51 protein-coding genes and 1 pseudogene (2 of these 52 only partly in view) are annotated in these 57,671 nt (G+C 61.1%); 14 read left to right on the top strand and 38 right to left on the bottom strand.

Annotated features, from left to right (window positions below; all coding sequences use genetic code 11):
- From ACFSR7_RS08145 to ACFSR7_RS08035, 24 genes and pseudogenes are all read right to left on the bottom strand, one after another.
- Positions 1-127 carry the beginning of a beta-glucosidase family protein gene (locus ACFSR7_RS08145; RefSeq protein ID WP_378160382.1) on the bottom strand. 2,156 nt of this gene lie to the left of the window's left edge, so only the first 127 of its 2,283 coding nucleotides appear in the window; the start codon lies at positions 125-127; the stop codon falls past the left edge of the window.
- 39 nt (positions 128-166) lie between these two features.
- A complete protein-coding gene (locus ACFSR7_RS08140) occupies positions 167-2,734 on the bottom strand; it encodes a glycoside hydrolase family 3 N-terminal domain-containing protein (RefSeq protein WP_378160380.1) in 2,568 nt (855 codons plus the stop codon).
- Positions 2,735-2,771: 37 nt separating this feature from the next.
- Positions 2,772-3,656, bottom strand: coding sequence for a carbohydrate ABC transporter permease (locus ACFSR7_RS08135; RefSeq protein ID WP_378160376.1), 885 nt, complete (start codon positions 3,654-3,656; stop codon positions 2,772-2,774).
- A gap of 13 nt (positions 3,657-3,669) precedes the next feature.
- A complete protein-coding gene (locus tag ACFSR7_RS08130; RefSeq protein ID WP_378160561.1) occupies positions 3,670-4,539 on the bottom strand; it encodes an ABC transporter permease in 870 nt (289 codons plus the stop codon).
- 279 nt (positions 4,540-4,818) lie between these two features.
- Positions 4,819-6,360, bottom strand: coding sequence for an ABC transporter substrate-binding protein (locus ACFSR7_RS08125; protein ID WP_378160374.1), 1,542 nt, complete (start codon positions 6,358-6,360; stop codon positions 4,819-4,821).
- A 74-nt stretch (positions 6,361-6,434) separates the two neighbouring features.
- Positions 6,435-8,078 carry a response regulator gene (locus tag ACFSR7_RS08120; protein WP_378160372.1) on the bottom strand — a complete coding sequence of 548 codons (1,644 nt, stop codon included), beginning with the start codon at positions 8,076-8,078 and terminating at the stop codon, positions 6,435-6,437.
- A complete protein-coding gene (locus ACFSR7_RS08115; RefSeq protein WP_378160370.1) occupies positions 8,053-9,834 on the bottom strand; it encodes a sensor histidine kinase in 1,782 nt (593 codons plus the stop codon). Before ACFSR7_RS08115 ends, ACFSR7_RS08120 begins: the two co-directional genes overlap by 26 nt.
- Before the next feature lie 208 nt (positions 9,835-10,042).
- On the bottom strand, positions 10,043-10,444 hold the full coding sequence (locus ACFSR7_RS08110) for a hypothetical protein (RefSeq protein ID WP_378160368.1): 402 nt from the start codon (positions 10,442-10,444) through the stop codon (positions 10,043-10,045).
- Between the two features lie 89 nt (positions 10,445-10,533).
- Positions 10,534-11,457 carry a sulfatase-like hydrolase/transferase gene (locus tag ACFSR7_RS36495; RefSeq protein ID WP_483862651.1) on the bottom strand — a complete coding sequence of 308 codons (924 nt, stop codon included), beginning with the start codon at positions 11,455-11,457 and terminating at the stop codon, positions 10,534-10,536.
- A 223-nt stretch (positions 11,458-11,680) separates the two neighbouring features.
- A pseudogene (locus ACFSR7_RS36490) lies at positions 11,681-11,956 on the bottom strand (sulfatase-like hydrolase/transferase); the annotation flags it as partial.
- 100 nt (positions 11,957-12,056) lie between these two features.
- Positions 12,057-13,505, bottom strand: a complete 1,449-nt coding sequence (locus ACFSR7_RS08100; protein WP_378160366.1) for an alpha-L-fucosidase — start codon at positions 13,503-13,505, stop codon at positions 12,057-12,059.
- Between the two features lie 579 nt (positions 13,506-14,084).
- Positions 14,085-15,875 (bottom strand): glycoside hydrolase family 35 protein, encoded by a 1,791-nt coding sequence (locus tag ACFSR7_RS08095; RefSeq protein WP_378160365.1) that lies wholly within the window; start codon positions 15,873-15,875, stop codon positions 14,085-14,087.
- 47 nt (positions 15,876-15,922) lie between these two features.
- Positions 15,923-16,810 (bottom strand): carbohydrate ABC transporter permease, encoded by an 888-nt coding sequence (locus tag ACFSR7_RS08090; RefSeq protein ID WP_378160363.1) that lies wholly within the window; start codon positions 16,808-16,810, stop codon positions 15,923-15,925.
- Positions 16,811-17,695, bottom strand: a complete 885-nt coding sequence (locus tag ACFSR7_RS08085; protein ID WP_090116362.1) for a carbohydrate ABC transporter permease — start codon at positions 17,693-17,695, stop codon at positions 16,811-16,813.
- A gap of 100 nt (positions 17,696-17,795) precedes the next feature.
- Entirely contained in the window at positions 17,796-19,265 is a 1,470-nt protein-coding gene (locus tag ACFSR7_RS08080) for a carbohydrate ABC transporter substrate-binding protein (RefSeq protein ID WP_378160361.1), read from the bottom strand.
- A 473-nt stretch (positions 19,266-19,738) separates the two neighbouring features.
- Positions 19,739-21,421 (bottom strand): response regulator transcription factor, encoded by a 1,683-nt coding sequence (locus ACFSR7_RS08075; protein WP_378160359.1) that lies wholly within the window; start codon positions 21,419-21,421, stop codon positions 19,739-19,741.
- On the bottom strand, positions 21,396-23,336 hold the full coding sequence (locus tag ACFSR7_RS08070; RefSeq protein ID WP_378160357.1) for a sensor histidine kinase: 1,941 nt from the start codon (positions 23,334-23,336) through the stop codon (positions 21,396-21,398). Before ACFSR7_RS08070 ends, ACFSR7_RS08075 begins: the two co-directional genes overlap by 26 nt.
- 460 nt (positions 23,337-23,796) lie before the next feature.
- Positions 23,797-24,639, bottom strand: a complete 843-nt coding sequence (locus ACFSR7_RS08065) for an SDR family oxidoreductase (protein ID WP_378160355.1) — start codon at positions 24,637-24,639, stop codon at positions 23,797-23,799.
- A gap of 12 nt (positions 24,640-24,651) precedes the next feature.
- The gene (locus ACFSR7_RS08060) at positions 24,652-25,101 is read right to left on the bottom strand and encodes a DUF1905 domain-containing protein (RefSeq protein ID WP_378160353.1); all 450 of its coding nucleotides are present in this window, start codon (positions 25,099-25,101) and stop codon (positions 24,652-24,654) included.
- A 79-nt stretch (positions 25,102-25,180) separates the two neighbouring features.
- Positions 25,181-25,744 carry a DUF2812 domain-containing protein gene (locus ACFSR7_RS08055; protein ID WP_378160351.1) on the bottom strand — a complete coding sequence of 188 codons (564 nt, stop codon included), beginning with the start codon at positions 25,742-25,744 and terminating at the stop codon, positions 25,181-25,183.
- 2 nt (positions 25,745-25,746) lie between these two features.
- Complete coding sequence (locus tag ACFSR7_RS08050; protein WP_378160559.1) at positions 25,747-26,070, bottom strand: PadR family transcriptional regulator; 324 nt, start codon at positions 26,068-26,070, stop codon at positions 25,747-25,749.
- 193 nt (positions 26,071-26,263) lie between these two features.
- Positions 26,264-26,710, bottom strand: a complete 447-nt coding sequence (locus ACFSR7_RS08045; protein WP_378160557.1) for an SRPBCC family protein — start codon at positions 26,708-26,710, stop codon at positions 26,264-26,266.
- Between the two features lie 215 nt (positions 26,711-26,925).
- Positions 26,926-27,606 (bottom strand): aspartate/glutamate racemase family protein, encoded by a 681-nt coding sequence (locus ACFSR7_RS08040; protein WP_378160349.1) that lies wholly within the window; start codon positions 27,604-27,606, stop codon positions 26,926-26,928.
- Positions 27,607-27,632: 26 nt separating this feature from the next.
- A complete protein-coding gene (locus tag ACFSR7_RS08035) occupies positions 27,633-28,139 on the bottom strand; it encodes a GNAT family N-acetyltransferase (RefSeq protein ID WP_378160347.1) in 507 nt (168 codons plus the stop codon).
- A 169-nt stretch (positions 28,140-28,308) separates the two neighbouring features.
- On the opposite strand from ACFSR7_RS08035, the gene ACFSR7_RS08030 reads away from it, so the two are divergent.
- Positions 28,309-29,073, top strand: coding sequence for an SDR family NAD(P)-dependent oxidoreductase (locus ACFSR7_RS08030; RefSeq protein ID WP_378160345.1), 765 nt, complete (start codon positions 28,309-28,311; stop codon positions 29,071-29,073).
- A 232-nt stretch (positions 29,074-29,305) separates the two neighbouring features.
- Here the strand turns inward: ACFSR7_RS08030 and ACFSR7_RS08025 are convergent, their stop codons facing one another.
- Complete coding sequence (locus tag ACFSR7_RS08025) at positions 29,306-29,887, bottom strand: GNAT family N-acetyltransferase (protein ID WP_378160343.1); 582 nt, start codon at positions 29,885-29,887, stop codon at positions 29,306-29,308.
- A gap of 92 nt (positions 29,888-29,979) precedes the next feature.
- On the opposite strand from ACFSR7_RS08025, the gene ACFSR7_RS08020 reads away from it, so the two are divergent.
- From ACFSR7_RS08020 to ACFSR7_RS07990, 7 genes are all read left to right on the top strand, one after another.
- A complete protein-coding gene (locus ACFSR7_RS08020) occupies positions 29,980-30,711 on the top strand; it encodes a suppressor of fused domain protein (RefSeq protein ID WP_378160341.1) in 732 nt (243 codons plus the stop codon).
- Positions 30,712-30,810: 99 nt separating this feature from the next.
- Complete coding sequence (locus ACFSR7_RS08015) at positions 30,811-31,461, top strand: GntR family transcriptional regulator (protein ID WP_378160339.1); 651 nt, start codon at positions 30,811-30,813, stop codon at positions 31,459-31,461.
- A gap of 194 nt (positions 31,462-31,655) precedes the next feature.
- Complete coding sequence (locus ACFSR7_RS08010; protein ID WP_378160337.1) at positions 31,656-32,477, top strand: metallophosphoesterase family protein; 822 nt, start codon at positions 31,656-31,658, stop codon at positions 32,475-32,477.
- Positions 32,478-32,577: 100 nt separating this feature from the next.
- Positions 32,578-33,366, top strand: coding sequence for a tyrosine-protein phosphatase (locus ACFSR7_RS08005; RefSeq protein WP_378160335.1), 789 nt, complete (start codon positions 32,578-32,580; stop codon positions 33,364-33,366).
- Between the two features lie 49 nt (positions 33,367-33,415).
- Positions 33,416-34,765: an ABC transporter substrate-binding protein gene (locus tag ACFSR7_RS08000; RefSeq protein ID WP_378160333.1), complete on the top strand. Its 1,350-nt coding sequence runs from the start codon at positions 33,416-33,418 to the stop codon at positions 34,763-34,765.
- A gap of 19 nt (positions 34,766-34,784) precedes the next feature.
- Positions 34,785-35,756, top strand: coding sequence for a carbohydrate ABC transporter permease (locus tag ACFSR7_RS07995; RefSeq protein ID WP_378160331.1), 972 nt, complete (start codon positions 34,785-34,787; stop codon positions 35,754-35,756).
- A gap of 17 nt (positions 35,757-35,773) precedes the next feature.
- On the top strand, positions 35,774-36,592 hold the full coding sequence (locus tag ACFSR7_RS07990; RefSeq protein ID WP_378160329.1) for a carbohydrate ABC transporter permease: 819 nt from the start codon (positions 35,774-35,776) through the stop codon (positions 36,590-36,592).
- Positions 36,593-37,495: 903 nt separating this feature from the next.
- Here ACFSR7_RS07990 and ACFSR7_RS07985 read toward each other — a convergent pair.
- From ACFSR7_RS07985 to ACFSR7_RS07960, 6 genes are all read right to left on the bottom strand, one after another.
- The gene (locus tag ACFSR7_RS07985) at positions 37,496-38,806 is read right to left on the bottom strand and encodes an extracellular solute-binding protein (protein ID WP_378160555.1); all 1,311 of its coding nucleotides are present in this window, start codon (positions 38,804-38,806) and stop codon (positions 37,496-37,498) included.
- Positions 38,807-38,962: 156 nt separating this feature from the next.
- Entirely contained in the window at positions 38,963-39,817 is an 855-nt protein-coding gene (locus ACFSR7_RS07980) for a carbohydrate ABC transporter permease (protein ID WP_378160325.1), read from the bottom strand.
- Positions 39,818-39,820: 3 nt separating this feature from the next.
- The gene (locus ACFSR7_RS07975; protein ID WP_378160323.1) at positions 39,821-40,789 is read right to left on the bottom strand and encodes a carbohydrate ABC transporter permease; all 969 of its coding nucleotides are present in this window, start codon (positions 40,787-40,789) and stop codon (positions 39,821-39,823) included.
- Between the two features lie 70 nt (positions 40,790-40,859).
- On the bottom strand, positions 40,860-42,266 hold the full coding sequence (locus ACFSR7_RS07970; protein ID WP_378160321.1) for an ABC transporter substrate-binding protein: 1,407 nt from the start codon (positions 42,264-42,266) through the stop codon (positions 40,860-40,862).
- A 106-nt stretch (positions 42,267-42,372) separates the two neighbouring features.
- Positions 42,373-43,161 (bottom strand): response regulator transcription factor, encoded by a 789-nt coding sequence (locus ACFSR7_RS07965; protein WP_378160319.1) that lies wholly within the window; start codon positions 43,159-43,161, stop codon positions 42,373-42,375.
- Positions 43,158-44,945: a cache domain-containing sensor histidine kinase gene (locus ACFSR7_RS07960; RefSeq protein ID WP_378160317.1), complete on the bottom strand. Its 1,788-nt coding sequence runs from the start codon at positions 44,943-44,945 to the stop codon at positions 43,158-43,160. Before ACFSR7_RS07960 ends, ACFSR7_RS07965 begins: the two co-directional genes overlap by 4 nt.
- Before the next feature lie 205 nt (positions 44,946-45,150).
- Between ACFSR7_RS07960 and ACFSR7_RS07955 the strand changes: the two genes are divergently transcribed.
- Together ACFSR7_RS07955 and ACFSR7_RS07950 are read left to right on the top strand one after the other, a co-directional pair.
- Positions 45,151-46,140: a glycoside hydrolase family 43 protein gene (locus ACFSR7_RS07955; protein ID WP_378160315.1), complete on the top strand. Its 990-nt coding sequence runs from the start codon at positions 45,151-45,153 to the stop codon at positions 46,138-46,140.
- A 193-nt stretch (positions 46,141-46,333) separates the two neighbouring features.
- Positions 46,334-46,546, top strand: coding sequence for a DUF378 domain-containing protein (locus ACFSR7_RS07950; protein WP_378160313.1), 213 nt, complete (start codon positions 46,334-46,336; stop codon positions 46,544-46,546).
- An 80-nt stretch (positions 46,547-46,626) separates the two neighbouring features.
- On the opposite strand, the gene ACFSR7_RS07945 is transcribed toward ACFSR7_RS07950, so the two are convergent.
- The 4 genes from ACFSR7_RS07945 to ACFSR7_RS07930 form a co-directional block, all read right to left on the bottom strand.
- Positions 46,627-47,079 carry an SRPBCC family protein gene (locus tag ACFSR7_RS07945; protein WP_378160553.1) on the bottom strand — a complete coding sequence of 151 codons (453 nt, stop codon included), beginning with the start codon at positions 47,077-47,079 and terminating at the stop codon, positions 46,627-46,629.
- An 11-nt stretch (positions 47,080-47,090) separates the two neighbouring features.
- Positions 47,091-47,681, bottom strand: a complete 591-nt coding sequence (locus ACFSR7_RS07940) for a MerR family transcriptional regulator (RefSeq protein WP_378160312.1) — start codon at positions 47,679-47,681, stop codon at positions 47,091-47,093.
- Between the two features lie 555 nt (positions 47,682-48,236).
- Positions 48,237-49,088: an NAD-dependent epimerase/dehydratase family protein gene (locus tag ACFSR7_RS07935; RefSeq protein ID WP_378160310.1), complete on the bottom strand. Its 852-nt coding sequence runs from the start codon at positions 49,086-49,088 to the stop codon at positions 48,237-48,239.
- 188 nt (positions 49,089-49,276) lie between these two features.
- Positions 49,277-50,389 carry a DMT family transporter gene (locus ACFSR7_RS07930; RefSeq protein WP_378160309.1) on the bottom strand — a complete coding sequence of 371 codons (1,113 nt, stop codon included), beginning with the start codon at positions 50,387-50,389 and terminating at the stop codon, positions 49,277-49,279.
- Between the two features lie 134 nt (positions 50,390-50,523).
- On the opposite strand from ACFSR7_RS07930, the gene ACFSR7_RS07925 reads away from it, so the two are divergent.
- Complete coding sequence (locus ACFSR7_RS07925; RefSeq protein ID WP_378160307.1) at positions 50,524-51,867, top strand: aminotransferase-like domain-containing protein; 1,344 nt, start codon at positions 50,524-50,526, stop codon at positions 51,865-51,867.
- Positions 51,868-51,871: 4 nt separating this feature from the next.
- Here ACFSR7_RS07925 and ACFSR7_RS07920 read toward each other — a convergent pair whose 3' ends face one another.
- Positions 51,872-53,524, bottom strand: coding sequence for an ABC transporter substrate-binding protein (locus tag ACFSR7_RS07920; RefSeq protein ID WP_378160305.1), 1,653 nt, complete (start codon positions 53,522-53,524; stop codon positions 51,872-51,874).
- 216 nt (positions 53,525-53,740) lie between these two features.
- Here ACFSR7_RS07920 and ACFSR7_RS07915 point away from each other — a divergent pair, with 216 nt between their 5' ends.
- The 3 genes from ACFSR7_RS07915 to ACFSR7_RS07905 all read left to right on the top strand — a co-directional run bounded on the left by ACFSR7_RS07915 (position 53,741) and on the right by ACFSR7_RS07905 (position 55,978).
- On the top strand, positions 53,741-53,959 hold the full coding sequence (locus tag ACFSR7_RS07915) for a hypothetical protein (protein ID WP_378160303.1): 219 nt from the start codon (positions 53,741-53,743) through the stop codon (positions 53,957-53,959).
- 205 nt (positions 53,960-54,164) lie between these two features.
- Positions 54,165-54,971, top strand: coding sequence for an alpha/beta fold hydrolase (locus tag ACFSR7_RS07910; RefSeq protein WP_378160301.1), 807 nt, complete (start codon positions 54,165-54,167; stop codon positions 54,969-54,971).
- Positions 54,972-54,997: 26 nt separating this feature from the next.
- Positions 54,998-55,978: a sensor domain-containing diguanylate cyclase gene (locus ACFSR7_RS07905; protein WP_378160551.1), complete on the top strand. Its 981-nt coding sequence runs from the start codon at positions 54,998-55,000 to the stop codon at positions 55,976-55,978.
- Between the two features lie 39 nt (positions 55,979-56,017).
- On the opposite strand, the gene ACFSR7_RS07900 is transcribed toward ACFSR7_RS07905, so the two are convergent.
- Positions 56,018-57,448: a hypothetical protein gene (locus ACFSR7_RS07900; protein WP_378160299.1), complete on the bottom strand. Its 1,431-nt coding sequence runs from the start codon at positions 57,446-57,448 to the stop codon at positions 56,018-56,020.
- A 192-nt stretch (positions 57,449-57,640) separates the two neighbouring features.
- Positions 57,641-57,671: the final stretch of a GntR family transcriptional regulator gene (locus ACFSR7_RS07895; RefSeq protein WP_378160297.1), read on the bottom strand. It continues 1,079 nt past the right edge of the window; the window shows 31 of its 1,110 coding nt (coding positions 1,080-1,110); its start codon lies beyond the right edge, outside the window — the gene reads right to left on this strand; it ends in the stop codon at positions 57,641-57,643.

The following is a 57,671-nucleotide window of genomic DNA, read 5'->3' as shown; positions in this document are numbered from 1 at the left end:
TGACGGACGGAATGCCGAGCCGCTCGATGCCCCGCGTGCGCCACGTATCCGCGCCCGAGCAGAGACTCGCTTTTTCCTCCAGCGTCATCTGCGCGATCAGTGTTCCGATGTCGCGTGTCTCGATCATACCGAAATCCCTCCAAATCGATTTTATATGGCTATGCGTTTACGCTTCGAGCAATTCGAACGAGGCAGTCTGCACGTCGCGGCTATTCGGGCCGACCATGACACAGAATTCGCCTGGTTCGGCCTCATAGCCGGCTGCCGGTGACCAGAAGACGAGGTCGGACTCGCCGATCGCAAAGACGATCTCCCGGCTCTCGCCGGGCGCAAGCGCCACCCGCGCGAAGCCTTTCAGCTCCTTCACCGGACGAACGATGCTCCCGCACACGTCCTGAATATAAAGCTGCACCGTCTCGACGCCAGAAGGTCCATCAGCGTTCGTCACGGTCACGCGCGCCTCAAGCTTTCCGCCCGGCGTCAGCGTATCCCTGTCGAGCCGCAGCTCGCCGTATTTGAACCGGGCGTAGCCGAGTCCGTAGCCGAACGGATACAGGGGCTCGTTCGGTCCGTCGAGGTACTTGGAGATAAACTTCTCGCCCGCGTTGGCCTCCGTCAACGGCCGCCCGGTACGGAAGTGGTTGTAGTACACCGGCACCTGCCCTTCGTGCAGCGGAAAGCTCATCGTCAGCCGGCCCGACGGATTGCAGGCGCCGGTCAGCGCGTCCGCGATCGCATGGCCCGCCTGAGAGCCGAGGAACCAGGTCTCGACGATGGCGTTCATATGCGCGTCGAACCAGGTCAGATCGAGCGGGCGGCCGTTCGTCAGCACGAGGACGACGGGCTTGCCCGTCGCCGCGACGGCCTCGGCGAGCCGCAGCTGCGCGTCGGGCAGCGCGATGCGCATGCGCGAGGCGGCTTCGCCCGACATGCCGCTGTCCTCTCCCAGCGCGAGCAGGACGACGTCGGCTCGAGCGGCCTGCGCCACGGCGGCTTCGATGCCGCCTTCGATCGGCGCGCCGACGCCGCAGCCCTGCGCGAACAGCCGCCGGTCCTCGCCGTAGCCCGCAGCCGCAAGACCTTCGTACAGCGTGACCGTCTCGTGCCCGAAGCGCGAGAACTGCCACGGTCCGAGCAGGTCCTTGCTGTCGGCGAACGGACCGATCAACGCGAGCTTGCCGCGTCCGGCAGGGCCGCAGTCTTGCGCGCCAGCCGCGTCGCCGAACGGTAGCGCGCCGTCGTTCTTCAGCAGCACGATCGACTTCGCCGCGAGCGCCCGGCTCGCCGCCAGATGCGGCTCGCTGAAGTGCAGCTCCGCTTCCCGCTCCGGCCGAATATAACGGTAAGGATCGTCCATAAGGCCCAGCCTGAACTTGAGCGTCAGGATGCGGCGAACCGCGTCGTCGATCTGGCTCTCGGACAGCTTGCCCTCCGCGATTAGCTGCGGAAGGTGGTCGTAAGCCCGCGTCACCATTTCGATGTCCATCGTCGCGTCGACCGCTTTTTTCGCGGCCTCCTTGGCGTCCCGCGCATGGCCGTGCTGTACGATCTCGCCCACCGCGCCGTAGTCGGAGATGAGCACGCCGTCGAAGCCGAGCTCGCCGCGGAGCAGCGCCTTCAACAGCGGGACGCTTGCCGCTACGGGCACGCCTTGATAGATGTTGAAAGCGTTCATGACCGACCCCGCGCGCGCGTCGATGCCCGCTTGAAAAGGCGGCAGATATACATTGCGCAGCGTCGCCTCGGACATGTCCACGGTATTGTAATCGCGTCCGCCTTCGGCCGCGCCGTAACCGACGAAGTGCTTCAGGCAGGCCACGATCGTATCGGGATCGCGCAGCGAGCCCTGCCCGTCCGCGCCGCCTTGGAAGCCTTCGACCTGCGCCTTCGCGATCAGTGCGCCGAGATACGGATCCTCGCCTGCGCCCTCGACGACGCGACCCCAGCGCGGATCGCGCGAGATATCGACCATCGGACCGTGGTTATAGACGATACCCGAGGCGGCGGCTTCCCGCGCCGCGATCGCGCACGCCTCCCGAATCGCGTCCAGGTCCCAGCTGCAGGCCCAGGCGAGCGGCACCGGGAAGATCGTCTGAGCCCCGTGGATGATGTCGTTGTTAAAAAGCAGCGGAATGCCGTGCGGCGAATGCTCGACCGCAATTCGCTGCAGCTCGAAAACGCGGCTCAAGTCGAAGGCGCCGAGCACGGAGCCCGCGCGGCCTTCGGCTACGAGCTTCTCCGGCGGGTCGGACGCGACCGTGCCGCCGAACGAGAAGTTTGAAGCCATGCACTGGCACATCTGGCCGACCTTGTCGCCGAGCGACAGCTTGCCGAGCAGCGTCTCGACCGCCGCGCGGATCTCCGCTTCGCCGCGAGGCGGCACGTCCGCCTTGCGGTAGTCGGCGATCTCGTCCGCCAGCGATGCGTTCAACGAGGGACCGCGTCCGCGGACGCCCGCCAGTGCGAACGTGCCGAACGACGGCAGCCGCAGGCTGCCCTCGAACACATCCCCCGTGAATTGCAGCGCTACGCTCGCTTCCTCGTCCGGCTTCCAATACGCGCTGCCGGTCGCGCGCAGCGTGCCGCCTTCGGCCGTTACGCGATCGAACCGCACCGGCAGCGGGAACGGCTCCATCGCCATGTCCAGCGCGTATTCGGCCTTTTTTGCCACCTTGAACTGGAGCTTGAGCCTCATCCGAGGCGTCTCGATAAATGCATGCCACAACCCGAGCATAATGAACCTTGCCTCCTCTACCTGTCGATCCCGATCGTCAACCCTTAACGGCGCCGATCGTCATGCCTCTGACGAAGTACTTCTGGAAAAACGGATAGGCGATCAAAATCGGCACGACGCCGATGACCGCGATCGCCATGCGGAACGTCTCGCTCGGCAAGGCCGCCAGCGCCTGGCTGCTGCCCGCGCCGCCGCTCGTCGTGAGGAACTGGATGTCGTTCATGATGCGGTTCAGCACGTTCTGCAGGCTGAACAGGTTCGGCTCGGTGACGAACACGAGCCCGTTGTTCCAGTCGTTCCAATAGGCGAGCCCTTGGAACATGCCGACCGTCGCCAGAATCGGCAGCGACAACGGCAGGACGATTCGATAGTAGGTCTTGAACTCGCCTGCGCCGTCGATGCTCGCGGATTCGAGTACGGCCAGCGGCACGGTCGTCTGGAAAAAGGTGCGCATGAGCAGCACGTTGAAGCCGTTCATAAGCAGCCAGGGGAGGAGCAGCGCCAATAGGGTGTTTTTCACGTCGAGCACCTGCGTGTACACCATGTAGGTCGGCACGAGGCCGCCGTTGAACAGCAGCGTGAAGAAGACGACGAAAGCGATAAATTGCCCGCCGGGCAGATCCCTGCGCGACAGCGGATAGGCGAGCAGCGACGTGATCACGAGGCTGGCGAACGTGCCGATCACGGTCACGATTACGGTGATCCCGTACGCGTGGAAAATCTGGTTCGACTGGTTCCACAAGTATTCGTAGGCGCTGAAGCTGATGCGGGACGGGAAAAACGAGTACCCGTTCGCGACGATCGTTTTCTCGTCGGTGATCGAAGCCATAAACAGCAGGATAAACGGCAGCACGCAGGCGAGCGACAGCAGGATCAGGACCGCATGCGCGGCCCATTGCCACTTCCGGTTTTCAACGTCCATGTCGGTCCCCTCCTTAGAACAACGCGTTTTCTTTGTTGATTTTGCGAACGATATAATTGGAGATCAGCACGAGCACGAAGCCGACGACCGATTGGTAAAAGCCCGCCGCGGAGGACATGCCGATGTCGCCGAGCTGCATCAGGCCGCGGAAGACGTAGGTGTCGATGACGTTCGTCGTCTCGAACAACGCGCCCGAGTTCAACGGCACCTGGTAGAACAGCCCGAAGTCCGCGTAGAAGATCCGGCCGATCGCGAGCAGCATGAGCATGATGATGACCGGCGTGATCATCGGAATCGTGATCTTGCGGATCTGAAGCCACTTGGACGCGCCGTCGAGGCGCGCTGCTTCGTAATACTCGCCGTCGATGCCGATGATGGCGGCGAGGAAGACGATGCAGTTGTAGCCCACGCCTTTCCACAGATGCACGAACGTCAGAATGTACGGCCAGTACTTGGGCTCCGTATACCAGGCGATCGGCTCGATCCCGAGTGCGGGCAGCAGCGTCTTGTTGAGAAAGCCGGTATCGGTGCTCAGCATCGCGTACACGAGGTAGCTGACGAGGATAATCGAGATGAGGAACGGCAGGATAATGACGCTCTGGTACAAGCGCGAGGCGAACCGGTTCTTGATCTCGTTCAGCAGGATGGCGACCGCGATGGCGAGGCCGAGCCCGAGCACGATGAAGACCGCGTTGTACAGCAGCGTGTTGCGGGTGATGAGGAGCGCGTCGCTCGTCTTGAACAGGTACTCGAAGTTGTCGAAGCCGATCCAGTCGCTGCCCCAGATGCCCTTGCTGTAATCGATGTTCTTGAAGGCGATGGACAGCCCGAACAGCGGCAAATAATTGTTGAGGATCAGGTACGCGAGTCCCGGCACCAGCATGAGGTACAGCGGGACGAACCGGCGGAGGCTGCGGCGTTTTTTGCGGTGCGCGATCGTGGCCACCGTATTCTCCCCTTTCTTGTCGACGGCGTATCGTGCCGCCGGCGCTATGATTCGATTGTATCGGAGGGGCGAACGCCCCTACTACCGCTGCGGCGACTTCCGGTTTGCGCTTTGCCGACCACCTGCCGGACCGTCTTTTCGCCACTGCTTGCAGAACGGCAAACAACCCGGCCAATGCAGGATTGGCCGGGCAAAGATACACGCGTGCGCGTTTAATTATGGAGCCGGATTGGCCTTTGCCCACTCGTCCAGCTGCTTCTGCTTCTCGGCGACGATCTTGTCGATGCCCGCCGACTTCAGCTTGGCGATGAACTCGGGCAGTACCTTTTCCGGATCGACGCTGCCCGTCTCCAGCGGCAGCTTGTATTGGGTGACGACGTTGGACACCGCCGCGAACTCGGTCTTGACCGGCGTCGCGTCGAAGGCGAAGCCCATCGCCTTGGAGTGCTGCGCACTTTTGTTGAACGCGTCCATCTTGTTCCAGATGTCGGCGTCGCCGCCTTCCATCGTGTAGGACAGGAACTGGTTGCCGAACATCCAGCCGAGCGGCATGTTGTAGGTCGTGCTGGTGGCGTCGACCCCGTCCGGATACTTGATGACGCCGTCCTGGCCGTCTACCTTCGCGTAGTGCTCGCCTTCGATGCCCCAGTCGAGCAAATTGACGATATCTTTGTCCGAATACATCAGGTTCAGGAACTTCATCGCCGATTCGCGATGCTTGGAATTGACGGGGATGCCCCACATGGCGCCGGTGACGGTGCCGGTCCGCGCGATGACGGGCGTCAGCTCCTTGGCGACGACTTCGGTGCCGGCGGCCTTTCCTTCCTGCTCGGCCATGCCCGGCTTAAGCGCCGCGAAGTAGGCGAAGCCCTTGCCGGAGCGGAGCAGCTCGAACGTAGACGTCTTGTTCGTCGACGCGTCCTTCAGGATATAGCCGTCCTCGTACCACTCGCGGAATTTCGTCACGAGCGCCTTGTATTCCGGCGACTCGTACAGGTCGACGACCTTCAGGCCGTTGTCGTAGTTCGGCAGCACGCCCAGCGAATCGCCCAGATTGTCATACGTCATATAGCCGTCCAGGAAAGACATGTTGACGCCCGGCGGGACGAGCGGCGCGAAGTTCGGCTCGCCCGCCTTGACCGTCTTCAATGCGGCTCCGAAGTCGTCCAGCGTTTTGATCGCGTCCACGTCGATGCCGTACTTGTCGATGAGGTCTTTGCGCATGATGACGCCATAGCTGCTTGCCAGGTCACGCACGGACGGCACCGCGTAGATCGCCCCTTTAATTTTCGGGACGTTGATATAATCGTCGCCGACCGCCGTCTTGACGCCCTCGCCGTATTGACCGAGCAGCTCGTCGAGCGCGACCAGCTGGTTCTTGGCGACCATGCTGCTGTACAGACCGCCGCTCACGTACATCAGGTCCATCGTCTCGTTGCTGGTGAACATCAGATTCGTCTGCTGCACCCATTCGCCCGAGCTGATCGCCTTCAGCTTGACGGTCGTGTTGATCTTGGCCTGCGTGATTTTGTTGATCGCCGCTTCGATGGCCGGCATCTGCGGAATGACGGTGCTGATCATCGGAAAAGTGACGGTGATCTCTTCCATCTTGCCGCTCGGCGCGGCCGAGCCGCTGCCGGACGGTGCCGAACTGCCGCTTGGTGCCGCGTTGTTGCCGTCGTTGTTGCCGCCGCAAGCCGACAGCGCTACCGCCGTCGCGAGCAGCAGCGAAGCCGCGGCCGTGTTTTTTTTGCTCATGTTCGTTTCCCCCGCTTTGCTTGAATGGTAACTGTCTTTATTGTAAGCAAGCGCTGTCTCGGGTACTGCTCCGCTCACGACCTCGGGCTGTCACTTTGCCGACTTTGTGCCTCGCTTCGCTGGCCTCCGACGTGCCGCTGCCGATATTCCGCCGGACCCGCGTTCATGTACTTCTTGAACATGCGCGAAAAGTGCGAGAAGTTGGCGTAGCCGATCTTGCTCGCGACGGCGCTGACCGGCATGTCCGTGTTCTCGAGCAACTGAGCGGCGATGTCGAGGCGCTGCTGCAGCAGGTAGTCCGAGATGGACTGACCCGTATCCCGCTTGAACACGCGCGTCAGATAGTCGGGGTTGAGGAAGACGTGCGCCGCGATGTCCTCTCTGGAGATGTCGGCGTCCAGATGCTCCCGGATGTACGCTTTGGCCTGCTCCACCACGCTGGGCGAATGCTCGAGCGCCGCCGCATAGTCCATCGCCTTGCCGACCGCATGGCGGATCCAGGCCAGCGCGTCCTGCGCGGACCGGGTCGCGCGGGCGTACAGCTCGGACGAATCGCGATCGCCGAGCAGCCGATGCGCCTGGATGCCCTTGACCTGCAAGACGTAATGGACGGTCTGCTGAAAATCCTGTACGAACGCGCCCAGCAGCGAAGGCGTCAGTCCGCCGGACCGCAGCTGTTCGCCGATGTAGGCTTCGGAGGCCTTCAGCACCTTGTCCCGGGCGCCTTCCTTCAGCAGAACCGCCCAGACGCCCATATCCGGGAGCGAATGCGCCCGCGCGTCGGCCGGCTGCTCGCCCGGAAGGAACACGCGGCTGTCGTACGATACGTTGTTCGCATCCCGATCGAGCAGCCGCCTGTAGCCCTCGCCCATCTCGTGGACGTGCGCCGGCTCGCCGATATAGCAGGCCACGTCGCAATAAAAATACCGCGGACACGCCGCTATATACGCTTCACAGGACGATTTCAGCCGCAGGAGATCGACCGTCTCCCGGCCGTCTCCGCCCAGCACCGCCAGCATCGTCTCTTCCGCCGGCGACAGCAGCAGCCCGCTGTCGTGCTGCTCCGTCACGAGCTCTTCGGCGGACTTCCGCAGCGCGTAGGACAAGATTTTTTTATCGCGCAGGGAGAACTCCTTGTACCATCTCCGAATCCGGATCAGGACCGGGACGCAAACCAGTTCGCCCGAGTACGGGATATTGCGCGCTTCGGCGGCTTTGGCCACGGCCTCAGGCTGCGACGGAATGTCGTGGTTCAGGATGTCCAGCCAGAACCGCTCGACGAGCAGCGGCTGATGCTGCACCCAATACTTGCCGTACTGGCTGAATTCGCTCAGCTCGCTCTCTTCGTCGAACTTGACGAGCGCTTTTCGCACCGACGCCTCTAAGTCCGCGTAAGGAATCGGCTTGAGCAAATAATCCAGGCTGCCCAGCTGAATCGCCTGCTTGGCGTATTGAAAATCCGCGTGGCAGGTCAGGAATATCGTCTGCGTCCTCGGGTAGCGCGCACGCACCCATTCCAGCAGCTGCAGGCCCGAGCTCTGAGGCATCTCGATGTCGCACAGCAAGACGTCCACCGGCTCCTCGCCGAACACGGCTTTGGCCTGCTCCGCGCCATATGCGGTCAGCACGCGGCCGATACCGATCGCGTCCCAATCCACGCCCGAGCGAATGCCCTCTACCGCGAGCGGTTCGTCATCTACGATCAAGAGCGTATGCATCGCCCTTCCTCCCCTTCCCGTCCGCGTTCAGCGGCACCGCGATCTCCGTCACCGCGCCGTGCGGGTCGTCGTTGTAGCATGCCATCCAGGCTTGATCTCCGTACTGGAGGCGCAGGCGCTCGCGGGCGTTCCACAGGCCGATATGGTCGCCCTCGCCGTCGGTCGGCACGCGGCCGGACCGGAAGTCCGCCAGCGCCGCCTCAGAGTAACCCGGCCCGTCGTCCCGGACGGTCAGGCATACCATCGGCTGCTCGGCCAGATCGTCCAACGCGGCTTCGATCGTCAGCGTCGTCCGTCCATCCGCCCGGACCGCATGCTTGATCGTATTTTCCACGATCGTCTGCAGCAGGAGCGGCGGGATGCGCGTCTCGCCGAGATAGTCGGGCACTTGTATCGCGCACGACAGCTGCCCGGCGAAGCGCATCCGCTGAATCCGCAGATAGTTGCCGATATGGTCCAGCTCGTCTTGAAGCAGCACGAGCGACCGTCCGCTCTGGAACATATAACGGAAGTACTGGACCAGGGACATCGTCATCTCCTGGATGAGGCCGTACTGCTTGACCTGCGCCAAGTTGTATAGGATATTGAGCGAATTCATGAAAAAGTGCGGGTTGATCTGAAGCTGCAGCTGCTTCAGCTCGGCGCGCTGCTTGCTGATCTGCTCCTCGTATACGTTGATTTTGAGCGCCTCGATCTGGGAGCTCATCAAATTGAAGGTCCGGTTGACCAGCTGAAATTCGTCCGGCGCTTGCCGCTCCTCCATGCGCGTGCTGAAGTTGCCCTGCCCGATCAGCCGCATGGCTGCGACCATCTTGCGGAGCGGCAGCAGCAGCAGCTGGCGAAGGAACCAGAAGCCGAGCGGCAGCATCAGCACGGCGAGCGCGATGACGATCGCCGTCGCCCGCTTGAGGTACGGCAGGTTTTCCAGAATCGAACGGTCCGGGATCGCCGCTGCCAGGCCAAAATCCCCTTTGCCGGACGCTTCGCCCACGATCAGATGCGAATGGCCGCGTTCCGACAAATAATACCCGTCGCCGAACACGCGCGAGAAGTCCAGTCCCGCTTCCTCCAGCGGACGCGTGCTGTACAGCTGCTCGCCCGCCGCGTTTACCATCAGAACGGCGGTCTCGTCGCCCGTCCGCGTGCTGCGCAGCGGCTCCACCAGCGAGGCTACGCGTACCCACGCGCCGATATAGAGATTGCCGTCGCCGAAGACGCGGACCAGATGGTACGGCTCGCCAATGCGCTCCGCCTTCCATGCGGCGTTCGTATATTCCGGATGCTCGACCAGCGCCCTTACCTTTTCCTCCATGGCCTGACGCAGGGCGACCAACTCCGAATAAGTGAACGAGCCCCGGAACGCGTCCACGATATCGCGCCGGGTTACCGAGTAGACGAAGAAGCCGTCGATATACGGATAGACGGTCAAGTCGGAGGACAGCTTGCGCGAGACGGCGCTCTTGGCCAGCATGTAGGCGTCTTCCGACGCGGACTCTCCCATCGCCTGCACGTTCGGGTCCGTCGTCTGCAAGGCGACCATATGTCGCTCCGCCTCGGTCAGTTGCCCGTCGATCTGCTTCATGTAGATGCGGATCAAATTCTCGTTCGACATCGCCACTTGGTTGTGGACGACGCCCACGCTGTATTGGTTGTTATAGATCAGCAGCGCGATCAGCGGCAGCGTAACGGCCAAAAGGCCAAGCACCAGCTTGACCCGGATCGAGCGCCAAGGAATATTCGCCAGTCGGCTGAACATGCGGGTTCCTCCGATCGGTGAAGACGCGTTTTTCTCCAGCTTACCTTCACCGTCAAGTATTGACTACCCTTGCGCCGACTAATCGCTTGCGGTTTGACGACCTGAGGTTGAATAAAATTGCGTTAAGACGCAGCAAAAACCGCCAGGGTCCCCCTGGCGGTTCATCGATTCATTGATCAAGCTGGCATGAGCGCTCCGTTCGCGGCCATCATCCACTTCGCCGACGTCCCGTTCTGCCAGCTAGCGACAGCACCGACTCCAGCACAACGCCGACCGCCAATCCAAGCCCGAGCATCTCCAAATAAACAAGCAGGCTCGAGAGATCCTCCCATCCCGTATTGCCGCGCGAAACGAATGCCATAAACAGCAACCCGAGCAGGTTTCCACATAGGATCGACGAGGCCAGCCACTTCGCGCCTAACCAGCCGCAAATAGCCGCGAACACACTGACGGCGAGCGCGACCAGCAGGAATCGGACAGCATGCACGATTGTCCAGGGCTGCCCCAATATAACGAATCGCACGAGCCAAAACAGCAATGTCGTGACAAACCAGGACGTCGCGCCCCAGGATAGCCACTGCTTGCTTCGAGAAGCGGGAATGACGCGCATGACGTTCACCCTTTCACCGGCGAGAATCGGCACCTAGCGCGATGCCATTCATTCATACGCTTATTATGGCATACCCCGATTCTATTGGGCTATAGAATGTGAGACAGACAGACGCGCGGCGCCCTCCCCGGCACCAGTCTCCCTTCCATGACATAGCCTTCCTCCCTGCCTTCCAGCTCGCGGACAAGACGCGCCCGCCACAGCGCCACGCGGTCCGCCCGCGCGGGATCGCGCGCCGCGTCGATGAGCTCCGTCGGATCAACCGTCAGGTCGAAGAGCTGCTCCTCGCCGCTCTGCGAAAACCAGATATACTTCTCCTGGCCGTCCGTCACGAAGTGGTTGGATCGCTCCCCGTAGGCGTGCTCGCCATGCAGATAGGTACGCCATTCGCCAGTTTCTCCTCTCGCCGGACCGAGCAGGCTCGCGCCTTCGACGGCACCCGGAATCGGCGCGCCCGCCGCTTCGAGCAGCGTCGGCATGATGTCGCGCAGCTCGGCGACTGCTTCCGGACGGCTGCCTGCAGCCAGACCGAACCGGCCGCTCGGATCCCAGAGGATGAGCGGGATCTTGGCGCTGCCCTCATAGGGAAGCGACTTGCGGAAAAGATGATGGTCTCCCATTAGCTCGCCATGGTCGGAAGTGAACAGGATGAGCGTATCGTTTAGCACGCCGTGCTCGCCGAGCGCCTGCAGCAGCCGACCGATCTGATCGTCCAGATGCGTGATGAGGCCGTAGTAGGCGGCGCGTGCCCGGTCGAGCCTGCGCTTCGGCAGACGGCCGAAGGTCGTCGTGGGATCGGTGCAGTCCGCTGATGCGGCGGCTTCGTCGTTCATCCACTTGCCGATCGGCGGCTCCGGCATTTCGAGGTCCTTGTACATGTCGAAGTACGCCTGCGGCGGATCGAGCGGCGAATGCGGACGCACGAACGACGACCACAGGAAAAAGGGCTTCGACGGGTCGCGTCGCCGGAGGAAGTCGATCGACTCCGTTACGCACCAGTTCGTCGGATGCAAGGCCTCGGGCAGATGCCAAAGGTCGACCGACGGTCGAAGCGTTGCAATCCAGGCCCAGGTCCGTCAGGTCCGCCTCCGTCCCCGCTTCCCGCCGAAGCCACCGCATATAATCGTCTAACTGATCGAAGTGCTCTGCGAACGGGGTGTCGCGTTTGTCCCGATTATGATGAAGATACCCGTCGTGCAGGACGATGTTATGGAAACCGCACAGGTTGCGAGCGGGATAGACGTGCATTTTCCCGACGCACTGCGTATGGTAGCCCGCTTGCGCGAGCTCTCCCGCCAGCAAATGCGGATAGCGCCACGGTACTTGGTCCTGGTAGCCGACTCTCCCGTGCGATCGCTGGCTCATGCCGGTCATGATGGCCGCCCTGGCGGGGATGCAGGAAGGGACGGCCGAATAGGCATGGGGGAAAAGAACGCCTTTGCGGGCCATCGCATCCAGGTTCGGCGTCTCGACGACGGGGTGTCCGAGCGCGCTCAGACAGTCGAAGCGCATCTGGTCCACGGTGATCAGCAGCAGGTTGGGTTGGTTCATGAAAGAAGCTCCTCTCTTTAGGAAAGTGAATCGATGGGATGGATGCGAAAAATCCCTATCCTCACACGGAGGACAGGGCGGCTTCGCCGGCTTTATAAACTTCGAACGCCGAGATCGTCGGTTGATAGCGGGACTCGTCGATGAGCAGCCGCAGCTTGCGCGCGCTCGTCGGGGGAACGCGGCAGATCCGCTTGGCGCCGATGACCGTGCCTTCCGCGAGCGGCTGCCAGCCGCCTTCGCGCCAGGCCTCGAGGCGGAATCGTTCGACGCGCTGGCCCTCGCGGAGCTGCTCGCGCAGCACGATGCGGTCGAAGCCGCGTTCGGCGCCTAGGTCGATCTCAAGCGCGGCTTGCTCGGTGCCTTCGGGCGGGCACCAGTGCGTATCGGTCCTGCCGTCCGTCGCGCGGGAGGCGCCATGCTCGGGATCGGCTTCGGCGGATGCCTCCGCGATCGCGCCGGCCGCCAGGTTGTCGCCGTAAGCGGCTGCCAGCCATGCGCCAAGCTCGGCGAGGCGCGCCACGTCCTGCTCGTGGACGAGGCCGCGGCGGTCGGGCGGGATGTTGAGGAGGAAGGACGCGTTGCCGCCGACCGTCCGCTCGTACAGATCCGCGAGCTGCGCCAGCGTCAGCACGCGGTCGTCTTCGGCGGCGTGGTAGAACCAGCCCGGCCGGATCGAGGTGTTGACCTCGGCGGGATACCAGACCGCCTCGTCCGCCTGGGCGAGCACGGCGCGGCTGCCGAGGTCGTCGTCCTCGGTATGGACGCGGCTCGCGAACGCGCCGCCGTCGTCCTCCTGCTGCGACTTGGCCTGGATCTTCTCGTTGTCCCGCATCGATGCGGGAACGACGCTCCATTCGGACGGCCGGGTGTGGCCGGCTTCGTTGCCGCACCAGCGCACGTCCGGTCCGCAGACGGAGATGACCGCGCCGGGCTGCAGCTCGCGGATCAAAGCATAGTAGGCGTCCCAGTCATAAACCTGGCGCTTGCCGTTAGGCCCCTCGCCGCACGCGCCGTCGAACCAGACGCAGAACAACTCGCCGTAACCAGTGAGGAGCTCGCGCAGCTGGTTCAGGAAATAGGCGTTGTAAGCGGGCGAATCGCCGTACGAAGCTTCATGGCGATCCCACGGCGACAGGTAAACGCCGAACTTGAGCCCCTCCTCGCGGCAGGCGTCAGCAACTTCGCGCACGAGATCGCCGGATCCGCCGCGCCACGGGCTGTTGCGCACCGTGTGGTCGGTGTATGCGCTCGGCCAAAGGCAGAAGCCGTCATGGTGCTTGCAGGTCAGGATGAGACCCTTCATGCCGGCGGACTTAACGGCGCGCGCCCACTGCCTGGCGTCAAGCGCGGAGGGGTCGAACAGCGACGGGGCCTCGGTGCCGTCTCCCCACTCCCTGTCCGTGAACGTGTTCATGGAGAAGTGTATGAAGGCATAAAACTCCAATTCTTGCCATGCGAGTTGCCTAGTCGAAGGTCGAACTTGCGCGGCCTGGACAGCGGATACGGGCATCTGATGCTGCTCCTCTCATGGTTGTCTCGGATGGCGGATGATCCGTGAACGTGCGCGGTTTGTTTGATAGTTGAGACTTCTCTGCGGAGAGCCGCAGCGTCGGGCTATGGTAATGTTTCTGGTTGAGTTTAGCTACGAAAATAGCGCAATTTTGCGCTATGCGCCGTGTACTGCCGCGGATGACAGCCTTCAGCGACGCGGTCGGCGGGCGATTCGCCTCAGCATAGCGCAATTTTGCGCTATTCGCCGTGTGATGCCGCGGGCGGCAGGCATCGACTACGAGGTCAGCGGGCGATTGGCCTCAGCATAGCGCAATTTTGCGCTATGCGCCGTGTGCTGCCGCGGACGGCAGGCATCGACTACGAGGTCAGCGGGCGATTAGCCTCAGCATAGCGCAATTTTGCGCTATGCGCCGTGTGCTGCCGCGGACGGCAGGCATAGGCTACGCGGCTGGCGGGCGATTGGCCTCAGCATAGCGCAATTTTGCGCTATTCGCCGTGTGCTGCATCAGAAGGCAGGTTTCGGCGCCTTCGCCGCTGCTGTCTCGGCTCTCGGCGCCTCGGCAGCCCGCGCTCCGCGCTAGCCCAGGTCCGCCCGTTCCGTCAGCGTCGCGACGGGAGCGGCCGTGCCGTGCAGCTCGAACACGACGAGCTCGTTGTCCCCCTCGCGCAGGAGCGGCGCGGGTACGTACAGCGTGCGCGTCGGCCCCGCCTCCCAGTAGCGGCCGAGGTTGAAGCCGTTCAGGAACGCCTGACCCTTGGTCCAGCCGTCGAGGCGCAGAAACGTGTCCGCACGCGCTTCAACACGGAAGATGCCGCGGTAAAATGCCGGCTGCGGCTGCAATTGCAACTGCGACGGGCGAACGGGCTCAACCGAGCCGTCCGAAGCGTCGACGCCGATATCGCCGAACGTCAGCCCGCCCATCTCCGATAGCGGCAGACAGCGAATCTCCCAGTCATACAGAAACTGATTGCCCAGCCGCACGCCGCAGGTGATGCCCTTCGGATCGCGCAGCAGCGGGCCGTAGTTGACGCGCCCCATGTTCTCGACGAGGATGTCGATCCGCACGCCCGCAGCAGGCACTTCCAGCGGGATGCCCGCCGGCGCCCAGCGCTCCACGGTCCCCACATAGACGCCGTCCGCGAACACGAGCGCGCGGTCGCGCACCTCCTGCAGGATGAGCTCCATGCCGCTGCGCGGCCCCGTTACCTGCACCGTGTACAAGATAAACCCGTACGCCTGCCCAAGCTTCTCCATCGGCTCCGGACATGGCCGCCGCATCGGCGTCGAGAGCGCGTCCAGCTGCGCGAACAGCGGCGCCGTCTCCGTCATCGCCACTTCGCCGTAGGCCCGCTTCGGCAGCGATGCCGGCAGCTCGAGCGGCGGCAGCTCGTAGTACCGCTCCAGCACCTCACGCACCTCGAAAAACTTCGCCGTCGGCTCGCCGGATTCGCTCAGCAGCGTGTCGTAGTCGTAGCTGTTGACAGTCGGCTCGTACCTCGCGATATGATTGGCGCCGTTCAGGAAGCCGAAGTTCGTCCCGCCGTGGAACATGTAGAAGTTGACCGAGGCGCCTTCCCCGAGCATCTCCTCCAGCGTATCCGCCACTTCGGACGCCGGTCGGGACTGGTGCGGCTCCATCCAGTGGTCGAACCAGCCGTTCCAGAACTCCATGCACATGAGCGGTCCTTCCGGCTGATACTCGCGCAGCTTGGCGAACGCCTCCGCCGCCCGCGAGCCGAAGTTGACGGTCGCGAGCACGCCGTCGATCATGCCGCCCTGCAGCATGTGATCCTCCGGGCCGTCCGACGTGAACAGCAGCACGTCCATGCCGCGCGCGAGCATGCCGTCCCGCACGTATCCGAGATACGCCTTGTCGTTGCCGTAGCTGCCGTATTCGTTCTCGATCTGCAGCGCGATGATCGGACCGCCGTTCGTGCAGAGCAGCGGGCGCAGCCGCGGCAGCAGCTCGTCGAAGTAGGCGTCCACCTTGGCCAGGTACGCCTTGTCGTAGCAGCGCAGCCGCATGTTGTCGTCCGCTAGCAGCCAGGCCGGCAGCCCGCCGAACTCCCACTCTGCGCAAATATAAGGGCTAGGCCGCACGATGACGTGCAGCCCCAGCTCGCCGGCGAGCCTGACGAACGCCTCCAGGTCCGCGATGCCATCGAAGACGAAGCGGCCTTCCTCGGGCTCGTGGACATTCCAGGCGACGTACGTCTCGACCGTATTGAGCCCGCACGCCTTAAGCTTCAGAAGCCGGTCCCGCCAATATTCGGGCACGACCCGGAAGTAATGGATCGCGCCGGACAGCAGTCTGACCGGACGGCCCTCGTACGCGAACTGATCGCCCGATACTGTAAATGTCGCCATCGTACACCTCTTTCATTTCCCATAATCACGATCTTCGCCGCCGCGAATCAGCCCTTGACGCCTCCCATCATCATACCTTCCGTCAGCTTTTTCTGCAGCAGACCGTAGACGACGACCGTCGGGATCAGCACGATGACGAGTGCGGCGAACAAGGAGCCCCAGTCCGTCGCGAACTGCTGAATCTGCATCAGGTTGGACAGGCCGATCGGCACCGTCTTCTTGGCGTCGTCGGTGATGAGCGTCATGGCGAGCACGTATTCGTTCCAGAAATCGAAAAAGCTGAACACGAACAGCGTGATGATGGCCGGGCGCGTCATCGGCAGGATGACCTTGAACAGGGTGCCGAAGTAGCCGCAGCCGTCGATCATCGCCGCCTCCTCGAAGTCGTGCGGGATCGCCTTCATGAAGCCGGTCATCAGGTAGACGGCGAAGGGCAGCGTGCCCGTCGCATAGACGGCGCTGAGCCAGAAGCGGCTGTCGAGCATGTGCATCTGATTCATCAGGATGAACAGGGGCACGATGATGTACACGCTGCCGATGAAGAGTCCGGCCATGTAGAAGTTGGTCAGAAACGCGCGTCCCCGGAACCGCATGCGGCCTAGCACGTAGGCGGTCGGCATGGCGGCCAGCAGCAGGATCGCGATCGACAGGATCACGACGAACGCCGAGTTGAACATGTAGTCGCCGATGCGCGCGGCCTTGAAGGCCCGGGAATAGTTATCCCATTGCAGCGAGGTCGGCAGGCTCCAGGGGCTCTCCATGACTTCCTCGTTCGTTTTGAAGGAGGCGAGCACGTTCCACAGGATCGGGTACACGACGGCGAGCGCCTGTACGATCAGGAAGATGCGCAGCAGGAGCCGTCCGAAGGAGAATCCCGGCTTGCGCGGCTGCGCCAAGGAAGTAGGAGATGCAGGGGTAACAGAGTAGCCGGCCATTTAGTGGGACCCCCTTTGCGTCAGGCGATTGCTGATGAAGGCCAGCAGGATCGAGACGACGAAGATGAATACGCCGATCGCCATCGCATAGCCGAAGTTGGAGTTGGTGAAGGCCTGCCCGTACAGGTAGGTCATGACGACCTCCGAATGCCGGTCCGGACCGCCCGCCGTCATGACGGCGACGAGGACGAAGCTGATCGTGAGCACGCCGTTGATGCTGAAGATGATCGTCACGCGGATAATCTCCCAGAGCATCGGGACGGTGATGTGGAAAAATTTCTGGAACGCCGTCGCGCCGTCGATCGACGCCGCCTCGTACAGGTCGGGCGAGATGCTGTCGATGCCCGCCATGTACATGACCATGTAGTAGCCGGCCGCCTGCCAGACGAGCGTGACCGCCAGCGCCCACAGCACCGTGCGCTGATCGCCGAGCCACGGCAGCGCCCAGTCGCCGAGGCCCAGCATTTCGAGGCCCGAATTGACGAAGCCCATCGTCGGGTGGTAGATGAACGACCATAGAATCGCGATGACGACGAACGAGAGGATGCTGGGAAAGAAAAAGACCGTGCGGTAGAAGCCTCGCTCGCGCAGCTTGCTCTGCGTGAGGATCGAAGCGTTGACGAGCGCGATGAGCAGGGTGACGACCGGGACGACCAGCATGAGCAGCCCCGTGTTGCGGACCGACAGCAGGAACGCGTCGTCATGGAACATATCCCGGAAGTTCTGCAGCCCGATAAACTTCGGCTTGTCGGCCACGCCGGTCCAGAGGTACAGCGACTTCTGGAACACCTGCACGGCCGGATATACTTTGAACAGGAGGTACATCGCGAGCCCCGGGAGAAGGCAGGCGGCGATGAACCAGCCCCGTCTTGTTTTCATCGTCATGTTGGAATCCCTTCCTCTCTGCCCCCAAGAACGGGGAAAGCCCGCCGGTCGAACGCGGCAGGCTTCCTGCTGCTTCAGGAGTCCGTTGTGCCGGGCGAGGTCATTCGCCGCCGCTGGCCTTGAGTTCCTTCTGAATGTTCTCGTAGATCTTGAACAGCTTGTCGCCGTACTGCTCGATGGTCATCTGCTTGTTCATGATGGAAGAGATCGGCTTGTAAACTTCGTCGGACGGGTTGTACTTGCTGCCCTTGGCGACGGCCTTGAACGTGCCGTTCACGGCGACCATGCCGCCGTCGACGGCTTTATAGACGTTGTAGGTCGTCTCGGAAAGGAACGCCTTGCCGAGGTCCGGCGCGCCTTTGACGGCGAGCACGCCCTTGGACGTCTCCGCGTTCAGCTGAACGCTCTTGTCGGAGTACAGGTAACGCAGGAATTCCTTGGCCAGCTCGGGGTTCTTCGCCTTGGCCGGGATCGCGATCTGCTCGACGTTCGTCATCGCGAGCGGCGGCTGGCCGGCTTGGCCCGACGGCACGCCGAGGAAGCCGAACTGGAAGCCGTCCTCGCGCGGCGCGTCCTTCATCTCGTCCTCGAACCACGTGCCGTTCGGGATGAACATCGCTTTGCCTTGCAGGAACGACGTCTGCGCCTGCGTATGGTTGAGCGCGACCGTGCCCTTCATCAGGGCGTTGTCGTCCGTCGCGATGCGCTCGAGGATGCCCCATACTTTCTTGAACGTCTCGCTCTTCCAGAACTGCGGGTCGTAGTTGAAAAATTGGTCCAGCGCTTCTTGCCCGCCGTAGCTGTAGATGGACGGGACGATGATCTGCTCCAGGTAGCCCGGATACAGGCCCTGGTAGGTGAACAGCGCGCGGCCGTTTTCCTTGGCCGTGGCGTTCGCGGCGAAAAAGTCGTCCCACGTCTTCGGCAGCTCGATGCCCTTCTTGTCGACGAGGTCCTTGTTGTACCAGAAGCCCAGCACGCCGAAGTTGTACGGCGCGAGGTACACCTTGCCGTCGCCGTACGGCGACATGGCGCGGGATTCGAGCACGCCCGGCAGAATCTTGTCCTTCAGCGGCGCCCCGCCGTCCGCGGCCGGTGCGTTGAAGAGATCGGTCAGATCGAGGAGCGCGTTGTCCTTGATCAGGCCGTTGAGGAACGGCACGTTGTCGCCGCCCGCCATGTACAGGAAGTCTGGCGGATTGCCGGCGACCGCCTTCGGGCGGACGAGCTCGGCGATCTTCGGACTCGCGGTGATGTTGATCTTGGTGCCGGGGTAGTCCTTCATGAAGTCTTCGGCGATCCGGTCCCAGTATTCGCGGCCGTAGCCGCCCTGGAATACGGCGATGTTCAGCTCCGTATTTTCAAACGTCTTGGCGTCTGCCGCGCTCGGCGACGCGGATGCGCTAGCGCTAGCGGATGCGCTTGCATTTGGCGATGCGCTGCCGCTTGGCGACGCTGCACCGCCTGCGTTGCCTGCATTGTTGCCGTTGCCGTTAGAGCCGCAGCCCGCCAGCATGGACACCGCCAGCGCCGACGCGCCTACGGCGGTCAGCCATTTCTTTGTACTCATTTCTGGACCCCCTCGGATGAGATGGCTTCATTATACGTGCACGGGGTCTGGCGCCATATGAACGATTCGAATGAGAAGCATGGAGAATATTATGGAGTTCGCATGTAGCGTTGGATGACATGGATAATTTCGTGAAAGCGCAATCTTAAAATCGTCCAGGTTTGCAAACGCTTAAAGCTTACACGAGCTTGCCCCGCTTTAGGTCCTCCGAACGCGGCCAATGAATGAAACCGCCACTTCCCACCTTGGCTAGCGCTCCGTCGTGCACGATTATGGTGCACGACAGCGGTGTACGATACCTTAGCTAACCGCCACGCCCCCACCGTGCACAATTATGGTGCACGGTGGGGATATCAGTTACCTCTACCCCCCGCTCGCGCTCCCTCGTGCACAATTATGGTGCACGGTAGAGCGATAGCCAGCTTCTCTAGGCGCGCTCTCGGCCAGATGCCGATCACAGCCCGCCAGCGAGCTCAGTCCGCAGGCTTCACGCTCTTCGGCGCGATGCCGAAGCGCTTCTTGAACAGCCGGTTGAAGTAGAACGGGTCGTGAATGCCGACCTCGGCCGCAGCCTGCTTCACGAGATAGCGGCCGGTCTCGAGCAGCGCGTACGCCTTCAGCATTCGAATCTCGTTCAGGTGCGTCAACAGGCTGCGGCCCGTCTCCGCCTTGAAGACGTGGCATAGATAGGGCTCGGATAGTCCGACATGCGCGGCGACGTCCGCGATGGCGAGCCGCTCCGCATAGCGGTCTTCCAGGTATCTTAGCGCGAGCCGCACTTCTTCCCGCGCGGCCGGATATGCGTCCCGCTTCGCATCCGCCTGCTCGGCCGCATCCTCGGCCAGCTCGCGCACCGTCTCCTTGAGCTGCGTATCCGTCGCGGCTGCGGACATGCGCGCCAGCCATGGCGCTTCGTCCCAGTCCCGGCGAATGCCGAAGCCCTGCGCGTTGGCGAGGCCGAGGACGCTCCCGCCGAGCGACCGCTTCAGCACGCGCGCGGCGATGCGCCGCTCGGCGGCGGTCTCGATCAGGCGCAGCGCCCCCTCGACCCACAGATCGGTCGAGCCGGCCTGCGGCTTGCCCCGCACCGACTCGCGCAAGCTCGCTTCGGCCCGGCGGTACTCGTCGTCCTCCTCGACCGGCACCGTCCTGTTCGACAGCCCCGCCGCGCTAAGCTGCGCGTAGAACAGCAGCTGCGCCGCCCGCCGATTCCCCCGCAGCTGCTCCAGCAGCGCCCCGGCATCGGATGCCGGCTCGGCGAAGACGACCTGCGACTGCGCGTTGTAATACATCGCGCACAAACTTTGGATCCGCCGCGCCGCGTCGCCCGCCTCCGGTACGGCATGGGCGGCCGAATAACCGGCCGCCAGCACGAAGCAGCCGTCGTCCGCCTTGACGGCATGCGCCCACCTGCGGCCGGGAAACAGGCTGTCCGCGAGATCGCCCAGCTTGTCCGCAAAGCGTTCGCCCTCCGGCCTTGCGGGCTCCTCATCCCGCAACCGGACGAGAAAGGCCAGCACGCGCTCGCCCTTGTCCTGCCAGATCTCGCGCGACACGGCCGCGTCCGCTCTTCCCGGCCGGCCTTCGCCGCCCGCATCGCCCCGCGCCCGCGCCTCGGCATCCATCGCGGCGAGCCAGGCCTTTATCCGGGTCGCGCGCTCCCGCTCCGTCCCCGCCCGTTCCCGGTCCGCCTGCGCCCGATCCGTGTCTGCGCCTGCTTGCGCCCCCGCCTCAGCGCCATGCGCGCCGCCCGCCGCCCCGCCAGCCGCCCCTCTGCGCGCATCCAGCTTGGCCGCGATCTCTCCGAGCGCCTCCATGAAGCTCTCGCTTTTCAGCGTCAGCTTGAGCATGTAATCGTGCGCGCCGCACTTCAGCGCCTCCCGGACGAGGTCGAAATCGTTGTAGTTGCTCAGCACGAGCACTTCACCTTCGAAGCCGCCCGAGGCGAGCGCTTTAATCAGACCGATGCCGTCAAGCTCCGGCATCTTGATGTCCGTGATGACGATATCCGCCCGGCCGTCCCGCGCCAGCTCCAGCGCGGCGCGGCCGTTCGCTGCGGCGCCGACGTATGCGAAGCGGCCGTCGTCCCAACGGATCATCGACTTGACCGCATGCCTCACGATCATCTCGTCATCCGCGATCAGTATCTTGTACATCGCCCATCTCTCCTTTCAGCACGATCGGCAGCACGATCGTCGTCTCCGTCCCTTCCTGCACGACGCTCGCCGTCGTCAGCCCGTACGGCGCGCCGAAGTGCAGGCGGATCCGCTCGTCCACGTTGCCGATGCCGATGCCCGACAGCTTGGCATGCGACATGCCGCGCGCACCCGCGTCGGCGGCGTCAAATCCCTTTCCGTCGTCTCGAATCCGGATCCGCACCCGCGCTCCTTCGCGCTCGCCGGTCACCTTGATCCGCACGCTTCGCCCCTCGTCGCCGCCCCCGTGCAAAATCGAATTTTCCACGATCGGCTGCAGGATGAATTTCGGCACAAGACAGTCGCGGAGCTCGTCCTCGATCGCAAACTCCAGCTCGAACGAGTCCCCGTAGCGGATGCGCTGGATCGTCGCGTAGTGCATCAGATTGTCCAGCTCGCGGTCGAGCGGGATGAGCTCCTCCTTGACCAGGATCGTGTTGCGCAGCAGCTCGGACAGCGATGCGATACCTTGCGAGACGGCGTCGTTGCCGCCCAGCATGGCGCTCCATTTGAGCGAATTCAGCGTATTGAACAAAAAATGCGGATTGATCTGCGCCTGCAGCATCGCGAGCTCCGCGTCCCGCTTGGCCTGCTGCTCCGATTCGACCTGGTAGATCAGCTCCTTGAGCCGTCCGACCATCCGGTCGATCGTCTCCGCGAGGATGCCCATCTCGTCGGGGTACGAGGGCCCCATTTTCTGCTGCAGCTGGCCCATCCGCACCTGGTTCGCGTACTGCAGCAGCTTGCGCACGGGACCGCTGATGCTGATATAGATCCACATCGCGAGCATGCCGGCGAGCAGCAGGATCAAGAGGCAGATGAGGACGACATTGTGGCGCAGCACCGACAGCTCCGAGACGAGGAACGAGCGGGGGATCATCCCGACCAGGTACCAGTCCGCCGATCGAATGTACGAGCTGGTCACGAGCGTGCGCTGCCCGTCGACATCCGCATAAAAAGCCCGTTCCTCGCGTGATGTCTGCCTTCTTGCCTGGACGCCCTCGAACACCTTTTCCCGGTAAAGAGAGCCTTGTCCGATCGCGGGAGAGAGAGAAGAAACGACGACGCCGGCGGCATCCGACAGGTAGATCGAGCTTCCTTCCCCCAGATCCACGGACTCGTAGGTGTTGCGGGAGAACACCTTCTCGTCGATAACGATGATCAGGTACCCGATCTGCCGGTTGAGGTTGTTCTCGGCGAAAATCCGGCGGCTGAGCGCGATCCTGCTCGAGCCGCGGTTGTTGCGGATGCCCGTCCAGTACGCATTGCTCTTGCTGTCCGCCACCAAAGTCGTCAGCTCGCGGACCCGCGCCTCGGGATACAGCTCGAAGCCGAGATCGAACATCGACTGGCCGTCGTTGGTCAATACGATGACGTTCGACAGGTTGCTGAGGCTGAAGATCTGCTGGCCGAGCTCGTCCTTGATCCGCGTGCGCAGCTCGCTCTTCTCGATGTCGGCCATCTTCGAAAACTTGGGCAGGCCGCCCTGGATCAGCTTGTTGATGATGATCGTCTCGCTCAGCGTCTCGTACTGCTCGAGCTCGCGCGTCGTGTTCTGGGCGAGCTGGTCGAGCACCTGCGTCGACGAAGCGCTGAGCTTGTTCGTGATCGACGCCTCGTACTTCTGATTGGAGTAGATCGCCACGACGGCGACGGGGAGCAGAGAAGTAATGAGAAAAGCGGCCAGCAGCCGCCGCTTGATGGACAACCGCCGCAGCGAGAAGACCGATCGTCCGAGTGCGCGCAAAGAAGGGAGCCGCGGCATGCCGTTCACCTGCTTGGTTCGTTTTTTCCTAATCTTAAACGCAATCCGTTTATTCGCCAACCGGCAATCGCTAGCAGGCAGATTGGCGCCGCCCGCCTCTGAATAACACATCCTACGGTCCTTCCGATGGATGACAGATCGTCGCCCGCGTCGCTCTTTCGCTGCAATGCCTGCAAATATACATCTATTTCCGCTGATATCGGTCCTTTTGGACAGGATAGATGCAAAAGCGCAGTTATTTTCCTCCATCAGCCCGATTTCGGGCTTGCACTTTGAATTTGCCTGCATATTTGCAGGTATTTCATCGCCTATCTCGGGTCAGCAGAAAATACATGTATAAATGCAGGCTTTCGACCTGCATAACACCCGGTAAGCCCCCGCAAGCCAAACGCGTGCATACCTATCCACGATCCGCCGCCGCCCAAGCCTTTCCCTTTCACTTTCCTTTTCACTTTCACTTTCACTTTCACTTTCACTTTCACTTTCACTTTCACTTTCACTTTCCTCTTTGCCCTTTTCTTTCATCGCAAAAAAGCCGGCTCTCGCGAACCGGCTTGCTGCGCAGGGCGCCTTATAAATTCAGTTGAATTTTCCGCGTGTTCAGCATGCCTTCCAGTCCGGTCGAGTCCTGGACGGTCTTGAAGCGCGCGAACGTCTCGGCGGCCTCGGAGGTCCGGATCCGCAGGGGCTTGGTTTCCAGGCGCAGCAGCCCGCCCACGACGTCCGCGACCGACTCCGCCGTCTGCGGCACGGAGTTGCGGCTCGCGAAGCCGTCCAGATAACGCTGGACGACAGGCTTGTACTCGTCTTCGAGAATGCCGCCGGTCGCGTTCACCTGCTCCATCACCGTGCCTACGAATTGCGTCGCGATCGCGCCCGGCTCCAGCAGCGTGACGTCGATGTTGAACGTCGGCTTGTAATACGTCGCCAGACTTTCCAGCAATCCTTCCACCGCGAACTTGCTGGCGCAATAGATCTCGTTGAGCGGCTGCCCGACCAGCCCGCCAACGCTGGAGGTCGCGATGATATAGCCGCCGTTCGCCGCTTGGCGGAGCAGCGGCAGCGCCGCCCGGATCGTGTGCATCACGCCGTAGACGTTGGTGTCGAACACCCGCTGGATATCCGCCGGATCGGCTTGTCCCAATGCGCGGAGGAATCCGAAGCCCGCATTGCAAAAGAGCACGTCAAGCGCTCCCTGCTCGCGTTCGATCCGCCCAAACGCAGCCTCCAGCGAGGAGACGTCGGTGACCTCCATTTCGACCCAGTGCAGGTTATCCTGTCCGGCATAAAGCTCCCGGTCCCGCTCGACCTGGCGGGTTCCCGCATATACGATCCAACCCTCTTGCGCCAGCTTAAGCGCCGTCGCCAGTCCGATTCCCGACGAAGCGCCCGTGATTGCGATAATGCCGCTCATATCATAGCCCCCTTATACGGTTTTGCCTTCGCTCAGCGCTTGCACGGCCTTGTCGATGCGGCGCAGCCGCGTCTCCTCGGTCTTGGCGCCTTCGACGGAGAGGACGACGCGGCTCTTGTTGCTGTTCGAGAGTCCGTCGAAAAAGGCGCGCGCCGCAGGCGCTCCCGCAAGCGCGGCTGCCAGATCGTCCGGCACCTTCACCTCGCGCGGGTCCGTGTCCAGCTTGAGCTCCACTTCGACCACGTCCCCGGCTGCGACGCCGGCGGCTCCGCGATGCTCCGCGCTGACCGGCAGCATGTAGCGTCCGCCCATGACCGCCACCGTGCTGCGGTACGTATAGCTGCCGATCGTCGCGTACACCGCCGGCTTTTTGCCCCCGCCCAGCGCTTCGACCGCTTCTGCCGGCACTTCGATGCCGGTCGCCGTCTTGCCGTGAAGCTCGACCGTCGCTTTAAACTTCATATTCGCTCCGCCCCTCTGCTAGGATCGCTTCCTCACCAGTATAGCAGGACGTCGAACGGAACGTCAGATCGAAGCGGAGCTATATCTTTTCCCCGCCGGTCTCCTTGATTTTCTTGTTCATCTTGGCGATCCCATAGCCGAGCAGGGCGAATAGGCTTGCATAGATGAAGATCACCGGCACGCCGACTCCCCATCGCATCGCGCCATGGAGCCTGGAGAAGATATTCGTGAAGTTGGCGAACACAATCGCGAGATTCGCGAGCAGCACCACCGCCATCACGCGCTGTATCTTCTTGTAGTGCTCGACGAGAGACTCGCGGTCCGTATACAGCTTCGGCGTTTCTCCCGGCTCCCACGGCCTTCGGAAATAATGCCAGATGCCGCTGGTCGTGCTCACGTACTCCCATCCGACATCCCGGTACAGCTCAATGTATTCGTCCAGCTTGCCGTTTTTCTTCGTGAGGCCGCCCTGATAGTCGAGACCGTAGGTGTACCGGGCCGTCTCGTCGCGCTCGAATTCGCTGCTGAACGCGCCTCCCTTCGTGAGGTGCAGTCCTTGGGCAGACAGCTCGTTCAGCCAACGCTCTTCCTTCTCGTAGTCCCAGCTCATCCAGGCGTGCCTTTTTTTCTCCGTCCTTGCCATCGTTAATCCCCCCCGCTCAGCGCTTGCCTGCCGACAACGAGCAGCTCTTCCAGCCTGCTGACCTCCGCCGCCAGCACCGTCCGCCCGTCCGCCGTGATCGCATACATCTTGCGCCGGGCGTCCGCACCCTCCGCACCCGGATGGGGCTCGATGAGTCCCTTACCCTGCAGCGTGTTCAACGCCGTGTACAGCGTGCCCGCACCCAGCTTCAGCCGGCCGCCGCTCATCCGCTCGACCTCCTGCATCATGCCGTAACCGTGCGACGGCTCCGCGCAGAGCGTCACCAGAATGTAGTAAAACGCCTCCGTCAACGGCAGCATCTGCATTTGCTTCACTATTCGTTCCTCCGCATCGCATCTATATCGGATACCGATATATCGTATAACGGTATAATATATCACGATATATCGACTGTCAATATAGTTTTGGAAATGGTTGATTGGTAGCGGAAGCGTCTGCCGAAATAAAAAAGGACCGCCGGGATTGGATGTCCTGGCGGTCCGATCTTACGCATATGGCTTACTCGATAGGCCGCACGTTCGCGTCCGGCGCTTTGTCGGCGACGACGTTCAGCTCGATGCCGTGCTCCAGCAGCGCCTTCAGCGCGCAGAGCACCATGTTGAAGCCGCCGGTCGAATCGAGCGCCTGGGCCACGACCGCGTCGCCGTCGCCCTGGAAGCCCGAGTTGACGACGCTGACGAGGGTCTCGTTTTCGCCGCGGCTCTTGAGCGTCCACTCCACCTGGGTGAAGCCGCTCGTCTCGTCGCCCCAGCGAATCTGAATTCGCCGGTTCGGCTCGATCGCGAGGACGTCGACCTGCGCCGCTGCGCCGTACATCTCCCACTCCCACAGGACGCGCGCCCCCGCCGTCAACCGGCCGCTGCTCTTGGTGAACCAGAACCGCGTCGTCACCGACGGGTCGACGAATGCTTCGAATACTTCTTCTACCGGCCTGCGCACGAGCATCTCCGCTGTCGCCACCGGCACTTGACTGAGATTTAGGGAAGCCACCGACGATCTCTCCTCGTTTTAAAAGAGTCTGGTCTTCTTCCCTAGTTTAACATGCCTCGCGAAGCGCGGAGCCATATGTCATCCTTCCGGCGGATCGCAGCTCCGGCTAGAGCTACATAGGGGCGTTCGCGCGCGTCAGCGGCGCTGGCCGCAGGCGCACGGAGCCTCGTTTAGCGGCGGCCGCCGAGCTCGCTTGCCAGCGCCGCTACGGCGCCGGCAAGCGGACGAAGCGGATGGCCGATGGTTACGCCGTATGCGGCTTCCGCCTGTGCCGCGGCGTCGACCATCGACAGCTGCGCGACGGAAACGGACCTTGCCGGTTCGGCATCCAGAAGTCGACTCAGCTCCGCCTGCACGACTTGTAGATACGCCTCTTTTTCCCCGCGCATAATGAGGTCAAACGCCCCGGGCAGCACAACGGTCTCGATCTCCGGCCGGCTGAGCTTCCTGCGTTCCGTATAATCGTACAGTCGCCTCATCGTACCTTCCACCGTCGCCGGGTTCGTGAACAGGAGCGCTTGGGGGCCGGCGCGTCGGCAGATCTCCTCAAAAAACGGCGCGTCGATCTTGAGGATCGGCAAGTTAACCGTCTTCTGCGACTCGTCGAGCAGCGCGATGTAGTTCGTGCAGGTAATCAGGATGGCGTCCGCGTCCGCTCGCGCCATCCAGTCTAACTGATTGGCGACATGCTCGCGCGCGCGTTGTTCCGTGAACGAAGCGTCCGCGCCTATTCGCGCGATCAGCCCCGGATCGACGTAATGCGTCCAGGACATGCCAACGGGAACGCGCATTCCCTGGATATATGCGATATTCGATTCATGCGCATGCAGACATGCGATTTTCAGCGCCAAATCGATTCGCCTCCTTTTCTGTTACGTCAGACTCTCAGCCGCCAATCGTTGCATCGCATCCAGCTGCCCGGCGGATATTCGAATTCGGTCTCGCCGAGCAGCGTGAAACCCAGCTTGCGGCAGACGGCGTTGGACGCAGGATTGTCGGCGCCCGGAAACGCATGAATCGTGCGGCGAAGGCCCTCGATGCGGACATTTTCAATGGTCTGCGCGACGGCCGCCGTCGCGAGACCTCTCCCCTGATAGGCAGGCAGTATGCCCCAGCCCATCTCGTAGACCTGTTCTCCCGCCCACGTCCGGTCCCAATAACCGACGCTTCCGACCGGCGCGCGGGCCGGGAGCAGGACGACGGCGAACATCCGGCCCGTTCCTTTTCCGACAATCCGCAAATACCGCTCATGACGCTCCGCGACCTGCGCCTCGGTCTCCTGTCCGCCCAGATGCTCGGTCATTTCCGGCGCGTTCATTTGATGCAGCAGTTCGAGGTGGCCCGCGGACCACGGTACGATTTCCGCTTGCGACCGTTCACTCATTCGTCTCTCCTCCTTCGAGGTGGCTGTCCCTTTATCCCATTCTATCAGCCTTAACCGTCATCAGCCATTTTGCCGCAGGCCTATCCGGCCCTCCGAATAGAAGCGCAACATCGCAAAGGAAACCTCGTGCTATAACTGGTCTTGTAAAAAAGAGAAGGAGCTGATCCATTTGACGAGACTGAACGGAAAGGTCGCATTGGTAACGGGGGCGAGCAGAGGAATCGGCCGGGGCATCGCGCTGCGCCTCGCCGCGGAAGGCGCGACCGTCGCCGTGCATTACGGAAGCAACCGGGAGCGCGCGGAGGCGGTCGTCCGCGAGATTCGGTCCGGCGGCGGCTCGGCCTTCGCGATCGGCGCCGATCTTGTCTGCGCGGGCGGGATCGAAGCTTTGTTTGAAGCGTTGGACGGGAGACTGGACGGGCCGGCATTCGGCACACGAATCGATATTTTGGTCAATAACGCGGGGATCGGCCAACAGCTGGGCATCGAGGAAACGACGGCGGCATCGCTTGACGAAGTACTGGAGATCAATGTCAAGGCACCGATTCTCGTCATTCGGGAGGCGCTGAAGCGCATGAACGACGGCGGCAGCATCATCAATCTTTCCTCCGCCGTAACGCGGATCCCGCTGTCGAACCTGCTCGGATACAGCGTGTCCAAAGGCGCGATCAACACGCTCACGCTTAACTTGGCGCAGGAGCTGGGAGGACGCGGTATCCGGGTCAACGCTATCCAGCCCGGCATCATCGATACCGACATGAACGCGGAGACGCTGCAAGACCCCGGAGGGCGGGCGTTTGCCGCCGGGCTCTCGGTGTTCGGCCGCTGGGGCCAGCCCGAGGACGTCGCCGATATCGCCGCGTTCCTCGCTTCCTCGGACAGTCGCTGGGTAACGGGCCAGCTCATCGATGCGAGCGGGGGCTCGAGGCTTTGATTTTACTCGGGCAGACACGAGCGCCCTAAGTGCTGCCGTACGAAAGCACATCAGGTGATGCGGCGCCCTTCGCTGGCCATGTGCTTTCGCTCGAAAGCACATCATGCGACGCGGCGCCCTTCACCGGCCAAGTGCTGCCGTACGAAAGCACTTCATGCGATGCGGCGCCCTTCGCGGGCCAAGTGCTGCCGTACGAAAGCACATCATGCGACGCGGGGCCCGTCACGGATAGCTACTCCCCCTCCGGCCTCAGCAGCGCGTCCAAAATCGGCATCGCCTGGTCATAGTCGTTCCGGTAAGAAGCGAAGGTCTCGCCGCGTACGATCTCGAATCCGAACCGGCTATAGAGCCGCACGGCTTTATAGCTCCAGGTTTGGGTATGCAAGTAGATGCTGCGATCGCCCTCCAGGCCAATCATTTCTCTCAAACAAGCTGCCACCAGCGCTTTCCCCAGACCTATCCCCTGACACTCGCGCTTGACCGCGAACCAGTGAATGGACGGATCTCGTCTTCCTCCCGTGTAGTCCCACCAGCACATGATGGTACCGACCGCCTCGCCCCGCGCATTCTCCACGAACAATAATCGCTTTTCCAGCTCATCGACCAAGGGAAGATACGTCCTTCGAAAGTATTCGACCGCCTCTTCTTCGCTTAAGAATTCGCCTGCTGAAGCTTCGATCTCCGCCCAGCGCAGCTCGCCCCCTACAGTAAATGGTGTTATCGCATATCCCGCTGGCAGCGGGCATTCCGGAATCGGCATTCCCGGCAGCCGCTTCATAATAACGTCAAAGTATGGAATAGATCGATCAAGCATCTTTGGAATCACTTCCTGCTTTTCTATTATGCAATGCATTCAAAAATCCGATATATTTACATTATTTATCCATTATAAATTTGGAGGTTTCTATGCGCAAAGAAGAAGTATCCGCCGCCGGCAGTATCGTCTATCGGCATGAATCCCAAGACCGCCCGCCCGTCCCCGCCAAGGAGGATGCCGATTATCTTGCGCTTGTCACGCAGCATGTGGAGACCTACATCGGCCCGGTGCAGAACGTCTTTCATGAGATCGTCTCCGAACACGTCCACCTCGACATCCTCATCGTCGCACCGACGCCCAGCCGGAACTTCTACACGCTCGTCACCTGCGGTATGGGCCTGCGGCCGATGACGGTCCCAAAAGGAGCGGAAGCGTACCGCCATGCCGAACTCCTGCTGTGCCTTCCTTCCGACTGGCCCTTGTCCGAAGCCGCCTTTAGGGACGAAGACCATTACTGGCCCGTCCGTATGTTAAAATCGCTTGCCCGGCTTCCTCACCAATACAATACCTGGCTGTACCTGGCCCACACGATTCCGAACGGCGATCCGGCCGAGCCATATGCGGACAATACGAAGCTATCCGGCATGATCTTGTCGGTTCCCTCTACGGTCCAATCGGCCAAGGAATTCTTTACGCTCGCGGCAGCTCCCGGCAAGGACGTTCATTTCTTCAGCCTGCTCCCGCTGTACAAGGAGGAGATGGACTTCAAGCTGAAGCAAGGCCCCGAAGCGTTGTTCGAAAAGCTGGAAGCAGCCGGTGTCAACGAGCTGCTGCGAGCAGACCGTAAAAACGTATGCAAAAAACGCTTCGGCCTATTCTGAACGCCAGGCGTTAACAAAGAGCTGCATTGCCCGCCGCCGATCGACAAGATATACTAAATGGATATCATGATCGGTAACGATTCAAAGGAGATTGCCTCAATGCCCGACCTGCCTCTCGCGGAAGTCGCCTATCAGGAACTCCGGCAGCGGCTGCTCAGCGGTAAGTACCTGCCCGGCCAACTGCTCTCGGAGAGCGAGCTCGCGAGCGGGCTCGGCATGAGCAGGACGCCCGTCCGGGCCGCCGTCATGCAGCTGGAAAAGGAAGGATTCCTGGAGACGCTGGTCAAGCGCGGGATCCTCGTCAAAGGAATCGACGTCAAGGAACTGTATGACATGTTCGATCTGTTGAACGCGCTTTATCTGTTCGTCCTGGAACGGATGGAGCAGGATCAATACGAGCCCGACTTCGAGCGCATGCGCTACTACCTGGACCAACTGATCGAGGCCAGCGAGCGCAAGATGCACCGCGAATACTATGAGTCGGGCCTTATGTTTATGAGCACGCTGCTCTCCACGATCGGCAACCGCAGCATTATGGAGACGTTCGACCGCTACAAAGACAAGGTCCTGTACGTCGTCGTCGCCTACCGGTCCACCGAGGGCTCGAATCGTCCATATACAGGCAAGAAGCTATACGCCGAAATTTACCGTCACTTAACGGAAGGCAATTACGTGGAAGCCAAAGCCGCCATCCAGGCGTCCAAACGCAACTCGCGCGAGGAGCTCCTCCGCAACGGCTACAAGGTATAAAAACGTATAGCGTCGCCGTTTTCCGGCGCCGCCGCATCAGTGAACCCGCCCCGAAACCTCTCGTTTCGGGGCTTTTTTTGCGTGTCCGCACTTTTTACACAACTCCGATCGCTCGTTTATACCTACCTTACATACAAGATCAATAATTCTTGTATACAAGATAACTTTTCAAAAACCAAGGAGGCTGATTGAAGATGACAAGCATGAAATTCGTACACCTGACCGACACGCACATGAACGCGCCGAGCTCCGAGGGCCCTTTCGCCAAGTTCAACCTTGCCGATAAGGTCAAGCAGACGTTCCGCCACCTCCGCGACGCGAACGTCGCGCCCGACTTCGTGCTCATCACGGGCGACCTGTCGCATGAAGGCGACGCAGCCGACTATGCCTACATCCGCACCGTGCTCGACGAATGCGCGGCGCTGATCGGCGCGCCCGTGCACGTCGTGCTCGGCAATCACGATCATCGCTCCGCGTTCCGCCAAGGCTACCTCGGCGAAGCGCCGTCCGAAGAAGCCTACTACTACTCGCTCGACATTAAGGGCTTGCGCCTGATCGGCCTGAACACTCAGGTGCCTGGCCGTCACGACGGCGAGCTTGACGCCGCGCAGCTCGCTTGGCTCAAGGACGAGCTCGCCACCCCCGCGCCGCTCGGCACGATCGTCGGGATCCACCATCCGATGATGAGCGTTCGCGGCATGCCCGGCGACCACCTGCTGGCGAACCGCGCGCAGCTCGGCGACGTGATCGAAGGCACCGACGTCATCGGCGTCATGGCCGGACACGTCCACTCCAACAACGTCGGCACCTACCGCGGCATCGTCAACGTCGCAGCCGCAGGCACGGCGTTCACCGGCGAACTGGCGGATGCGGAGAACTACAAGATGGTCGACTTCTGCGGCTTCAACATCGTCGACGTGACCGAGGAAGGCATCTCGATCCAGACGACCGTGCTGCCGACTTCCGGCGAAGAGTACTTCCGCTTCCCGATCGCCATGCTCGTCGCTCAGCACTGATTCCTGCAGGCGCCAGGCTGCCGGCGCAAGCGCGATTCCATAGAACGCCGGACGCCGGCATCCGGCTCTACCGACATCGATAACCGAGGAGAGACGCATCATGACGACGATTCAAATGCCGGCCTGCCTGCTCCCGCTGGAGGGCGCGTTCAACTTCCGCGACATGGGCGGACTGCGCACCGAAGACGGACGGACGGTCAAGAAGGGCCTGTTGTTCCGCGCCGCCGAGCTGACCGGCCTGACGGAAGCCGACCACGAGGCGCTGCGCGCCATCGGCCTGAAGCACGTTTTCGACTACCGCAACCGCGCCGAGGCCGAAGAAAAGCCGGATCCGGCCATCGGCGAAGCGCGCTATATCCGCGTGCCCGCCAACGAAGCCGCCGAGAGCGCGCCGCACGTGACGATGGAGCAGCTTTTCAAGAGCGGCATGCACAAGGCTTTCTCGGACAACATGCTGGACAGGCTGTACGCGAGCCTGCCGATCAATAACGGCTCCTACAAGCAGCTCATGTCGCTGCTGCGCACGCCGGAAACGAGCTTGCCGCTCGTCCATCACTGCGCAGGCGGACGGGATCGCACGGGCGTCGGCGCCCTGCTCATCCTGCTCACGCTGGGCGTGCCGTACGAGACGATCATGGAGGACTACTTGTTGTCCAACGTGACGCTCGAGAAGTTCCATGCGCAAATGTTCGACATGGCCGCTCAATACCTCGACGAAGAGTCGCTCGAGACGATGCGCCGCACGATGGCGCTGCAGGAGCGTTATCTCGACGCTTCGATGAACGCCATTTTGGCCGCGCACGGCACGTTCGAGCAATATCTGCTCGCCGAATTCGGCATCGACGCCGAAGATCGGGCACGTATACAAGCCTATTGCCTAGAAGCTTAGTGGCATAGACGAACAGCATCCATTATTGAAAAGGGGGACGCATGATTTTATGAAACCGTTCATGAAAGGCACCGCCCTAGTACTCGCCATCGCATCCGCAGCCAGCCTGTCCGCTTGCGGCTCCGCCGCGGAAGGCGAAGCCGACGCCGCTGCCGCAACCTCGGCGCCGAGCCAGACGGAGCTCGCCAAGCTCGATCCCGCGAATCCGACCAAGGTGACGTTCTACTCGTACAGCCTGGCCTACCCGACGATGAAGCCCGGCATGGAGCAGCTGATCAAGGAATTCAACGATACGGTCGGCAAGGAAAAGGGCGTCGTCGTCGAAGGCGTCGCGGACACGACGATGCAGCAGTACAAGGCGGACATCTCCGCGGGCAAAGAAGTCGACGTCGTGCAGCATCCGTTCGGCACGCTCGACGCTTCCCGCCTGAGCCTCGGCTTCAAGGCTTACGAGGATATCTTCCCGAAGGAAGAGCTGGACGCGCATCTGCAGGGCATCTCGCCCAACGCGCTGGAGCTCGGCAAGATCGACGGCAAGATGTACGGCCTCGCCTTCACGTTCAGCACGCCGATCGTCTTCATCAACGGCAAGCTGTTCGAACAGGCCGGCCTCGATCCGACGAAGCCGCCGAAAACGTGGGCCGAGATCAAGGAAGCCTCCCTCAAGATCAAGGCCGCGACGGGCAAGGACGGCTTCGGCCTCACGCCGACCAACGGCTGGATCACCGAAGGCCTGATTCTGAGCAACGGCGGCAGCGTGCTGTCGAAGGACCGCAAGTCGGCGGAATTCGCGAGCCCCGAGAGCGTCGAGGCGATCGAGACGTGGAAGGATCTGTACCAGAACGGCGCATCCGCGCCAGGTACGGAGACGGAGCTGGTCGAACAGTTCATGGCCGGCAACCTCGGCATGTACGCCTCTTCGACCTCGCTGTACAGCGGCATCAAGAAGGCGTCCGAAGCCGGCGGCTGGCAGGTATACGGCGCAGGCATGCCGCAGTTCGGCGACAAGCCGGCCGTCCCGGTTAACTCGGGCAGCGTGCTCGCCGTCCGCTCGGACAGCCCCGAGAAGAGCGCCGCCATCTGGGCGTTCATCCGCTTCGTGACCGGCGACCGCGGCTATACGATCATCACCTCGCAGATCGGCTATCTCCCGCTGCGTACCGCGCTCGCCGACGATCCGAACGGCCTGAAGGATTTCGTCGAGCAGAACCCGCTCTACCGGATCAACCTCGAGCAGCTGTCCCGTATCCAGCCGGTCGCCATCTGGCCGGGCGAATACGCCACCGAAGCGGCCACGGCGTTCACGGACGCCATCGTCAAATCCGTCATGACCAAGGACGGCGACGTCCAGGCGACGCTGCAGAAGGCGCAGGACGACATCAACCAGATGATCCAGTAACGAATCGAAAGGAGCCGTCATGAGCCAAGCGATCGAAAACGCCTACGCGCCCCCCCTTGCGGGGAAGCCGCCCGTAGCCTTGGACCGGCCTCGCACCCGGTCCAAGGCGCTTCGCATGCTGAAGCCCTGGCTGTACCTGCTGCCTGCGCTGGTCCTGCTCGGCATTTGGATGTACAGACCGCTGCTTTACACGTTTTATCTGGCTTTTCACAAATGGAGCATGGTCCCCGGCACCGAGCCGCTGTACGTCGGATTGGACAACTTCTCGCGGCTGCTTCAGAACAAGAGCTTCGCCGACTCGATCGGCAACACCGTGTTTTATACGGTACTGCTGCTGCCCTTCTCCATCGTCATCCCGCTCGCGCTGGCCGCGGTCACTCATCACATGGAAGGCCGCATGAAAAACGTATACCGCGCGCTGTTCTTCATCCCGATGATCCTGGCGCCGGTCTCGGTGAGCGCGATCTGGCGCTGGCTGTTCCACCCGTCCGGCGGGCTTGTCAACGTCGTACTGATGAAGCTCGGATTCATCGACGCGCCGATCGCCTACTTCTCGGATCCGTCGTTCGCCAAGTGGATCATCCTGCTCATCACGGGTTGGAAGATGATCGGCTTCAGCACGATCATGTTCTCCGCCGCGCTGACCGGGATCAACAGCGAGTACTACGAAGCCGCCTCGCAGGACGGCGCGGGCAGCATGCGCCAGTTCTGGCGCATCACCGTTCCGCTCATGTCGCCGATGATCATTTTCATGCTGACGATGAGCATCCTGTTTTCCAGCCAATGGACGTTCGCGTACATCGACATCCTCACGACCGGCGGTCCGTACGGCACGTCGACCAACGTCTATTACGAGATGTACAAGTTCGCCTTCTCCAACCTTAACGCGGGCTTCAGCGCGGCGGCGTCGCTCCTGTTCTTCGTCGTCTTCGGCGTCATCTCGCTCGCGCTCAATTCGCTGTCGCGCCGATTTTCCTTTTACGATAACTAAGACGGGAGGAGCCGACCATGAAAAGAAAACCGCCGGCGGTCTCGATCCTGCAGCACGGCCTGCTGTCGCTCATGTGCGTGATCGCGCTGTTCCCACTGTACTGGATGCTGAATTCGTCGTTCAAAAACGAATCGGACATTTTCAAGTCCGACTTCTTGCCGCCCAGCCCGATCCTGAGCAACTACAGCTACGCGTTCGAGCAAATGCCGATTTTCCGCATGATGTTCAACTCGTTCGGCGTCTCGATCCTGATGACCGCGCTTCAGCTGTTCACCGGCCTGCTCGCGGCATATGCGCTTGTACGCTGGCGCTTCCGCGGGCAGACGCTCATCTTCACGCTGCTGAGCCTGACGTGGCTCATCCCTTTCCAATCGGTCATGATCCCCAACTACGTGCTCGTGAACAACATGGGCATGAACGAGACGCTCATGGGCATCGTGCTGCCGTTCGCCGTGTCCACCTTCGCGATCCTGTCGCTGTACCAGAGCTTCCAGGCGTTCCCCAAGGTGCTCATCGAGGCGGCTTGCATCGACGGACAAGGCGACTTCGGCATCCTGACGCGGCTTATCCTGCCGAACATCAAGTCCTCGGTCGCCTCGCTCGGCATCATCCTGTTCATCAACGGGTGGAACGAATATCTGTGGCCGATGCTCATCACCAAGAAGATGGAAAACGCGCCGCTGCAGATCGGACTCAAACTATTCGTCAACTCCGACTCCAACATGTGGGGCTCGCTGATGGCGGCCACGACGGTGTCCTGCCTGCCGATCCTCATCATCTACCTGCTGCTTCGCCGCCAGATCGTCGATTCGTTCGTGCGGTTCGGGATCAAGTGACGGGCCGCAAGCCCGCGATGCCTCTAGGCAAAAAATCGCCCTCCGGCGGCCATGTATGGGCCGGGAGGGCGATTTTGTCGTTGACGCTCCGCCCCCACTCCCTCGCCGTCGCTCCCGCTGCATCCGTTGCATCGCCGTTTTCGCAAATCTGAGGGGGCGCGAGGGGCTGCAGGGAGTCGCGGCGGCGAAATAACTGCATTTATGCAGGTAATTTCTCGAAGTACAGAAAGTCGCTCGCTATAACTGCAAATATGCAGGTATTTCCGTTTCTAGCGATGCCACGGGGCGGATTTGAGAGAAATAGATGCATATTTGCAGGTATCTGCATCCAAATGGCTGGATCGGCGGTAAATTGATGTATATTTGCAGGTATTTATCGTGGGCGGTGGTCAAGTGGGGCGAGGCCACGGGTTGGGCATTACGAAGTTAGTGAAAAATTACGACGATGGGTGGAATTGCGTTGTTGTTGCCGTATTGCGTCGATTGTGCGGGATTAGTCGATAACGCAGTATTGCGTCGATAGTGCGGGTTTGCGTCGATGGTTAGGTGTTGAGCTGATGGTGAGGCATTGTGGCGATAGTGCCGTATTGCGTCGATGGTACGGTGTTGAGCTGATGGTGAGGCATTGTGGCGATAGTGCAGTATTGCGTCGATGGTACGGTATTTAGCTTATGGGAGGCATTGCGGCGATGAGGCGGGTTTGCGTCGATAATGCGAGATTGCTCGGCGGTGCAGTATTGCGTCGATGGTACAGCATTGCGCCGATAGCGCGGGATTGCGGTGGCGGGGCGGTTAGATGGCGGTGAGGCATTGCGGCGATGTCGATGGGACGGGATGACGGCGGCGCGTACTTGATCGACGGGCCGAGGGCCGGCGCGGATATTGCCTTCCGCGCCCCGGCCCTCACTGCCCCGCCTGAATCACCTTATCGTGGGCGGCCGCGAACGCTTCCGGCGTGACAGCTTTGCCGAACAGCGCCTGAATCTGATTCAGATGCGTCTCGGCGGCGCCCGGCTTCAACTGCACGTCGGCGAAAAGCGTGATGCTCGTCGCTTTGTTCATCTCGTTGAGCAGGTCGACGTACAGCTGCGGCAGCTTGACGGCCGCGGTGTCGACCTTGGTCGCCGGGATGACGCCCGCGTCGGTGACGGACCGTTCGCCCCAGCGCTTGACAAAGTACTCGACGAAGGACTTGGCCTCCGCCTTCACCTCGGAGTTCTCGGCGACGAACAGGCCGACGCCCGGGCCGCCGACCCAGCCGTCGATATCTCCTTTTCCCCCATCGACCGTCGGGAACTTGAAGAAGCCTACGTTGTCGCGAAAGCTCTGCGAGATGTCCTGGTTCGTCGTAAAATTCGGCAGTTCCCACGCCCCTACCATGTACATGGCGGCTTTTCCGCTTAAGAACATCGCCTTGGCCTCGTCGTTGGACAAGCCGTTAAAGTCCGGGTTGAACGCACCCGCGTCCACCAGATCCTGCACGCTCCGGGCCGCCTGGACGAGCCCCGCATCGGCAAAGGTACGTTTTCCGCCGATGGCGTCCGCTAGCGTCTGCGCGCCCGCGATGCGGTCGGCCATGTACATGTACCACATCGACCCTGTCCAGCGGTCCTGATTGCCCAGCGCGATCGGCGCCACACCGCCCGCGGCGAGCGTCCCGATAACGCCGCGGAGCTCGTCGTACGTCTTGGGAACCTCCAGATGGTACCGTCTGAACAGCTCCTTGTTATAGTAGATCGGCGCGATATTGAACTCGAGCGGCAGCGCATACGTTTTGCCGTCCACGGCATAAGCTTCCGTCGTGCCCGCTACGAACGAATCCTTCAGCTCGCCTTGCAGCAGGTCGTCGAGCGGCGTGAACAGCCCGCCCTCCACGAACGGCTGCAGCGCACCCGCCGCCCACGTCATGCCGACATCCGGCAGCTCGTTTACGGCAGAGAGCACCCGAAGCTTCGCCTTATACTGTTCATTGTCGAGCACTTCCTGTTTGATGACCACGTTCGGATGCGCCGACTCATACTCCTCGATGATCTTGTTCACGATTTGGTGTTGACCGAGCGCGCCGGCTTCCGGCCACAGATGCATCATCCTAATCGTGACCTGGTCGCCGGAGCCCGGCTCCGCGGCGAGACGATCGCCGGCCGTCTGCCCGCAGCCGGCTGTCGCGAGGGCCAAGCCGGCTGCCGACAGCGCCGATACCGCCCGAATTCGTATGCGCACGTTCTATGCCTCCACGATGCAGCATGACGATCCGCCCGGCGCGGGCCGGACGGAAGCCGAGTATGGCATCAAGCTGCACCTTCTATTGTGATTGGCCGGCGTCGTCAATCATTAGACCTCTTGGAGAACCCGCCTCGCGGCCCGAGCCGCTTACTCTTTGACACCGCCAAGCGCGACGCCTGCGATAATATACCTGGACAGCAGGAAGTATATCACGAAGAGCGGCAGGGCTGTAAGGGCGAGCCCCATGTAAATCGAACCGAACTCCGTCTTGTAAATATCCCCTTTAAGCAGGCTGACCATAATCGGCAGCGTGTATTTGTCCTTCTGCGTGAGCAGGATGAGCGGCATAAACAGGTTGTTCCAGCTGGCGACGAAGGCGAAGATCGCCTGGGTGGCGATGGCCGGCACCATGATAGGCAGCACGATCCGATTGAACGTGTACAGCTCCCCCGCTCCGTCGATGCGCGCGGCTTCTACCATTTCGATCGACAGCATGGACAGCAGGTACTGCCGCATGAAGAACACGATGGCCGGCGCCGCGATGGCCGGCAGAATCAGCGGCAGCAGGCTATTCGTCCAATGCAGCTGGTACATGAACTTGTAGAAGCCGATGGCGCTCGCCTGCGCCGGAATCATCATGACGAGCAGGATAAACGTAAAGAACGCCTGGCGAAGCTTCCAGTTATACGCGACCAGCGCATATGCGGTCAGCGATGAGAAGTAAACCGCGCAGATCGTCGAGAAGCCGGAGATGATGAGCGAATTGAAAAATCCTTTGAGCGGATCGAAGCTTTTGCTCAGCAGCACGTCCAGATTGGTCTTCATATGCGTGGACGGCAGCAACGAGAGCCCGCTCTGAATCTCCGCCGTCGAGCGCGTGGCATTGACGAACATGATCCAGAACGGCAGGATGCTGAGCAGCGCGAGCGCGATGCAGACGACGTAGACGATCGTGCGGTTGACGTGAAGCGAGGCTTTGGATTCGGTCCGTACGTTTTCCATGAATCACAGCCCCCTAGCCGCCGCTCGCGCAGCCTTATCGATTCTTTTTTGCGCCTTCTTGAGCCGAGACGCGTCGCGGTCGCGCATGAGGTAGAACAAGAGACCCGACAGAATCGCCGCGATCGCGAACATGATCATGCTGGCCGCCGCCGCCTTATTGAACAGATAGCTGCCCTTGAATGCCTGCCCGTAGATGAATACGGACGTCGTGAGCGTCGCGTCGTCGGGACCGCCGAACAGGAACAGCTGCGGAATGTCGAACAGCTGCAGGCCCCCGATCATGGACGTGATCAGCGTGTAGAGCATGATCGTCTTGAGACTCGGCAGTGTGATCCGCATAAACGTCTGCCAGCCGTTCGCCCCGTCGATGGCAGCCGCCTCGAACAGCGCGGGATTGATGCCCATGACGCCCGCGATCAGGATAATCATCGTGTTGCCGTACCACATCCAGAACTGGATAAAGGCGACGATGCCCCGCGCAGTCGTCTTGTCCTGCAGGAAGTTAACCGGTGCGTCGATCCAGCCCAAGCTCTCGAACAGACTGTTCACGGGACCCATCGGGTAGGAAAACAAAGAGTTAAAAAGCACGGCGATCGTGCTCGCCGTGATAATATTCGGCATATAGAGCAGCACTTTGAACGCGCCCTGGCCCCGCACCTTGAGGCGCTGGTTGGTGAACCAGGCGGTGAGCAGCAGCGCGAGTCCGATCTGGGGAACGAAGTTCAGGATCCAGATCAACGCGGTATTCGTAAGCGAAATGCGAAACGACGTGTTGTGCATAATGAGATCGGTGAAGTTGCCGAAGGGATTGTCCAGCATATGGACCGGCTTCGGAATGACGCCCTTCATATCGGTAAAGCCGATAACCGCCGTGTACAATACCGGATAGAACGAGAATACAAGGAACGCGAGTATGAAAGGCAAGCTGAACATGTAGCCGAATCTCGAATAGCTGACGCTCTTGCGGCGCATGGCTACCACCTCGTTTATTCATATAAAAGGGCGGGCCGTCGACCCGCCCCTTCGGCGCAAAAGTGCCGTCTTATTCGCTGTCGATGTCGAGCTGGTCCTTGACCTTTTGCTTGAAGTCCGCGATCGTCTTGTCCCGGCTCTTCGTGCCGTTCGCATATTCGCGCACCTGGTCGCGCCAGATGAGGTTGATCGACTCGTCGTATTGGGTGAGGTTCTTGCCGGTCGCGTTGGCGTTGGCCGGAACGAATACGTCAAACATGTTCTGCCCGCCGAGCAGCGCGACTTCGCCGTTCGACTTGGACATGACGACGCTCGACGCGACGCTGTCCTTCGTGCCCTGCTCGCCCGTCTTCATCGTGCCGTTCGCCCAATAATACTGGAGACCGGTCTCGGACGTATCCAGCGTCACCCACTTGATAAAGTCGGCAACCGCAGCCTTTTTCGCGTCGTCCTTGGCGACGTCCTTGTTCGCGAGCAGCCAGGTGCCGCCCCAGAAGAAGCCGGTCGGCGGTTCGGTCACGGCCCAGTCGCCGTTCGTGTCCTTGACCTGGCCGTTCATGACGTAGTTGATGAGCCAGGCGGGGCCGAAGAAGCCGAAGATCGGCTGTTTGCCGGTGCCGGACATGTCGGCGTACCAGGCTTCCGTCCAGTCCTTCGTGTCGTTCGAGTAGCCGTTGTCCTTCAGCTGCTTGGAAAAATCCAGGAACTGCTCGCGCTTCGGATCGATATGGAGCTTGCCGTCTACGATCCAGCCTTTGTCGGAGCTGTTCTCGATCGGGTGCCAGATATCGCCGTCGCCGGATACGATGCCGTAGCCTTTGGCCTTCAGCTTGGCGGCCGCGTCGAAGAACTTGTCCCAGCCCGGACCGACCGCGGTCTTGATCGTCGCCGGATCGTCCGTGCCGAACACGTCCTTGGCGATCGAACGGCGATAGATGAAGGCGCCGCCTGTCGCTTGATAGGCGAGGCCCTTCAGCGCGCCGTCCTTGCTGCCGATGTCGACGGAATATTGCGCGATACCGGCGTCCTTCACCAGGTCGTCGCCCAGCCCCAGGTCCGCGTAGTTCGCGGCGTAGTCCGAGGCGTCGCCTTGCGTGTACTTGAGGACGAAGGCCGATTCGGCCGCATAAAGGTCCGGGGCATCCTTGCCTCCGCCGGCGAGCGCCTGATCGAGCGCGGGCTGGTAAGCGCCGTCCGTCGTCGCGATGACGGTCGTCTTGAACTCGACGTTCGCGTCGGGGTGGGTTTCCATGTACTTCTTCGTCATGTTGGGAATCTCGTCGGTGAAGCTCCAGAGGTTGATGGTCACCTTATCCTTCGGCTTGCTGCTGTCCGAAGGCGCGGCGCTGCTCGAAGCGCCGGCGCTCGGGCTGGCCGATTGGCTGGCGCCTGCATTGTTGGAGGCGTCCGAGCCGCATGCGGCCAGGACGGAAGACAAGAGGACAATGGCGGTGCTTGCGGATAGTGCGCGTTTCATTTTTTAGCCTCCCTTTTTACGACACAGTCACTTTGTAATCGCATACACAGTATAAAACCGGAAATGTAAGCGCAACAGTTAACTGCGATTGGGAGAAATTCCACTTTTATTGGATCGACGGATCTTCTTCCGCCGCTTGCTGCCTGTACTGCCTGGGGCTCGTCCCTTCGCTTTCTTTGAACACCTTGATGAAATATTTGACCGTCTGGTAGCCGACCTTCTCCGCAATTTCCCACACCGGCAGGCGCGTCGCGACGAGCAGCTCCTTGGCTTTTTGCAGCCGGATCCGCGTCAGATAATCGCTGAACGTCACGCCCGTCTGCTCCTTGAACAGCACGCTGAAGTAGCTCGCGTTCAGGTGAAGCTGCTCCGCGACCTGCTTCATCGTGATCGCCTCATGCAGATGGCCGTATATAAAGTCGATCGCGTCCTTGATGGAGGAGCCGTATCGTGCCTCGTCGCGGCCTACCTCGAGCAGCTTGGCGTCTACGAGCCTCTCCATCGCGCCTACGCGATCCTTGTCGCTGTCGCGTTCGAACGCCCGCTGCACGGTGTCGATGAGCGCCGCTTTGTCGAGCGGCTTGAGGATATAGTCGAACGCGCCGAGCTGCAGCGACTTTTTCGCATACTCGAACTCGGCATGGCCGGAGATGACGATCACGACGGGCAGCGGTCCGCGCTTCGCGAGCGCCTCCAGCATCTGCAGGCCGTCGATCTCCGGCATCCGCACGTCGGTGATGAGAATCTGGACGGGATTCGTCTTCAGCCATTCGAGCGCTTCGACGCCGCTCGCGGCGCATTCGATCCGGTATTTGCCCGCCGCCCAGGCGACGAGGGTCTTCTGGATGCCGAGGCGCGTACGCGGCTCGTCGTCGACGATCAATAACGTTTTCACAACGGTTCGACTCCTCCCGGAGGTATGGTGATCTCAAAGCGGACGATCGTGCCGGAACCGGTCTTGCTCTCGATGCGCAAGCCGCTGCCGGCTCCCGCCGCGTCCGGATAATACAGCTTGAGTCGCCGCTGTACGTTGGACATGGCCACGCCCGCTCCCTTCTTGGACAAGGGCTGCCGGTCCGCGCCTTCGATCCTTCGCATGAGCTTGGCCAGCGTCTCCTCGTCCATCCCGAGCCCGTCGTCGATGACGGCGATCGTCGCGATGCCGGGCTTGTCAGACGTCACCTGAATCGTGACCGATCCCGGTCCGATCCGGCTCTCCACGCCGTGCAGAATCGCGTTCTCCACGAGCGGCTGGATAATCAATTTGGGGATCGGCACATGCATGAGCCCCTCGTCCGCGGCGATGCGCCATTCCAGCCGGTCGATCAGGCGCATCTTCATGATCTGCAAGTACCGCTGCGCATGCTCGAGCTCGTCGCGGACGGTCACCCACTCGTCGTCCCCGCCGGCGCCCCCGATGACGTAGCGGAACAAGCCGGACATGGCGACGACGTTGCCCGCCAGCTCCTCGTCCCCCTTGTCCTCGAGCGACCAATAGAACGCTTCCAACGTGTTGAACAGGAAGTGGGGATTGATCTGCGCCTGCAGCGCCTTGAGCTCGGTGCGGCTCTGGGTGATCTCCTTCTCGTAAACGACCTGGATCAGCTCGTTCATATGCGTCACCATCTGGTTGTAGGTGTTGTTCAGCTCCCGAATCTCCAGGGACGCGATCGTCGGCGACGGCGACAGGTTCTGCTTGAGCCCGCCGAGCCGCGCGCCGCGCATCGTGCGCATCAGCTTCAGCATCGGACGCGTGATCAGCGTGGACAGCAGCAGCGTCAGCAGCAGAAACGCCACCGCGCCGATGCCGATCGATACCAGGATCGCGGTGCGGAGAACCGAGATCCCCTCGGTCGAAGCGCGGACAGGCGTGAGCAGCACGAGCGTCCAGCCCGTCGTGCGGGATTGCTGGCGCACGGACAGCAGCTCTTCGCCGCCGACGGAGACGGTGGATCCGGTCTGCGCGAGCACTTCCTCGGCTTCCTCGGCCGAGAGGTCCGAGGTGATCGGGGCGCCCTGGCCGTCCGCGAGCAGCATGTACTCGTCGTCGCCGCGCTTTTCTCCCTCGCCCGCCGCCTGCTCGTTCATCTCGAAGTAGTCGCGGCTGAGCCGGACCGCCAGGTAGCCGCCGGCCGCGTAGCCCCGGTCGATGAGGCTGATGCGGCGCAGCGCGAGCACGGTATCCGGCTGCGCCGGATCGAGCCCGAACCAGACGAGCCGTCCCTTTACCCGGTCGGTCTGCCAGATCATCTCTTGCGAGACCCGCGCGTTCAGGCTGGTCTGGTCGAGCGGGAACAGGCGCCGGTAGTCCTTGGCGTAGAGCTCCATCGAGCGGATGCCCGTCGAATAGGCCATGTAGGTGCTCGCGATCTGCAGCAGCGACTGACGCTGGGCGAACGCGGCTCGGACGCCGTCCGCTTCCTGGAGCAGCAGCTTCTGCACATAATCGTTGGTCGCCACCTGGGTCGTCAGCGAGTCGATCTGGTCAAGCAGCGCGTCGAGCCGTCCGTTCGCCTGCACCGCCGTCTGCTGGATATGCTTCTCCGCGCTGCCCCGCAGCAGGTCGGATACCTGACCGTAAATATAGATGCCCGCAAAGGTGAGCACGACAATCATCGTCAACGTAAACGCGACGAAAATCTGGTTGCGCAGGGTGTTCATCTCGCTCCATTTGAACAATCGAATCGCCCGCCCGTTTTTCGCATGAGTCCAATCCCGTCTACTTTATCACAAAGACCGATTTGTCAGCCAACCGTTCTGCATAGGCGGCCAACTTCTAAAGATTGTAGGTATAAAACCTAATCATTGTGCCGTATCTGCGCGAATTTATATTTGATATGATGAGGGAAAATCGGATGGATAGCGCTTACAAGGAGGCAACGGGATGACAACAGAATTGCGGGGCGGCGCGCCGCTCGTGACGCATATTTACACGGCGGATCCATCCGCTCACGTATTCGAGGGCAAGCTGTACGTGTACCCTTCGCACGATCTGGACCACGAGATGACTTCAAACGACAATGGCGACCAGTACGACATGGAGGACTACCACGTCCTCTCGCTTAACGAGGATCTGACGCAGGCGCTCGACCACGGAGTGGCGCTGCACGTTAACGATGTTCCCTGGGCGAAAAAGCAGCTGTGGGCGCCTGACGCGGCCTACAAGGACGGCACATACTATCTGTTCTTCCCGGCGCGGGACTATAACGACGTCTTCCGCATCGGCGTCGCTACGGGCATCTCGCCCCAAGGGCCGTTCCGCGCGGAGCAGAGCTATATTGCCGGCAGCTTCAGCATCGATCCGGCCGTTTTCGCCGACGAGGACGGCAAGGCTTATGTCTACTTCGGCGGGCTGTGGGGCGGTCAGCTGGAAAAGTGGCAGACCGGCGCGTTCCAGCCGGATGCCGAGGGGCCGTCGGGCGACGAGCCCGCGCTCGGGCCAAGGATTACGGAGCTAAGCGAGGATATGCTGGGATTCGTCGAAAAGCCGCGAGAGATCCGCATCGTCGACGATGCCGGAGAGCCGATTCGGGCCGGAGACGAGGACCGCAGATATTTCGAGGGTCCCTGGATGCATAAGCACGAAGGCCGGTATTACCTCTCCTATTCGACGGGGACGACGCACAAGATCGTTTATGCGGTCGGGGACAACCCGTACGGCCCGTTCACGTTCAAAGGTACGATCCTGACGCCCGTCGTCGGTTGGACCACGCATCATTCAATCGTCCGCTACCGGGAAAAATGGTATCTGTTTTATCACGACAGCACACTGTCGGGCGGAGCGGACAATAAGCGCTGCGTGAAGATGACCGAGCTGCGTTACGAGGCGGACGGCTCCATTCGCACGGTCGACCCTTATCCCGAGTCGCGTTGATCGGGTTCCTGTTGACGGCTATATTTTGGCGGATTATCCCATGTCGAAGCGTGCTTCCGGGCAGCATCCACCTAAATTCTTGTTGGAAACACACATAAGAATCGGCGGAATTGCGTAGCTTATGAATAGAATTCGCCTCGATAGGGTATTTTCTCGATGAACCGCCAAATTCGGCTGAAGGAGTGAATCCGGTATGAAAACGCTAAACGCTATCGCGCTTGCCATTCTGATCATCGGAGGCATTAACTGGCTGCTGGTCGGTCTGTTCAAGTACGATCTCGTCGCCGAGTTTTTTGGAGGTCAGGAAGAAGTCGCTTCCCGCATCGTGTATACAATCGTCGGCATCTGCGCGCTGTATGCGATCAAATTTTTCAATGACGTCAGCAGCGATTCGCGCGCTCGTTAATAAATTCTTGCTGCGGCGCGAAGAGCCGGACGGCCGCCTGCTGAGGCGACTGTCCGGCTCTCGTCGTTCAGGGGCGAAGCCTAAGACGCTTCGGACTCGCTTTCCAGGGCATCGCCGAGCATATTCAGCAGCTCGTTCGTGCCGTGCTCGCGCTGCGCCGCCGTATCGAGACCGTCGAGGAAAACGCCCTGCTCGGTAAAAACCAACCGCGTGCCGCCTTCGACCGGATGCAGCTCGACCGTCGTCACCGAGGCCGAGATTCGCCGGTCCCCCATGTCCAAGACGTACGAATAAACGATGCGTTCGTTCGGCACGATGTCCTGGTAGCAGGCATCGAACGTGAAGACGGGACCGTCCGGCGGTCCGCCGCGGCTGTACTCCCGGCCGCCTACGCGGAAGTCGAAGGTCTCCGCGGGGGAGAACCAGCGCGCTTTCGCTTTGGCGTCAGACCAGGATCTGAAGACGCGCTCCGGCTTCGCGGGGTACGTTCTTTCCACCGTAAAAGTGGCGTGGTGCGCCGATCGTTGTTCCATTTCCATTTCGTTCATCCTCCCTGATTGTGGTCTTCCGAGTCATCTTCCTGTTCATCTTCCCGTTCATCATCCGTTTCATCTTCCCGCTCGTCTGCCAACCAATCGCCCAACCGGTCGAGCGCTCGCTCCGCGTGCGTGCGCCGCTCCCAAAAATACTTTTCATGGCTCTGCTTCATCATCCCGAGCAGCTTCGTGAACGCCTCCACCCCAAGCGGCGCTTGCGCGCGTACGGCGGCCGACGCCTGCTCCAGTTCGCTCAGCAGCTTCTGCTGGACGCGGATCTTCTCCCGCAAGCGAGCGATCTGCGCGGCGATGATCTCGGACAAGTCGGGCACGTCCCGCTCCAGAACGGACTGGATCTCCGTGAGCGGCAGGCCCAGCTCCTTGAGCGCCAGAATCTGATGCAGGCGGGACAGGTCGGCCTCGTCGTACAGCCTGTGCCCCGAGTCGGTCTGACCGGAGGGGGAATAGAGGCCAATCTGGTCGTAATAGCGCAGCGTCCGAATCGTAAGCCCCGTCAGCGCGGCGATGTCGCCAACCTTCCAGCGTCGGCCCGCCGCGCCGGGCGCGTCGTCGTTCGCACCTTCGCGGTGCTTGGCCATTATTCTACCTCCCCGTCTGCCGTCTCTATGCCCGTAACTCTACTATAAAACGTGACGCAACGTAATGTGCAAGGAGGAATTTTAAATTAGCTGGTTCGGCTGCGGGGATGAGGAAACAGGCTTGCACTCGCGTGGCGAATGTGTGGCGGATATGCGGGTACGATGGTGGGTTGGCAGTTGCGGTGGGTGTTGGCGGTGCGCGGTTGCGGGGGAGGCAAGTGGTTGGCTGCGGTTAACGGTATAGTTTGGCGGGTGGCGGACTTATAATCGGCAATCGATAATTGTTAAAAAGCGTCTAATTCCGGGGGGAACTGCGAATTTTAGGCCGATAATTGCCGAAAGGCAGTTATTTTCCGGAAATTTGGTCCTGGGGAAGCTGAGCGGCCAATTTAGTTGCCCTTTAACAACTATTGGCGCCGGGCCCCCTTCCCGCAAACAAATTAACTGCTTTCTGACAATTAAATTCGGGTCCCGCAGCAAATGAATGCGGCCCCTCCGCAAAAACCCGGGCGGTCTGCCCGCTCGGGTTCAAAAACCAATGCATCAGAGATCAGCCTAGCCGAGCGTCGCAGCAAAGCCCTCGCGCCAATCCGCGAAGCGTGGCTGCCAGCCGAGCCGCCTGGCCTTGGCATTGGACGCGCCGCGTTCGCCGCGGGCCGCTCCGGGCTGCCGCTCCGGCGACGGCGCGCCCAGCAGCGCGGCGTAATGCGGCAGCCACTCGCTGCCGGGTGCCGGTTGGCCGTCAACGACGTTGACGACACCAGGCGGCCAGCCCAGCGCCAGCACCGCGGCACGCGCCGCGTCGTCGACGTGGACAAACGACGCCACGCCTCCGGTCGCGGGCACCGCGCCGCGGCGAACCTCGTCGGCCATGAAGCCGTCCTTCGCGTACCAGGTCCCCGCGCCGTAGAACAGCCCGTACCGCAGGATGACGGATTCGGGCAACTCCAGCGACGCCGTCTCCAAGGCGTGCACGCCTCGGATCGTACCGCTTCGTGGGGCCGGCGCGTTCAAATCGAGCGGCTCCTCCTCGGTCGCCGGGCCTTCGCCGGGCGCGTACGCCCAGGAGATGCTCTGCGCGATCATCCGGCGCACGCCCGCGGCCATTGCGGCGTCGACCAGATGGCGGGTGCCGAGCGTCCGGATCTGTGAGTTCGCCGCAAAGTCGCGCTCGCCTAGTGCGGTGAGCTGGTGAATCACCGTCTCCGGCTGCGCCTCGCCAATCGCCGCGAACACGGCGGCGCGGTCGAAAATATCGAGTACGACGGCCTTCGCGCCCTGCGCTTCTAATTGTGCCGCGCTCGATGCGTGGCGGGTGAAGCCCGTCACATCGTGATCGGCCTCGACAAGCAACGGAATCAACGATTTTCCGATGGCGCCCGTGGCGCCTGCTACTGCAATTTTCATGAGCGAATGACCTCCCCGAGATCGACTTACTTGTGAATGGCGAGATGACTTGGTTGAAGGGTTCGCGAAACGGCGGCCGGAACGACGGGTTTTTGTTTCCTTTCAAGACATTGGGCACTGGTTCGGCGCTCGCGGCGGTGATTTTGTTCCTATCCGCGACCTCCGAAGACGGCGCGGTTGTTAGACGACTATTTTGTGCTTATCCGAGCTTCCATCGGCAGTTCGGCGCTCGCGGCGGCGCTCTTGTTCCTATCCGAGACTTCCTTCGCCCCGCCTGTGCCTGTTGCACCAACTTTGATCCCGCCAGACTGGCCGTCGTTCGACGCCCCGCTGCTTGATGCGCCGGCGCCCGGCTCGCCGTTGCCGGTCGCCTTGCGCTTGCCGCCCCGGTAGTTCGCGCCGATCACGCCGGCCAGCATGCAGATCGTACCGATCGTCTGCGCGCCGCTCCAAGCGTCGCCCATAATCAGGACGCCGGACAAAATAGAAACAAGGTTGCCCAGATTGACGAACAAGCTTACCTTAAACGCCTCGATCCGGGAGAGTGCGAAGTTTGACAGCCACGACGAGACGAGCGAGGACATGATGGCAATATAGAGCAGCGGCAGCCAGAAGCCCGGCTCGGCCGCCGGCGCGAGCAGCGCGGACATCGTGCCTTGCGTCAAGTGGCGAGCAAGTGCGAGAGCGACAAAAAAGTAACATCCGGTCCTCATCATGGCATAGCTCAGCTCTGCGGCGGAGTACGAAGAGCGCAGGCCACGGGCCATCACGCCGTACAGCGCGAGCGCGACTGCCGACAAGAGGATCAGGCCGCCGCCGACGGCACTTGTCCCCCGCAGCGCGTCCCCCGAGATCCCCGTCATAATCGCGAGGCCAAAGACCGACATGAAGACGGACATCAGCTGCAGCTTGCTCGCCCGCTCCTTCAGGAAGAGCGCGCCCAGCAGCAGCGCGAAGATCGGCGAGGTCGCCGAAAGGATGCCGGCGCCCGATGTTGTCGAGGCGTCGAGACCGAACGACTGGAAGCCGAAAAATGCGGTCGGATATACGAGGCTGACGAGCAGCAGCGGCAGGCGCGGCCTTCCTTTCTGCTTGGGCGGCATGCGGATCCAGCCCGCCCGCACCGGAATCGCGAGGAGCGCGAACGACAGAGCGAAGCGGTAGGCGAGCATGTCGAACGGATCGGCGTGACGCAAGGCGAGCTTCGTGAACATAAAGGAAAATCCGATGATGATTGCGTATAATAGTGCCAACGGGTAGATGGCAGCGGTGCTTCTGGCGGTTGCGGGCAAGTCAGTCATGCCTCTTCCTCCCTTTGCTCGAGTGCGGAGCCAGCCGGCTTCATGCTCTCAGCATAAGGCAACGGCCACGCTGACGCTATCGATACTTCTTCGATCTGTACCGGTACAGATCGCTGTCGGAGGCGCGGTTCGTCATGATGAAATATGAAGAGGTCCTTCAAGATATCGAGCTTAAACTCGAAGACGGACGCATCCGCGGCGGGCAGAAGCTGCCTTCCGTCCGCGAAGCGTCCGACGTTTACGCTTGCAGCAAAAGCACCGTTATTCGCGCCTATGCCGAACTGGAGAAACGCCATCGGCTCTACTCCGTTCCCCAAAGCGGCTATTATGCGGTAACGCAAAAACAGGCGGAGACTTCAACCTCGGCCAACGCGGGATGGAACTTCTCATCCGCCGCGCCGGATCCCGAGGTGTTCCCCTACTTGGACTTCCAGCATTGCATTAACAAGGCGATCGACCGTTACCGCAGCTATCTATTCACCTACGGCACGCCGCAAGGTCTGCCTTCGCTGCTGCAAGTGCTGAGCAAGCACCTGGCGTCCTATCAGGTTTTCGCATCCGCTGACAGAATCACGGTGACCTCCGGCGTGCAGCAGGCACTGTCGATCCTTGCACATATGCCGTTTCCTTCGGGCAAACGAACGGTGCTGGTGGAGCAGCCGACGTACATGATTTTGCTGGATATGCTCGCGCTCTTCGGCGTCCCTGTCCGGGGGATTGCCAGAACGGAGCGGGGCATCGACCTGGATGAGCTGGAGAAGCTGATGCGGACCGGCGACATCAAGTTTTTCTATACGATTCCGCGGTTTCAAAATCCGCTCGGCACTTCCTATGATACAGAGACGAAAAAAGCGATCGCCGCCCTGGCCAAGCGGCACGACGTCATCGTCGTGGAGGACGACTTCCTCGCCGACCTCGAGACCGACCCAAAGGCCGATCCGATTTACGCTTACGGCGCGTCGCACGTCGTTTATTTGAAGAGCTATTCGAAAATTTTGTTCCCCGGCCTCCGCGTTGGCGTCGCGGTGCTGCCGCCCGATCTGCAGGCCGTCTTCAGCCGGTACAAGCGCTTCAGCGACATCGACAGCTCCATGCTGTCGCAGGCGGCTCTCGAGATTTATATTCAGAGCGGCATGTTCGAGCGTCGCAAACGCAAGATTGCGGATTCGTACCGCAATCGCATGCTGCGGCTGGTCCGGGCGCTCGACGCCTGCAACGATACGCAGGACGTACGTCACCTTCGGCTGGAGGCCGGCATGCATACGCATATCGAGCTTCCGCCTACGCTGCGGACAAAGACGCTGATCGACCGCCTTGCCAAAAGGAAAATCGAGCTGCGGGACGCCGACGCAGGCTTCCTGCCTTCGTTTCCCAAGCGCCCCTTGCTGCAGCTCAGCATCGCGCAGATCGCGGACGACCGGATCGACGAAGGCGTCGCAGCTCTCTTCGCGGAGATTGCGCGGATGCGGATAGGCTGAGGCGTCAGCGCAGCTTCCACTCCTGCACGTTGACGAACATGCCCAAGTCCTTCGGCGTCGCGCCGACGACGCGCCCGTTCACCGCGCCAAGCGCCTTGGCCGCATACAGCGCCGGCATCGGCACATCCTCGGCGAGGATGACTTGGAGCTCGTCGTACAGCGCCTTGATCTTCGTCTCGTCGACTTCGGCAGCGACCGCCGCCAGCAGCTCGTTCACCTTTTCGTTTTTGTAGCCGTTCGGATTGCTGGCGCCGAGAAAGTACGCAAGATCCGGCAGCGGATTAACCGGCTTCATGGTCACGGGCAGAAGCGCCAGGTCGAAGTCCTGTTTCAAGAGCTTGTCCGTCAGATCGGCGGGCTCGGCAATCTTGACGCTGACCTTAATGCCGACCTTGCCGAGATTTTGCGCTACGCTGTACGCCGCTTGCCGGATCGCGTCGTCGCCTGACGACGCCGTCAGCGTCAGCGTCTTCCGTCCGTTCCAGCCGGCTTCCTTGAGCAGGCGCTTCGCCCGCGCCGGATCGTAGGCAGCGGGCTTCACGGTTTCGTTGCGATACGGACTGACGCTGCTGAAGTAGCCGTCCACGACTTCCCCGGCTCCGCCCAGCAGCTTGTCGACGAGCTTATGGCGGTCGATCGCAAGCGAGATCGCCCTGCGTTGTTTGACATCGGGCACGGATTTTTCGTTCACGTACATGAAGGCGGTCGTCAGCGGCTGTCCGCCGACTGCCGTGACGCCCTGCATTTTTTGAATCCGTTTGTAGTCTTTTGCCGGAATGACGCCCGCGGACGGGATGTTCATATCGATCTCTCCGCGTTCCAGGGCATCCGCAAGCGCAGCCCCCGGCAGCACCTTGAAGTTAAGACGCTCCAGCGTGGGCGCTCCCCGGAAGTAATCCTTGTTCGCAACCAGTCCCACGAACCGGTCGGGATCGTACCGTTCGAGCTTAAACGGACCCGACGTCACGTTCGGCTCGCGCATGAAGCGGCTCTCATTGACGTCCTGCGGGGCGACGCCCCCGAGCACGCTGCGCGGCAGCGTCCGCAGATTGCGGCCGACCGTATCCTCGAATACCGCGAGCGTCGTCGGCTCCTTCGTCTTCATTTCCACCGTGTGGTCGTCGACTTTGCGTACGCCCGAGATGTCCGACTCTCCGTCCGGCAGAAACCCCGACGGGCCGAGCCCTTCGAGAATCGCGAACATGTATGCATAATTGGAGGCGACAATTGCGTTCGCCATCAGCTTCAGCGTGAAAATAACGTCGTCGGCTGTGACGGACGTGCCGTCGGTCCACTTCGCCGCCTCGTTCAGCTTGACCCTGAACGTCCGGTTATCCGCCGTCTCGATCGAATCCGCCAGCATCGGCTTGTACCTGAGGTCTGCGTCGATCTCCATTAGCGGCGGAAAAAGCAATCCGGCGACATAGGCAGATACGAGACCGACCGGCGACAGCGGATTGATGTCGCTCGGCGCATACGTGACGCCGACATTCACCGTCTTATCGGAGGCAGGATCCCGGAAGGCTTCGACGGTCGGCGATGCCGTCGGCGTGCCTCCGCCCCCCTTGCCGGGCCGTCCGTCGCACGCTGTCAGGACAACGAGCGCGAAGACCAGGGACAGCGCGACGGCAAGCTTCAGGGCGAGCTTGAACTTCATGGACGGTAACTCCTTATCGCCATTGCGATTTAAATCGAATGTATGTGTATTTATAGTATCGGATTTTGTCGAAAATATCGCCATCAATATAGGCAAAATTAACTACTTATTTGTCTATCCTGCTTCGCCTATGCCTACCCTGCTTCGCCTGCCGGCAATCCGTTTAGATAATGAAGAGCGGACGGAACTGAAAAATTCACAAGGAGGAGGATACGGATGGATATCAAACACAAAGTCGGAGATATCGTCACCAGGGTCAAGAACGACAAGGGCTTTTCGGAGAAATTCAAGCGAGATCCTGCTGCGGCGATCGAGACGGTCGTCGGCGTCAATCTGCCGAACGACCAGGTGAACGCGATTATCGTGAGCGTTCAGGCCAAGCTGACTTCGGACAAGGCGGGAGATTTGGTCGGCTCGTTTAAAAAGCTGTTCTAGCGCCGGCGCTCGACGGCGCGCATGCCTCAGGGCCGGAAGGGCTGCCGAGCGGCTAGCCCTTCCGGCCCTATTTGCGCTGCGCGCAGCTTAAAAGCGCGAACGGTCATCGCGTCCGCGCTTTCGATCGGCTATAATAGGCATAATCAAAATGTATCGAACAAAATCGAATTTTGTCTGATAGAATGACCGTGGAGAGGGCTCGCAGATGACGATCGATATTCTCGCAAGGAACAACGTGAAGGTAATAGGCAACGGGCAACGGACGATCGTGTTCGCGCATGGCTTCGGCTGCGACCAGGATATGTGGCGCTATATCGTGCCAGGCTTCGAGGCGGATTACCGCGTCGTCCTATTCGATCACGTCGGCTCGGGCCGGTCGCAGATTCAATATTACGACGCAGGCAAATACAACGATTTGAGCGGGTACGCCCAGGACGTCAACGAAATTTTGGAGGCGCTTCAGTTGCGGGACGCGATATTCGTCGGGCACTCCGTGGGCAGCATGATCGGCCTGCTCGCGTCGATCCGCGACGGGAGCCGATTCGGGCGAATCGTAATGATCGGCGCCTCTCCGCGCTACATGAACGACGCGCCCGACTACTTCGGCGGCTTCGACGCAGGCGAGATTCAGGATCTGCTGAACATGATGGAGATGAACTTCATCGGCTGGGCCAGCTACATGGCGCCGATCGCCATGCAGAATCCGGATCGGGGCGAGCTGACCGAAGAGCTCGAGCGAAGCTTCTGCTCCAAGGATCCGCATATCGCCAGGCAGTTCGCGGAGGTCACCTTCCTGTCGGACTGCCGCGGCGCGCTCGCGCGCACGCCCGTCCCTACCCTGATTCTGCAATGCGCGGAGGACAGCATCGCGCCGATCGAGGTCGGGAACTATCTGCACGCCCATCTCAAGGACAGCACGCTTCGCCTGATGAAAGCCAAAGGACACTACCCTCACCTCAGTCATCCAGAAGAGACGACATCCCTCATCCGACAATACATGGCCGAAGCATAGGCCCCGGAGAAAGGCAGTTTATGGAATTGGACGCGCAACTTAATCACGCCCCTTGCGGTTACTTCTCGATTACCGCCGAAGGTCTGCTTCTCCGGTCGGCGAACGAGACGCTTCTGAAAATGCTCGGTTATGAAAGCCGGGAGTTGGCGGATCGGCACATCGAGTCGATCCTGTCGCTCGCCAACAGGCTTTTTTTCCATACGTACTTTTATCCTTACATCCAGCTGTACGGACACGTCAAAGAGATGTATCTCGCGCTGCGGACGAAGGATGGCCGGGACCTTCCCGTGCTGATGAACGGCGTACGGCAGGAGCGCGCCGGCGAGTTGTTCATCGACTGCGTCGCCTTGGAGATGAACAAGCGCATCGAGCACGAGAAGGACGCTCTGCGAACGAAAACGCAGCTTGAAGCGCTCTACCAGGCAACGCAAGAAGCAAACGTACGGCTGGAGCTTCTGCACGCCGAATACGAGGTCAAGCAGCAGGAGCTGCTTCGTCTTAACGCCCAATTGGAGGCCCTGGCGTCTACGGACCCGCTCACCGGCCTTCGCAACCGCCGATTTTTTAAGGAAAGCTTGGCGATGCTGCAGGAAGCCTACGCACAGAATGAACAGCCTTTTTCGCTGCTCATTCTGGACATCGACCATTTCAAAAAAATCAACGACACCTACGGCCACCCGGTCGGCGATCTGGTGCTCGCGAGCCTTGCCTCGCTTCTTCGCGCCGAGTCGGGCCCCACCGATATCGCGGCCCGTTACGGCGGCGAGGAGTTCGTCGTGCTCATGCCCGGCGCGAACCGCGCAGAGGCGATCCTTGCAGCCGAGCGCTTCCGCGCGGGCGTCGAGACCGCCTCCTGGGAGGGGCTTCGCATCACAATCAGCATCGGCGCGGCGACGGTCTCCCCGGGCGATACCGATGAGACCCTGGTCAACCGGGCCGACCAAGCGCTCTACGCCTCCAAGAGCGGCGGGCGCAATCGCGTCACGCACGCGGCAGCCGAGCGCTGAAGCCTGCGCGGCCGCCGGCACGACTCACGACCGCGCAGGCTAGAACAAATAGAAAGAGGTCGTGATATTTCGCGCCGGGTTGGTCGTGCCCAAGGTAGCCACATATGGCGGAGTGCCGCCGCCATTGACATCGTTTTCGATAATCATGGCGTACACCTCGGCATTGTCGACAAGACGGTATTGATCGTGCGCACCCGTGGATAGGCTGCGGAACACGAGGGAATACCCCGGATTCTGGTCGTTGCCGATCAGGAACTCATAAGCGTAGTTGGCCTGAGAAGGGTCCATTTTCCAATGACGGTCCGGCCCCGCATAGTTCGTCCAGCTCCCTGTAGACGACGTGCGGTAATAAAGCTTGTTCAGCGTCGGATCGCCCGGCCGGTTCATGAAGAAGATGGGCATCTGTACGAAGTCGCCGTCGATCGGTCGGACGGCACTCGAGAAGTTGTTGACCTTCGTCGTCATCGAGAACAGATTGGTAACCGGATCGTATACCGTATCGCTGTCGAATTGAATGCCCATATCGTAGAAGCCGAGATTGCGCCAGTCCACATTGTTGTTGAAGTTCACAATGGCCGCGTAGTTGCCGTTGTATCCGGCATCGGTTACATCGATTTTTTTGACGTCGTCAAGCCAGACTTGCAGATTCGAGCCGGACGTGCGTACTTCGATCTGGTAGGTCTGATTCAGGACAGCAAGCCCCGTATTCACCCTTCCCAGCAGCTGCGGTCCGGATGAGGATGCTTTCAGCAAGTCGAGCGTGCCGTCGTACCGGAGCAGGGCCAGGTAACCCGATTGGTTGATACTGTCGCCGGACCCGGTCTGTCTGAACTGGACGCCGAACCAGCTGTCCGGGGTATTTGCGGCCGTCACCTTGCCTTCCGCCTTCACGGCGACCTTCCCGTCGTAAAATTGGTACTTCGTGATGTTGGATGGAATGTTGGTCATATTCGGCCATGCGGTCGTCGACCCCGTCGCCCGAAATACGTTAAAGGCAGGATTCGTCAGGTTGCCGGAAACGCTGAGTTCCGGAATGCTCTCCTGCGCGATCTGCGCGATCCATAGCGGCGCATGCACGGCGACATGGTAACGCGTCGAGGTCGCCTGCAACTCTTCTCCGTAATACTGGTAGATGGCGCTGGCGTTGTCTCCGTAAACTTTGATCCGGTTTTTCTGTATGCCGTTGGAGCTGGCTTGCGTCGGATCGTTGCCGATGCCGATGGCCATCTGCCACAAACGGCCGTAATCCGTGCTGTCCACCATCTCGTGCCCCTTATTGGTTGCGCTTACAATTGCGCCGCCGTAATTGGGATCGAACTTGATCGTGCCGTTGGCATGACTCATCTGAAAAATGCGGGACGAAGCGACCACGCTGGATGCTTCCGCTACGGGGTCGACCGGATGCGAAATGCTTGCCGCGAACTGGATGGACAGGAACACTGCAACGATGCTTAAAATCTTCCTTTTCATTAACACTCCTCCAATGTATAAAATAATAAATTAAGTATACACAGAAATCTAAATATAAATAGACATAAAAGTCAATGTATATTTTGCATATCAATAAGTTGAATTAAAAAAGTGAATTAAAAAAAACGCCGCTGCCTAATCCGGATTCCGGAAGAGACTGCGGCGCCGCTGCGGTTGAACAAGCGTATTTAATCAGGGTGCAATCAGTGGGCCGGTGCTGTGT

The sequence above is a fragment of the Cohnella sp. GCM10020058 genome, from assembly GCF_042683485.1.
Lineage (GTDB): Bacteria > Bacillota > Bacilli > Paenibacillales > Paenibacillaceae > Cohnella.
The sequence above is the reverse complement of the archived record's forward strand: the minus strand, read 5'-3'. Positions and strand labels throughout refer to the sequence as shown.

Coding starts and splice junctions, on each gene's coding strand:
- ACFSR7_RS08110 (WP_378160368.1), bottom strand. CDS start 10,444: ATGCGCGTCATTCCCGCTTCTCGAAGCAAGCAGTGGCTATCCTGGGGC.
- ACFSR7_RS08050 (WP_378160559.1), bottom strand. CDS start 26,070: ATGCAGATGCTGCCGTTGACGGAGGCGTTTTACTACATTCTGGTGACG.
- ACFSR7_RS07940 (WP_378160312.1), bottom strand. CDS start 47,681: ATGGCCAAGCACCGCGAAGGTGCGAACGACGACGCGCCCGGCGCGGCG.
- ACFSR7_RS08060 (WP_378160353.1), bottom strand. CDS start 25,101: ATGAAGTTTAAAGCGACGGTCGAGCTTCACGGCAAGACGGCGACCGGC.
- ACFSR7_RS08005 (WP_378160335.1), top strand. CDS start 32,578: ATGACGACGATTCAAATGCCGGCCTGCCTGCTCCCGCTGGAGGGCGCG.
- ACFSR7_RS07955 (WP_378160315.1), top strand. CDS start 45,151: ATGACAACAGAATTGCGGGGCGGCGCGCCGCTCGTGACGCATATTTAC.
- ACFSR7_RS08125 (WP_378160374.1), bottom strand. CDS start 6,360: ATGAGCAAAAAAAACACGGCCGCGGCTTCGCTGCTGCTCGCGACGGCG.
- ACFSR7_RS07910 (WP_378160301.1), top strand. CDS start 54,165: ATGACGATCGATATTCTCGCAAGGAACAACGTGAAGGTAATAGGCAAC.
- ACFSR7_RS07900 (WP_378160299.1), bottom strand. CDS start 57,448: ATGAAAAGGAAGATTTTAAGCATCGTTGCAGTGTTCCTGTCCATCCAG.
- ACFSR7_RS08100 (WP_378160366.1), bottom strand. CDS start 13,505: ATGCCCGTATCCGCTGTCCAGGCCGCGCAAGTTCGACCTTCGACTAGG.
- ACFSR7_RS08075 (WP_378160359.1), bottom strand. CDS start 21,421: ATGTACAAGATACTGATCGCGGATGACGAGATGATCGTGAGGCATGCG.
- ACFSR7_RS07975 (WP_378160323.1), bottom strand. CDS start 40,789: ATGCGCCGCAAGAGCGTCAGCTATTCGAGATTCGGCTACATGTTCAGC.
- ACFSR7_RS08000 (WP_378160333.1), top strand. CDS start 33,416: ATGAAACCGTTCATGAAAGGCACCGCCCTAGTACTCGCCATCGCATCC.
- ACFSR7_RS07980 (WP_378160325.1), bottom strand. CDS start 39,817: ATGGAAAACGTACGGACCGAATCCAAAGCCTCGCTTCACGTCAACCGC.
- ACFSR7_RS07970 (WP_378160321.1), bottom strand. CDS start 42,266: ATGAAACGCGCACTATCCGCAAGCACCGCCATTGTCCTCTTGTCTTCC.
- ACFSR7_RS07995 (WP_378160331.1), top strand. CDS start 34,785: ATGAGCCAAGCGATCGAAAACGCCTACGCGCCCCCCCTTGCGGGGAAG.
- ACFSR7_RS07920 (WP_378160305.1), bottom strand. CDS start 53,524: ATGAAGTTCAAGCTCGCCCTGAAGCTTGCCGTCGCGCTGTCCCTGGTC.
- ACFSR7_RS08055 (WP_378160351.1), bottom strand. CDS start 25,744: ATGGCAAGGACGGAGAAAAAAAGGCACGCCTGGATGAGCTGGGACTAC.
- ACFSR7_RS07925 (WP_378160307.1), top strand. CDS start 50,524: ATGATGAAATATGAAGAGGTCCTTCAAGATATCGAGCTTAAACTCGAA.
- ACFSR7_RS07990 (WP_378160329.1), top strand. CDS start 35,774: ATGAAAAGAAAACCGCCGGCGGTCTCGATCCTGCAGCACGGCCTGCTG.
- ACFSR7_RS08045 (WP_378160557.1), bottom strand. CDS start 26,710: ATGCTCGTGCGCAGGCCGGTAGAAGAAGTATTCGAAGCATTCGTCGAC.
- ACFSR7_RS08080 (WP_378160361.1), bottom strand. CDS start 19,265: ATGAGTACAAAGAAATGGCTGACCGCCGTAGGCGCGTCGGCGCTGGCG.
- ACFSR7_RS08020 (WP_378160341.1), top strand. CDS start 29,980: ATGCGCAAAGAAGAAGTATCCGCCGCCGGCAGTATCGTCTATCGGCAT.
- ACFSR7_RS07930 (WP_378160309.1), bottom strand. CDS start 50,389: ATGACTGACTTGCCCGCAACCGCCAGAAGCACCGCTGCCATCTACCCG.
- ACFSR7_RS08090 (WP_378160363.1), bottom strand. CDS start 16,810: ATGGCCGGCTACTCTGTTACCCCTGCATCTCCTACTTCCTTGGCGCAG.
- ACFSR7_RS07935 (WP_378160310.1), bottom strand. CDS start 49,088: ATGAAAATTGCAGTAGCAGGCGCCACGGGCGCCATCGGAAAATCGTTG.
- ACFSR7_RS08095 (WP_378160365.1), bottom strand. CDS start 15,875: ATGGCGACATTTACAGTATCGGGCGATCAGTTCGCGTACGAGGGCCGT.
- ACFSR7_RS08065 (WP_378160355.1), bottom strand. CDS start 24,639: ATGAGCGGCATTATCGCAATCACGGGCGCTTCGTCGGGAATCGGACTG.
- ACFSR7_RS08120 (WP_378160372.1), bottom strand. CDS start 8,078: ATGCATACGCTCTTGATCGTAGATGACGAACCGCTCGCGGTAGAGGGC.
- ACFSR7_RS08115 (WP_378160370.1), bottom strand. CDS start 9,834: ATGTTCAGCCGACTGGCGAATATTCCTTGGCGCTCGATCCGGGTCAAG.
- ACFSR7_RS08025 (WP_378160343.1), bottom strand. CDS start 29,887: ATGCTTGATCGATCTATTCCATACTTTGACGTTATTATGAAGCGGCTG.
- ACFSR7_RS07945 (WP_378160553.1), bottom strand. CDS start 47,079: ATGGAACAACGATCGGCGCACCACGCCACTTTTACGGTGGAAAGAACG.
- ACFSR7_RS07950 (WP_378160313.1), top strand. CDS start 46,334: ATGAAAACGCTAAACGCTATCGCGCTTGCCATTCTGATCATCGGAGGC.
- ACFSR7_RS08130 (WP_378160561.1), bottom strand. CDS start 4,539: ATGCTGGTGCCGGGACTCGCGTACCTGATCCTCAACAATTATTTGCCG.
- ACFSR7_RS08085 (WP_090116362.1), bottom strand. CDS start 17,695: ATGACGATGAAAACAAGACGGGGCTGGTTCATCGCCGCCTGCCTTCTC.
- ACFSR7_RS08015 (WP_378160339.1), top strand. CDS start 30,811: ATGCCCGACCTGCCTCTCGCGGAAGTCGCCTATCAGGAACTCCGGCAG.
- ACFSR7_RS07915 (WP_378160303.1), top strand. CDS start 53,741: ATGGATATCAAACACAAAGTCGGAGATATCGTCACCAGGGTCAAGAAC.
- ACFSR7_RS08140 (WP_378160380.1), bottom strand. CDS start 2,734: ATGCTCGGGTTGTGGCATGCATTTATCGAGACGCCTCGGATGAGGCTC.
- ACFSR7_RS08135 (WP_378160376.1), bottom strand. CDS start 3,656: ATGGACGTTGAAAACCGGAAGTGGCAATGGGCCGCGCATGCGGTCCTG.
- ACFSR7_RS08035 (WP_378160347.1), bottom strand. CDS start 28,139: ATGAGTGAACGGTCGCAAGCGGAAATCGTACCGTGGTCCGCGGGCCAC.
- ACFSR7_RS08010 (WP_378160337.1), top strand. CDS start 31,656: ATGACAAGCATGAAATTCGTACACCTGACCGACACGCACATGAACGCG.
- ACFSR7_RS08070 (WP_378160357.1), bottom strand. CDS start 23,336: ATGTGTTATTCAGAGGCGGGCGGCGCCAATCTGCCTGCTAGCGATTGC.